38 protein-coding genes and 1 pseudogene (1 of these 39 running past the window's edge) are annotated in these 57,671 nt (G+C 52.5%); 6 read left to right on the forward strand and 33 right to left on the reverse strand.

Annotated elements, in window-relative coordinates:
- Positions 1 to 220: pseudogene (locus BLT02_RS02660) on the reverse strand (hypothetical protein); the annotation flags it as partial.
- A gap of 443 nt (positions 221 to 663) precedes the next feature.
- Here BLT02_RS02660 and BLT02_RS02665 point away from each other — a divergent pair.
- Both BLT02_RS02665 and BLT02_RS02670 read left to right on the forward strand, forming a co-directional pair.
- Positions 664 to 1,770, forward strand: a complete 1,107-nt coding sequence (locus BLT02_RS02665) for a GH25 family lysozyme (protein WP_175453660.1) — start codon at positions 664 to 666, stop codon at positions 1,768 to 1,770.
- 345 nt (positions 1,771 to 2,115) lie between these two features.
- Positions 2,116 to 2,460, forward strand: coding sequence for a tetratricopeptide repeat protein (locus BLT02_RS02670; RefSeq protein WP_175453661.1), 345 nt, complete (start codon positions 2,116 to 2,118; stop codon positions 2,458 to 2,460).
- Positions 2,461 to 2,483: 23 nt separating this feature from the next.
- Here the strand turns inward: BLT02_RS02670 and BLT02_RS02675 are convergent, their stop codons facing one another.
- On the reverse strand, positions 2,484 to 3,551 hold the full coding sequence (locus BLT02_RS02675; protein WP_092991328.1) for a hypothetical protein: 1,068 nt from the start codon (positions 3,549 to 3,551) through the stop codon (positions 2,484 to 2,486).
- Between the two features lie 953 nt (positions 3,552 to 4,504).
- Between BLT02_RS02675 and BLT02_RS02690 the strand changes: the two genes are divergently transcribed.
- Positions 4,505 to 5,677 carry a hypothetical protein gene (locus BLT02_RS02690; RefSeq protein ID WP_092991331.1) on the forward strand — a complete coding sequence of 391 codons (1,173 nt, stop codon included), beginning with the start codon at positions 4,505 to 4,507 and terminating at the stop codon, positions 5,675 to 5,677.
- Positions 5,678 to 5,839: 162 nt separating this feature from the next.
- On the opposite strand, the gene BLT02_RS02695 is transcribed toward BLT02_RS02690, so the two are convergent.
- The gene (locus BLT02_RS02695; protein WP_175453662.1) at positions 5,840 to 6,946 is read right to left on the reverse strand and encodes a serine/threonine protein kinase; all 1,107 of its coding nucleotides are present in this window, start codon (positions 6,944 to 6,946) and stop codon (positions 5,840 to 5,842) included.
- Positions 6,947 to 7,480: 534 nt separating this feature from the next.
- Here BLT02_RS02695 and BLT02_RS02700 point away from each other — a divergent pair.
- A complete protein-coding gene (locus BLT02_RS02700) occupies positions 7,481 to 10,234 on the forward strand; it encodes a YfhO family protein (RefSeq protein WP_092991333.1) in 2,754 nt (917 codons plus the stop codon).
- 136 nt (positions 10,235 to 10,370) lie between these two features.
- Positions 10,371 to 11,969, forward strand: a complete 1,599-nt coding sequence (locus tag BLT02_RS02705) for a dicarboxylate/amino acid:cation symporter (protein ID WP_092991334.1) — start codon at positions 10,371 to 10,373, stop codon at positions 11,967 to 11,969.
- A gap of 186 nt (positions 11,970 to 12,155) precedes the next feature.
- Here BLT02_RS02705 and BLT02_RS02710 read toward each other — a convergent pair whose 3' ends face one another.
- The 22 genes from BLT02_RS02710 to BLT02_RS02820 form a co-directional block, all read right to left on the reverse strand.
- Entirely contained in the window at positions 12,156 to 13,499 is a 1,344-nt protein-coding gene (locus tag BLT02_RS02710) for a DUF1015 domain-containing protein (protein ID WP_092991335.1), read from the reverse strand.
- An 89-nt stretch (positions 13,500 to 13,588) separates the two neighbouring features.
- Positions 13,589 to 14,752, reverse strand: a complete 1,164-nt coding sequence (locus BLT02_RS02715) for a phosphoglycerate dehydrogenase (protein WP_092991336.1) — start codon at positions 14,750 to 14,752, stop codon at positions 13,589 to 13,591.
- Between the two features lie 153 nt (positions 14,753 to 14,905).
- Entirely contained in the window at positions 14,906 to 15,994 is a 1,089-nt protein-coding gene (serC, locus tag BLT02_RS02720) for a 3-phosphoserine/phosphohydroxythreonine transaminase (RefSeq protein ID WP_092991337.1), read from the reverse strand.
- A gap of 112 nt (positions 15,995 to 16,106) precedes the next feature.
- Positions 16,107 to 17,789 carry a biosynthetic-type acetolactate synthase large subunit gene (gene ilvB / locus BLT02_RS02725; protein WP_092991338.1) on the reverse strand — a complete coding sequence of 561 codons (1,683 nt, stop codon included), beginning with the start codon at positions 17,787 to 17,789 and terminating at the stop codon, positions 16,107 to 16,109.
- Positions 17,790 to 17,911: 122 nt separating this feature from the next.
- A complete protein-coding gene (gene ilvD, locus BLT02_RS02730; RefSeq protein WP_092991339.1) occupies positions 17,912 to 19,573 on the reverse strand; it encodes a dihydroxy-acid dehydratase in 1,662 nt (553 codons plus the stop codon).
- 262 nt (positions 19,574 to 19,835) lie between these two features.
- Entirely contained in the window at positions 19,836 to 20,936 is a 1,101-nt protein-coding gene (leuB, locus tag BLT02_RS02740) for a 3-isopropylmalate dehydrogenase (protein WP_092991341.1), read from the reverse strand.
- 160 nt (positions 20,937 to 21,096) lie between these two features.
- The gene (yajC, locus tag BLT02_RS02745; RefSeq protein WP_347474884.1) at positions 21,097 to 21,411 is read right to left on the reverse strand and encodes a preprotein translocase subunit YajC; all 315 of its coding nucleotides are present in this window, start codon (positions 21,409 to 21,411) and stop codon (positions 21,097 to 21,099) included.
- A 135-nt stretch (positions 21,412 to 21,546) separates the two neighbouring features.
- Positions 21,547 to 22,686 carry a tRNA guanosine(34) transglycosylase Tgt gene (tgt, locus tag BLT02_RS02750; RefSeq protein ID WP_092991343.1) on the reverse strand — a complete coding sequence of 380 codons (1,140 nt, stop codon included), beginning with the start codon at positions 22,684 to 22,686 and terminating at the stop codon, positions 21,547 to 21,549.
- A 376-nt stretch (positions 22,687 to 23,062) separates the two neighbouring features.
- Positions 23,063 to 24,181 (reverse strand): lactonase family protein, encoded by a 1,119-nt coding sequence (locus BLT02_RS02755; protein WP_242869684.1) that lies wholly within the window; start codon positions 24,179 to 24,181, stop codon positions 23,063 to 23,065.
- 524 nt (positions 24,182 to 24,705) lie between these two features.
- Entirely contained in the window at positions 24,706 to 25,632 is a 927-nt protein-coding gene (gene proB / locus BLT02_RS02760) for a glutamate 5-kinase (RefSeq protein ID WP_347474874.1), read from the reverse strand.
- Between the two features lie 79 nt (positions 25,633 to 25,711).
- Complete coding sequence (locus BLT02_RS16735; protein WP_139187385.1) at positions 25,712 to 27,790, reverse strand: NAD(P)/FAD-dependent oxidoreductase; 2,079 nt, start codon at positions 27,788 to 27,790, stop codon at positions 25,712 to 25,714.
- 113 nt (positions 27,791 to 27,903) lie between these two features.
- Entirely contained in the window at positions 27,904 to 29,205 is a 1,302-nt protein-coding gene (locus BLT02_RS02770) for a BaiN/RdsA family NAD(P)/FAD-dependent oxidoreductase (RefSeq protein ID WP_092991344.1), read from the reverse strand.
- Between the two features lie 74 nt (positions 29,206 to 29,279).
- Complete coding sequence (ybeY, locus tag BLT02_RS02775; RefSeq protein ID WP_092991345.1) at positions 29,280 to 29,804, reverse strand: rRNA maturation RNase YbeY; 525 nt, start codon at positions 29,802 to 29,804, stop codon at positions 29,280 to 29,282.
- A gap of 107 nt (positions 29,805 to 29,911) precedes the next feature.
- Complete coding sequence (locus BLT02_RS02780; protein WP_092991346.1) at positions 29,912 to 31,021, reverse strand: PhoH family protein; 1,110 nt, start codon at positions 31,019 to 31,021, stop codon at positions 29,912 to 29,914.
- A 267-nt stretch (positions 31,022 to 31,288) separates the two neighbouring features.
- Complete coding sequence (gene gltA / locus BLT02_RS02785; RefSeq protein WP_092991347.1) at positions 31,289 to 32,683, reverse strand: NADPH-dependent glutamate synthase; 1,395 nt, start codon at positions 32,681 to 32,683, stop codon at positions 31,289 to 31,291.
- Positions 32,684 to 32,813: 130 nt separating this feature from the next.
- The gene (locus BLT02_RS02790) at positions 32,814 to 33,689 is read right to left on the reverse strand and encodes a sulfide/dihydroorotate dehydrogenase-like FAD/NAD-binding protein (RefSeq protein WP_092991348.1); all 876 of its coding nucleotides are present in this window, start codon (positions 33,687 to 33,689) and stop codon (positions 32,814 to 32,816) included.
- 249 nt (positions 33,690 to 33,938) lie between these two features.
- Positions 33,939 to 37,355: an FtsK/SpoIIIE family DNA translocase gene (locus BLT02_RS02795; RefSeq protein ID WP_242869685.1), complete on the reverse strand. Its 3,417-nt coding sequence runs from the start codon at positions 37,353 to 37,355 to the stop codon at positions 33,939 to 33,941.
- A 41-nt stretch (positions 37,356 to 37,396) separates the two neighbouring features.
- Positions 37,397 to 37,639: a hypothetical protein gene (locus tag BLT02_RS02800; RefSeq protein WP_092991349.1), complete on the reverse strand. Its 243-nt coding sequence runs from the start codon at positions 37,637 to 37,639 to the stop codon at positions 37,397 to 37,399.
- 311 nt (positions 37,640 to 37,950) lie between these two features.
- Positions 37,951 to 38,688, reverse strand: coding sequence for a YebC/PmpR family DNA-binding transcriptional regulator (locus BLT02_RS02805; protein WP_092991350.1), 738 nt, complete (start codon positions 38,686 to 38,688; stop codon positions 37,951 to 37,953).
- Between the two features lie 360 nt (positions 38,689 to 39,048).
- Entirely contained in the window at positions 39,049 to 40,185 is a 1,137-nt protein-coding gene (gene alr / locus BLT02_RS02810; RefSeq protein WP_092991351.1) for an alanine racemase, read from the reverse strand.
- 143 nt (positions 40,186 to 40,328) lie between these two features.
- Positions 40,329 to 42,065 carry an NAD(P)H-hydrate dehydratase gene (locus tag BLT02_RS02815; protein WP_092991352.1) on the reverse strand — a complete coding sequence of 579 codons (1,737 nt, stop codon included), beginning with the start codon at positions 42,063 to 42,065 and terminating at the stop codon, positions 40,329 to 40,331.
- Between the two features lie 34 nt (positions 42,066 to 42,099).
- Positions 42,100 to 42,747, reverse strand: a complete 648-nt coding sequence (locus BLT02_RS02820) for a redox-sensing transcriptional repressor Rex (protein WP_092991353.1) — start codon at positions 42,745 to 42,747, stop codon at positions 42,100 to 42,102.
- 749 nt (positions 42,748 to 43,496) lie between these two features.
- Between BLT02_RS02820 and abc-f the strand changes: the two genes are divergently transcribed.
- Positions 43,497 to 45,701: a ribosomal protection-like ABC-F family protein gene (abc-f, locus tag BLT02_RS02825; protein WP_092991354.1), complete on the forward strand. Its 2,205-nt coding sequence runs from the start codon at positions 43,497 to 43,499 to the stop codon at positions 45,699 to 45,701.
- A gap of 292 nt (positions 45,702 to 45,993) precedes the next feature.
- Here the strand turns inward: abc-f and BLT02_RS02830 are convergent, their stop codons facing one another.
- The 8 genes from BLT02_RS02830 to BLT02_RS02865 all read right to left on the reverse strand — a co-directional run.
- Positions 45,994 to 47,208, reverse strand: a complete 1,215-nt coding sequence (locus tag BLT02_RS02830; RefSeq protein ID WP_092991355.1) for an NADP-dependent isocitrate dehydrogenase — start codon at positions 47,206 to 47,208, stop codon at positions 45,994 to 45,996.
- Positions 47,209 to 47,276: 68 nt separating this feature from the next.
- On the reverse strand, positions 47,277 to 47,978 hold the full coding sequence (locus tag BLT02_RS02835) for a GntR family transcriptional regulator (RefSeq protein WP_347474875.1): 702 nt from the start codon (positions 47,976 to 47,978) through the stop codon (positions 47,277 to 47,279).
- A 329-nt stretch (positions 47,979 to 48,307) separates the two neighbouring features.
- Positions 48,308 to 50,728, reverse strand: a complete 2,421-nt coding sequence (leuS, locus tag BLT02_RS02840; RefSeq protein ID WP_347474876.1) for a leucine--tRNA ligase — start codon at positions 50,726 to 50,728, stop codon at positions 48,308 to 48,310.
- Between the two features lie 223 nt (positions 50,729 to 50,951).
- Positions 50,952 to 51,839, reverse strand: coding sequence for a DegV family protein (locus BLT02_RS02845; RefSeq protein ID WP_175453663.1), 888 nt, complete (start codon positions 51,837 to 51,839; stop codon positions 50,952 to 50,954).
- Positions 51,840 to 52,034: 195 nt separating this feature from the next.
- The gene (locus tag BLT02_RS02850) at positions 52,035 to 54,125 is read right to left on the reverse strand and encodes an elongation factor G (protein WP_092991359.1); all 2,091 of its coding nucleotides are present in this window, start codon (positions 54,123 to 54,125) and stop codon (positions 52,035 to 52,037) included.
- A 315-nt stretch (positions 54,126 to 54,440) separates the two neighbouring features.
- Positions 54,441 to 55,808: a sodium-dependent transporter gene (locus tag BLT02_RS02855; protein ID WP_092991360.1), complete on the reverse strand. Its 1,368-nt coding sequence runs from the start codon at positions 55,806 to 55,808 to the stop codon at positions 54,441 to 54,443.
- A gap of 329 nt (positions 55,809 to 56,137) precedes the next feature.
- The gene (locus BLT02_RS02860; protein ID WP_092991361.1) at positions 56,138 to 57,175 is read right to left on the reverse strand and encodes an alpha-hydroxy-acid oxidizing protein; all 1,038 of its coding nucleotides are present in this window, start codon (positions 57,173 to 57,175) and stop codon (positions 56,138 to 56,140) included.
- Positions 57,176 to 57,217: 42 nt separating this feature from the next.
- On the reverse strand, positions 57,218 to 57,671 hold the final stretch of the coding sequence (locus BLT02_RS02865; protein ID WP_092991362.1) for a helicase HerA-like domain-containing protein. The gene runs 1,127 nt beyond the window's last position; the window shows 454 of its 1,581 coding nt (coding positions 1,128–1,581); the start codon falls outside the window, past its right edge; the stop codon is at positions 57,218 to 57,220.

Here is a 57,671-nt window from a genome sequence, read left to right on the forward strand (position 1 = left end):
CGATATCTGTTAATGACACCTTTCTTTTATCGCTTTCGATCACTCCTTCCGGGGTGATGATCCCGATATAAGTGTCTACCGGCTGGGGATATTTCTTCCCTGGGACTCTTTTGGATGTCCTTTTGTAGAGGTAATAAGAATCCCCCTTTTTCTTGACCGTCTTTCCCCTGGTACGATACTGCTGGACCCACTCAGGGTATGTTTTTTGTGTTACCGGCATAGTATCCTCCTTTCCGTATAGGTAGCATATACCTATACTATAGAGATATTATACCTCTACACAGTAAAAAAATCGAGAGCTATGAGCGCTTTGTATAGAGCCCATAACCCTCGATAAATCCTAAGGATTTCTTTGATTCAGTTTCTGTTCATGAAACAACCCTGTTCAGAACTAAATTTGCGGAATCAAATTTTCATGTTCAGAAACACGCGTTACAAACAGGACAGCTGCTTGCTTTCATATGCTATACTGTTTTCATATATCGTTAAATAATTTTAAATACCGCTAGAATTTTATATACCGTTAGAACCGGAATAATAAAAAAGAGACGTCTGCACCAGACGTGATGAGAGGAATCCAGCATGCAGCTTCCCGAAAAAACCCGTCCTGTCCATTGCCGGCATCAAGATCATTGGTTTGGATTTAAGAGTACATTTTTACTGGTGTTATGTCTGTCCCTGTTCAGCTCCGGATGCAGCAAAGCCCATGACAGTATACCACAGGGAAAAACTGCAGGAGAAACCGCGGGTTATGTCACCACTTCTTCTGATTTTGTTCAAGAATCCGGGAAAAACGAAAGTGTTGAAGACGGACCTGATGGAAATACAGCACCTGAAACCGGCACTCCCGATGTTCCCGATACTGGCAGTACGAGAAGGCTGTCTGCTTCTTCTGACGCGGGAAGCACTTCTTTTTGGGAAACCACTTCTTTGGAAGCAACTTCTGTGGAAACCACTTCTTTGGAAGCAACTCCTGTGGAGAACTCTTCCGCTGGTAATTCCTCTGCTCCATATACGTTAAAATATATAGATGCATGGAAGGAATGGCACACTATGGAAGTGGATCCGTCCGTGAATGCATGCATCTATGATCCTGAGCTCTTCATCGAAGAAGACGGATCGATGAAGTATCAAGATGACCGCTATGAGGTCCTGCATGGCGTTGATGTGTCTGAGCACCAGGGATATATCGACTGGGAAGCAGTTGCCCGGGCCGGATACAGCTTTGCCTTCATCCGTGTGGGATACCGCGGATACGGGGAAGCAGGCAATCTTAATGAGGACGCAGCTGCCGTTGACAATCTCCGGCGTGCCAAAGCTGCCGGTCTCCGGGTCGGTACCTATATCTTTTCCCAGGCACTGAATGAAGAAGAAGCCAGGGCGGAAGCCGACCTGGCTGTCGGTGTGATCATGTCATCCGGTGTCGAAACCGACCTGCCTCTGATGTATGATCCGGAACTCATCAAGGATGACTGGGGGCGGGCAAACGATATAACCCGCGGCCAGGTCTCCCTGAATACCGCTGCTTTCAGGGACCAGGTGGAAAAGACCTCTGCCCTGACTGTCGACATCTATTCCAATCTCCCCTGGGAGCATCACTATTTTGACACAGACACAATGAATCAATATGAAATCTGGTATGCGGACTATGAAAAAGCGCCCCAGACGCCATACCACTTTGCCTGGTGGCAGTATACGAACGAAGGCCATGTCCCCGGTATTGACGGAGAGGTCGACCTGAACGTGTGGCTTCGCCTGAAAGACGCTTAATTTGACGATATACAGTTATGTCATGAATTATTTCCGTTTCCCTTTTTAAATTCTCGAAATAATGACTTTCCCCCAGCAGCGCAGGATGCCCTTTCCCGGTTTTTATGACAACATTATTTCATTTTCAATACAGTATAACAAAAAGCAGAAACGCTGTGCACCATCTTTTGAGGCAGGATATATGCCGACATAAAAAAGTACCTGCAGTCCGGAAACTCTTGTGAAGCCGAGACGATCGTACGACAGCTTAAAGAAGAATCGTCAGAAGAATATACTTCAATAATCAGTCAGTGTGCTTTGTTTTTGAAAAATATGGAAACAAATGTATACCGGAGACAACTGCAGGTGTATATTCACTCAAAAGCACTTCAGATCCGGCAGCAAGTCCTGGGTGAAAACCACCCGGACACTGCTGCATCTTATAATAACTTAGGGTATAGTTATGAAAAACTTGGAAACTATGAAAAGGGACTTGAATACATGACAAAAGCCCTTAAAATCCGGCAGCAGGTGCTCGGGGAGGAACATCTGGATACAGTAGTATCTTATTTTAATGTCGGCAGCTGCTATGAACGCATTAACGAACATGAAAAAGCCAAATCATATCTGGAAAAAGCCCGTGAAATCCTGGGGCGGATTATAGACGATTATAATAAAAACAGGGATACATCCGTATATGGTGAATTTTGACTGCTTAGATGCAGTCTATGGCATCACTCTTTTGTTTCGTATACGGTCCATTCAGGCTCATCCGCGAAGAAGGCCTCTGTGGTTACGCCCATTTTGTTCATGGAAGCAAGTATGGCAGAAATAATTGTCGGATGGCTCACGAACTGAGTGCCTTCCTCCAGATCCTCCATATACAGGGCTGCGGCAGGGTTCTTTTCAGTGAGATCAAGGTATGTGTCAATGACAAACGTGGGATCTCCGCCGAAAAACCTGCGCAGTGTATAATATGTCCCTGTCTTGTCAGGCACTTTGTAAACGGCAAGGTGGACATCTTTTTCCCTTTCTTCCAGGTCGCTCAGGTATACTTTACGGTTATCGTAAAAAGAGGTATAGATAATTTCGACATCACCGTTTCCCGTTAACTGTTGATAGACATAGAAGGTTTCAAAAGCGCTGAGACTCGCCATATCAGTGATGATTCCGTTCTTATTGATCCGTATCCTGCTTTTGGCCCAGAGGTCTTCCGCAAAGGAGAGATGGATTTTATCATCATCGGGATCGTAATACATGACACAGTATATTTGATTTTTTAAAAGCAGGGGCTCTTTTACTTCAAACAGCATGGCTAAAAGCGGAAGGGAGCCGGTGTCGAGAAGGGCGTATTTTGCAGAAATGAGCTCTGTCTCCGAAGAAGAATCTTTTGAACCGTTTGTCACATTTTTTGCCGCCTGCTCGACTCTGTCGATCAGATCCCGGATCATGAATTCCTCACCGTCAGCAAAAAAAATTTTCTGGGAGATAAAATGAAACGTCACATTGTCATTGTGCCAGATCAGGCTCCTGCTTTCATCGAGGAATTCCCGGAACGCCGTTTCTGCATTTTGAGCTGTTTCGTTATCTGCCGCAGAAGAGATGGAAGCAGTTTTCTGAGAGGAGGATATATCTGTTTCTTCAGCAGCAGTCAGATCTGTATCTTCGGCAGCAGTTCTTCCTGTTGATACAATGTCTGCCTCCTGAGAAGACAAGGATCCTGCCTGTGCAACAGTTAAAGGAGCGGCGCAGAGGGAAAACACAAGAGCTGCGGTAAGAATACGCAAATGTTTATTCTTCATTAATAAAAACCTCCATTATAAAATATGTGTCTGTTGTGGCTGAATGAATCCCGATATTATGCAGGGATTTCGGATGTGTCATAACCATTCCGATCCTTATATTTCTCTTTTTTATCATCTCACAGATATCCCGTGTATGTCTATCCGTAATGTGTGTCCAGGATGTCTGCAAACTCTTTCAGGATGTGACGCACAGAAGACTCAGAAAACTCTGAAGTTTCCAAAGAGCTGTTCGTATCAGCACTGATCGCAGCAGCAGCTGTTTCTTATGAAAAGGCTTCTTGAGGAACAGCGATTGCCAGGGCAGACACTGGCAGCATCAGACAAGGGCAGACAAAAGAATCATTCATTGTCTGCCCTCAGTCTGATCACTTTGTATACCGTCTCTGTCTTCCGTTCCTGAGTCTTCCGTCCTCTTGTCTGACTGCCACACTGTATGACAGTCATATGTCTGTCCGTCAACCTGTTTGTTTGTCCGTCCTTTTTTTGTTTGTCCGTCACCTTATGTCTTTCCGTCCTCCTGACTGCCGTCTTTGTTATCCTGCTGTCTTCCCCTGACTGCTTAGTGCAAAGTAAAACTATCTTAAGACTTTTGCTTTCCCCGGGATCAGGGTCATCAGCAGAACCGTACCGGTGAATCCGGGTACGATAGGTAAATCATAACATCTGCTTTTTTTGTTTCCTCCAACTGATTTCCACTTTTCTGATTTCCACTTTTTCCGGCTTCCTGATTTCCACTTTTTTTCTGCTTCGTAATCATTAAAAAAACAAGTATAAGAATGTCTTTGGCTTTCAGTCCGGACCAGGGCGCGAATACAGCAGGGGATCAGCAAAGCTACCCTGTGTTTCAGCAGAACTATCCCGGAGGACCCGAGTCGTTTACTTTCCTATGGCCTTATGTTAGACTGTGAAAGAATTCCGTTGTATAGGGAAATTATATAGGGGAAAGGGAAATGGCGTTAGATCTGACCCATGGTTCAGCCATGGAGTATGAAACAATTATTTATGGGAATATGACACCGGAAATGGCTGCGGAGTACCTTCGTGGTGAGCGGATCTCGATCCGCAGTTTTTCAGACACGCTCCGGAAGATGTATCCCTGCGATGATATTCAGAAGAAGCTGAAGCAGTTTTTCAGGAATATACTGGTTGATGGAAAACGAAGTTCCATGGACAGGAAGATCCAGAACTGGATGTCTGGACAAAACCAGCCGACCAACAGAGAAGACTATTTCCGTATAGCGTTCGCGCTGGAGCTGACAGAAGCACAGCTGAATTTTCTGCTGGGTATGTGCACGGACTATACGATCCAGTACCGGGACGGACGGGAGGCGGTTCTGGCCTGGTTTCTCAGGAACGGTTATGGCTATCAGGAGGCGGTGGATTTTCTGTGTGAACTGGCTGAGGCAGAGGATATAAAAAGTTCAGTGACACCGGGAGGCTCCGCGTTTGATGCAGATGGATACACGGAAGTGTCCAGGATCACGCATGAGATCCGGGAAGAATTCCGGATGGTGCGTACGAAAGAAGAGCTTCGGGAATGTTATTTGAGGAATCTGAACAGGTTCGGGCGTCTCCATCTGAGGAGTTATTACTATTTCCGCCAGTATCTCAAACAGCTGATCCAGCCTGTTTCGGCAGCCGGAGAAAGCGAGATGGATTATTCGATCGAAACGGTGATGGACACCTATCTGACGCTTCAGATGCCTATGGGGAAAAAGCGCAGTCATTATTCCCTGGTCCAGAAGCTGATCAAGCAAAACTGGCCGAACACCACTTCGGTCAGGAATATCCGAAACCAGCTGGAGGACGTTCCGCGCAAACTCCTGCTGCTCTTGTATGTCGTTACGGAAAACAGTGACAACAAAGGCGATTACTCGGAATTTGATGAGGATTATATTTCGCTGGAGGAAAGGGTGGAGGACCACTGGTGGACGCTCAATGCCATGCTGGCAGACAGCGGGATGGCAGCGATGGATCTGCGCAATGCCTTTGACTGGCTCATCCTGTACGCGGTCTCGACGAACGGGGAGGAGTCCATGAGCGGCCGTCTGGAGGGAGTCATCAACGAGCTCTTCCGGGATGCGGACGAAAGGGCAAAGGAACTGGAGACGGCAGGAATATAAAGATCGGACTGTGTATCAAAATGAGACATCTGCTCTCATCTGTGCACAGTCCGATTTGTATTATGTCCTGTTTCGTGTGCCGTCTCAATCGTAATCAGAATTTCTTGCAATTTTAACTTCAAAAATGACTGAGACGTAAAAATGATTGAGACGTCACACCAGTCATTCCTGGTAGAGGGCTTTCATGAGTGCTTTCATGCCGGCAAAGCGCTGATGCGGCCGTATACGAAGTCCCTTCATGATCGCTTTTTCCCGGTAAGGGGGAATTTTGATCCCCAGGCGGGAAGGAGGAAGGAGGGTGTCCTCCGTGATCCGGTTGGTAGAAATGGGAGGCGTTACGCCTGTCAGGCAGTAATAAATGGTTGCGCAGAGCTCATAGACATCGGTCCAGGGTCCCTGCCCTCCTCCCTGCTGATACTGCTCTATGGGCGAGTATCCGTGCCGGAGCGTCAGGGTCAGAGTGTTTTTGATCGAGAAGGTATCTCGGGCACAGCCAAAGTCAAGAAGGCGTATCCTTTTATTCCCGGGAAACAGGACGGATGCGGAAGCAGAGTCCGCAGTTTCCTGAGTATCACTTTTCTCTAACATCAGGTTGTCCGGACAGATGTCGCGGTGAAGAATATTTTTCTGGTGAAGAGCGTCCAGTGCGCTGAACAGCGGTTTCATGATCCGGAAAAGATCTTCCTGCAGGATCCTGCCTGCCTGCTTCTCCACTATGTCGGTAAAGGTATCTCCCTCTATATATTCCATCACAATGTAAGCGGTATTGTTCTCTTCAAAAAAATCCCTGACCCCGACGATCACCTCATGTTTTTCCATTTTTGCCAGGATGCGCGCTTCATTAAGATACTTTTCCATTCCCCGGCTGTAGTATCTGGCCTGCACACCTGTCAGGGGACTGACTTCCAGCCCTGCGGATATATTCCTGGTGCAGTGTTCTATGGGAAAATATTCCTTTACAGCGACTCTGATTTCCAGTACGAGGTCATATCCTATATAAGTGATACCGTGTCCCCCTTCCCCAAGGACTTGCCCGAGCAGGTAGCGCTCCTGCAGGATTGTGCCAGGCGGGAGCTGACGCGGCAGAGGGGAATATTCGGAAGCGGATCTGCCGCAGAAAGGGCAGCGGTCTTCATTTATTACGCAGTCTTTTACTATTATGTTGTCTCTTATTATTGGGTTGTCTTTTTTTAGTATATTCCGGTTATTGATCTTCTGATCTGTTGCCTGAGGCGCCGACGCATCTGAAGCAGATTTTGAATATGCCATTAAACAAAATGGACAAAATTGAACAGGATTTTTCATTGCAATACCGTCCCGATAAGAATGTACATGTTTTTCCGTCAACGTACGGATTGTATCATACAGGGCACGGTCTATCCTCCAACTGTTTTCCTTAGAAGCAGGAAGCGTTTCTGTTTATACGCTGTAAGATGTATGCACCATACAGGTTTGAGGCACTCGCCCATTGTCACAAGAATAAAGAAGCCGGGAACACTCAGATGCTTGTCAATGAACGGCTGATCCCCGTACGTCAGCACTGGCGACCGGGGATCAGCCAGGCAAAAGAAAGCCATAAGACAGGCAAACGAAAGCCATAAGACAGCCCTGTATACAAATCTGGATATTGACAAATGGATAAGGTATAATAGATAGGATTCTCTCCAGTCCGGTGCAGAATATTTTGGATTGGAGTTTCCTTCTTTAGCGGAACCAGATCGGAGTGAAACCGGCAGTCTGGTGCTGCAGGACGAAGTTCGAATTTTTCGCTTTAGACAAAACAGATCGGAGTGAAACAGGTAAATGCAGACAAATTTGGAACATAAAAACAGAGATATAAAGGGTTTCACAGGACATCTGTACCGCTGCCGTTTTATTTACGCGGCATTCCTGGCGGCTGCAGCAGTCTTCATCATCGTGTGTATTGCCAGGGAGATCTATCCCTTCGGTACGCAGTCTGTTCTGAAAATAGACCTCTATCATCAGTATGCCCCCTATCTGGAGGAATTCAGGAGCCGGATCCTGTCCGGGAAGAGCCTCATCTACAGCTGGGAGACGGGGCTGGGGAAGGATTTTATCGCCCAGACAGCCTACTATACGACGTCTCCTTTAAATCTTTTGGTGCTTTTGTTCCCCGGCCGTATGATCTCGGAGGCGGTCGCGTTTCTGATCATGCTCAAGATCAGCCTGAGCTCCGCCTCATTTGCTTATTATCTGAGAGAACACTTCAGTCGAAATGATGTTTCCCTCGTGATCTTCGGGCTCATGTATGCCTATTGTTCTTTTGTCACCTGTTATTACTGGAATTTTATGTGGCTGGATGTGGTGGCGCTCTTTCCCCTGACGGCACTGGGATGTGAAAAACTGATCCTGGAAAAGAAATGTACGCTCTATTACATTGCTCTGACGATGACCATGATCGTCAATTTTTATCTCTCCGTTCTGGTCTGCATCCTGATCACGATGTATGCGGTCGTCATTGCTTTTACAAAGGACAGGGTTTTCTGGCTGAAACTTTCTGCGGAAGGAGTTTCCAGTGTCCGGCCCGTGCTTTTAAAGGCTGCTGTCCGCTTTATTCTGGTCTCTGTGCTCTGCGCCATGACCGCCATGATCATTCTGGCCCCTGTGGCTGCAGCCCTGCGGGAGACACAGGTGAGTGATGCCTCTTTCCCTGAATTCTGGATCTATGAAAATGTATGGCAGCTGCTTTCCGCGCATTTCCTGGGGGCAAGGGATGCTGTGCTGGCAAGAAATGAGGATATGCCCAACGTCTACTGCGGTGTTCTGACCATGGTCCTGTTGCCACTGTACTATTCCAGCAGAAAGATCCCGCGTGCGGAAAAGATCCTTTACAGCTCCTTTCTCGGCCTTATGCTGCTTTGTTCCTGCGTCAGCACGCTGGATTTTATGATCCACGGCCTCCATTTTCCTGCCAATCTTCCGCACAGGTTTACTTTTGTCTATAGTTTTATCCTGCTTTTCATGGCCTACAGAGGATTCTGCGCAGTCCGTAAAGGCCGCAGGGGCCTTCGCCGCACAGTGAGCCTTATGTGGGTATATGCGGCAGCCGCTTTTTATATGGCGGTCTTGTTTGTTTTTGAGTACTTCATAGCGCCGGCAGTGAAATATATAGACCGAGTCCTGTCCGGCACTGACCTGCTGATCAATCTTTTTGTTATCGTTTTTTATCTGCTTCTGTTCACATGGGCATTCCGGCGAAAGAAATCTGTACCGATCCTTCTGACAGTCCTGCTGGTCTGCGTTGTCCTGGAGACATCCTGGTCGATGTACGAAAATCTCAAAGATTCCGGAGACCGGGAGGAGTATATAGCATGGATGGACGACACTGAGAGGGCCATGCAGGTAATTAAGGCTGCTGAAAACAAAAATGAAGGAATGGAACTTGGCGATAGTCCCTTTTTCCGGACGGAATTCCGGCGGGGGCAGACGATCAACGACGGAGCCCTCTATCACTACAATGGCTTCTCCCACTTCTCTTCTCTCTGCCCGGGTGGGATCTGCACTTTGATGGAACATCTGGGAGTGCCTGCGGCAGGAAACAGCTTCATCTATTATGATACTTCTCCGCTTATTGATGCGGTTTTTGATGTCCGCTATGTCCTGAGCAGGGGTGAGGAGTTCCCCGAGGAGGACCTGACCTGGAAGCTTACGCCTTTCCGGCGGACGGGGTCTGTTTATTCAGCTAAAAACGAACGGGTCCTGCCTATTGGATTTATGGCCGGTGAAGATATTCTGGACTGGGAAACGATAGATTCAGAGCCCTTTGAAGTACAGAATGACTTTGTGCACAGGGCTGCCGGGACAGACAAGGATGTTTTCAGGAAGATCCTGCCGGAGGCCATCACAGCCCATAATATGGAAGTCGAGGATGTGAATGAGGTCGGGGATGAATTTAACTATTATCTGGAGGATCCTTTTGATCTCTCCTTTGTCCCCTGGGTCCACGCGGAATTCATCATGGAAAGGGATCAGTTTGTCACTCTGTATGTCGATGCCGCCAATGCCTCCGGTATCACCTGTACTTATGGTAACAGAGAGGAAAGTTGGTCGCTTTCTTCAGGAAGGGGTGTTTTCCAGATCGGCAATATGCAGGAAGGGGAATTGCTGACAGTGGAATTCCGACTGACTGACCGGGGCGAATTTGAGCCCAGCTACCGGGGATATGGAGAGATCAGCATTTTTGCTGCCGGCTGGGATGACGGGGCCTTTCAGGAGGCTTATGACAGACTCTCCCGGCAGACTCTTCAGGTCGAAAGCTTCAAGGATACAGAGATCAGAGGCAGGGTCACAGCCAAAGAGGACGGGATCCTCTTTACCTCCATCCCTTATACAGCCGGTTGGAAAGCCTTTGTGGACGGGGAACACGCAGATGTGATCGGACTCGGGGATAATGGAGTGGTCGGAGTGGCTGTATCTGCCGGGACACATGAGGTGACTTTGAGATATAGCTCACCTTTTCTATTACCGGCAGCTTTCTGTTCGTTGACGGGGCTGGTTCTCTTTATGGTTTTTAAAAAAATCCTCCATAATGGATAGATACCAGACAGTTTCTTCGTTCTAAATTTCGATATACATCTGACTCCTCAGATGCAGGATAATGGATGTCTGGAGTTGAAAAGCCCAAAGGGAACATGTCGTATATAAATAGAGAAATACTGTGCGGGAGCAATGTATGCAGACAATAAAAAAAGATTTGATGCTGGACCAGGCAGGTGTAGATGCGGTGTCACAGGAGATCGCCGCGTGGCTTGCGGATCTGCGGCTGTCCAGACAGGACCGTCTCCGCATCCTGCTGACCATGGAGGAGCTGCTGCTGCGTGTCAGCGAACATTTCGAAGGAAAGATCTCCGGAAGGTTATCTCTCGGGAAAAAACTTTGGTCGCCGGTGATCCGTTTTCACTACAGAGCAGAAGCTTTTGATCCAATCAGGGCTGCAGACGATCATGACAATGAGATGACCGCCTGGACGAACAGAATACTGGCCAGGATGGGGCTGTCCCCCTCCTGGCACTATCGGAATGGATGGAATACGCTTTCACAGAAGATCCCCCGCCATGGACATTCTTCTCAGCTGAGCCTGGCAGCGGCACTGGGGCTGGCCATCGTGGTGGGAATTGCCGGCACGGCCCTTCCTGTCCAGGTGCAGACTGCAGTTTCCGATTTTATCTTTTTTCCCATATCAGACCTTTTTTCCCGTTTCCTGAACACCTTCCTGGGTTCCATGGTCTTTTTCTCCATCGTGGTCGGGATCTGCGGGATCGGAAATGCCTCCGATTTCGAAAGGATCGGCAAGCAGATGGTAATGCGCTTTATGCTGTTTACCCTGCTCAGTTCCGCTGCGGCGGTCCTGCTGGCAAGACCCTTCTTCCGTCTGACCGGCGGCGTCTCCGGCGGGGTCTCGCAGCTTGTCAGCTTGCGGAATCTGATACTGGATATCATACCGTCCAATCCTGTCAGGCCTTTTTATGACGGGAACACCCTCCAGATCATTTTTATGGCGGCAGTGATCGGCGTGCTTCTGGTGTCTGCAGGCGACTACGGTGCAAGAGTCCGGGAACTTGCTGCAGATCTCAATGACCTCGTGACAGAGGCTGTCCGGGTAGTCTGCAGACTCCTGCCCCTGTTCATTTTTGCTTCCTTTTCCATGCAGATCTGGGAGAGCGGCATAAAGACACTGGCGGGTCTGTGGAAACCCATAGTCCTGTGTGCGGCAGTGTGTGCGGTTTTGCTGGCAGTGAAGCTTTTTGTTGTCTGCCTGCGTCTGAAGGTAAATGCCGCGGTCCTGCTGAAGAAAATATTTCCTTCCATGGTGGTCGGTTTTTCCACTGCTTCCGGGTCTGCCGCCTACAGCCTCTGCGAAGAGATCAATGAGAAGAAACTGGGAATCGAGCCGATGCTTACCAGGATCGGCAACCCTATAGGAAGTTCCATTTACTGCGGCTGTACTGCTGTCCTGTTTGTATTGGCTGCCTTTACAGCCGGGGAGCAGTACGGTGTCGGCGGCGGTATCAGCTGGATGCTGACATTATGGCTCGTGAGCACGGTCGTCAGTTTTGCAGTTCCTCCCGTCACGGGCGGGACCATGGCCTGTGTCGGAATTCTGATCAAACAGCTGGGACTTCCTGGAGAAGTAATGGCTGTTTCCGGTCTTCTGTCCCTTGTCCTGGATTTTATCGCCACAGGGTTCAGTCTCGGCCTCCGCCATTTGGAGCTGATCCTGCAGGCTGATCACCTGGGCATGCTGGATCGAGACAAGCTTCGGAAATCGTAATACAAGAACTGCCCGGGGATATTTTCATGGTAATACGGCAGAATATCCCGCCATAACAAGGAACGGAAACTATAACAAGGAACGGAAAACTATAAAAAAAGAAACGATATGGTTCTGTGCCGTTGGATCACAGATTCAAATCGTTTCTTTTTTTTATAGGATTAATACTTTTTTATAGGATCAATATCAGATCAGATGGATAAAGAGGCCGCTGAGGAGCTTGGGCTCGAACCAGGTGGATTTCGGGGGCATGAGGCGGCCGGCATCAGCTACGGCGAAGAGTTCGCCGATAGAGGTGGGGTACATCAGGAAGGAGACGCCGTGATAGGCGTCTGCTCTCTTCTGAAGTTCCTCTGTGCCGCGAATACCGCCCACAAAGTCGATGCGGGTATCCGTCTTGGGGTCGCCGATTCCGAGGATCGGTGCGAGGATCCTGTCCTGAAGGATGGATACGTCCAGTCCCGCGACCGGGTCCTGGGACCGATACTGAGGCCTGATCCGGAGCAGATACCAGTTCTCTGCGAGGTACATGCCGATCTCTCCTTTTTCCGAAGGGAATATGGGAGATGCACTCCTGCACTGTGTATAGGGATCAGAGCCAGCCTCTGTTCCTTTATTCGAACTGTCTGTATTCGGACTGTCTGCATCGGGACTGCCGGAAGCTGCAACCGGGTTCTTGTCCGGACCGGTGATCTCGCAGATCTTACTGATCTGGTCAAGAAGATTTTCCGGAGTGAGGCCGTTCAGGTCGTGGACAACACGGTTGTAGTCCATGATGCTGAGTTCATTTTCCGGAAACAGGACGGAAAGGAAATAGTTGAATTCCTCTTCTCCTGTGTAGTCCGGATTTTTCTGTCTGCGGAGTTTTCCCACACGGACAGCGGAGGCACAGCGGTGATGACCGTCCGCGATGTAAATGCTGTCGATACCGGCAAAGGCAGTCCGGACAGCCGCGCAGTCATCGGGATCTGAGATGATCCAGACCTGATTCCTGACCTCTCCTTCTGAGAGGAAATCACAGACAGGTTTGGAAGCCTTCGTCTTCCTGACGATCTTTTCAATCACGGGATCCGGGCGGTAGCAAAGGAAAATGGGACCTGTCTGGGCGCTGCAGGCGTCGACATGACAGATTCTGTCCTGCTCTTTATCCGCGCGGGTATTTTCATGTTTTTTGATCACGTTGTTGTCGTAGTCATCGATGGACGCGCAGGCAACGATACCGGTCTGGGTCCTGCCGCCCATTGTCTGGGCGTAAAGATAATAACAGGGCATCCCGTCCTGGACGAAGCGTGCGCGGGTGATCCAGTCCTGCAGGAGTTCTCCGGCTCTGCGGTAGACGCGCTCATCGTAGATGTCAATATCCTGTGGAAGGGTGGTCTCCGCCCTGTCGATCGCCAGAAATGATCCCGGATGATCAGCTACATACGCGCGGGCTTCAGCGCGGGAATAAACATCGTAGGGAAGGGCAGCGATCTCTGCTTCCAGTCCCGGGGCCGGTCTGCAGGCCGCGAAAGGGCGAATATCTGCCATAAAACAACAATCCTCCCGATTTAAGGCATAGTAAAAATCAAAGTGCAATAATAATCGAGTCTAACTTTCGACCAGGTTTTTCAGCATGGTCAGACGATCACACGGACACGGTATACTCCGTCGACCTCGCTGAGCTGGCTGATGACAGCTTTTGATACCTTGGTGTCGGTATCGATGATGGTGTAGGCGACGTCACCGCGGGATTTATTGGACATCTCCGCAATGTTCACGGATTCCGCGCCCATAATGCGGGTGAAGTTCGTGATCATGTTTGCCTGGTTCTTGTGGAAGAGGCAGATGCGGCCGACGGACTGGCAGACTCCCATGTTGCAGTTGGGGAAGTTCACGCTGTTCGTGATGTTACCGTTTTCCAGATAGTCGCGGAGCTCTTTGACAGCCATCTTGGCGCAGTTGATCTCGGATTCCTCTGTGGAAGCGCCCAGATGGGGGGTGGTGATGCAGCCGCGTTTGCCGGCTACGGTGGGATTGGGGAAATCAGAGACGTAGCGGCGGATCTTCCCTTCATCGATCGCTGCGACGACCGCTTTTTCATCGACGAGGAGGTCGCGGGCCATGTTGATGAGGACGACGCCGTTCTTCATCTGGCTGATGGCCTCGGCGTTGATCATGCCTTTGGTGGAATCAAGGAGCGGTACATGGATGGTGATGTAGTCACATTCCGCAAAGATGTCTTCGATCCGGATCACGTGGTTGATCTTGCGGCTTAGATGCCATGCGGAATCGACGGACACATAGGGATCATAGCCGTAGACGTCCATTCCGAAGTTGACAGCTGTGTTGGCGACGCGCACGCCGATAGCACCCAGGCCGATGATGCCGAGTTTTTTACCTTCCAGTTCTGTCCCGGCAAACTGCTTTTTCTCTTTTTCCGCAGTCTTTGCGATATCGGGGTTGTTCCAGTTGGAACGGACCCAGTCGACACCTTCCACGATGTCGCGGGAAGCCAGGAGCATACCGGCAAATACGAGTTCCTTAACGCCGTTGGCATTGGCACCGGGCGTGTTGAAAACCACGATTCCCTTCTCCGAGCAGCGCTGGAGGGGGATATTGTTGACGCCGGCGCCCGCGCGGGCGATGGCGAGCAGGTTTTTGGAAAACTCCATCTCGTGCATGGAAGCGCTGCGCACGAGGATACCGTCAGCATCCTCGATCTCACTGACCTGTATATATTTGGAGGTAAAATTCTTGAGGCCGATGGGGGAAATATTGTTTAAGCAATGAAATTTATACATATTCTCTATTCTTTATCGTTCTTCGTTATCTGTTTCGATGTATTCAGGAAAGCCGGAATCTGTCCGGATGTGCTTTGTCCGGACAGATCCGGCACCCTGATCTGAACTAATCTCAAAATTGGGTCATCTTCTACCGTGTCATTTATGACCCTGTCATTTCGCGGGATGAGCGGCTTCAAACTCCTTCATAAAGGCGACGAGCTTTTCGACACCTTCGTAGGGCATGGCGTTGTAGATGCTGGCGCGCATGCCGCCCACAGACCGGTGTCCCTTGAGGGAGACGAGGCCTTCTTTTTCAGCTTCTTTGACAAAGAGGGCTTCGAGGTCCTTGTCGCCGATGATGAAGGGGACGTTCATGAGAGAGCGGTCTTCCTTGCGGACAGTGCCCTTGAAGAGCTTGCTCTGGTCGAGGAAATCGTAGAGGAGCTTCGCTTTTTTCTCGTTGCGTTCCTTCATGGCAGCGAGGCCGCCCTGCTTCTTGAGCCATTTGAAAACCTTGCCGCAGATGTAGATGCCGTATGCGGGAGGAGTGTTGAACAGAGAATCATTGTCCGCCTGGGTCTTCCACTTAAGCATAGTGGGTGTGCCCTCAAGGACGTCGTCAGTGATCAGGTCGTCGCGAATGATGGCGATCACGACGCCGGCAGGGCCGATGTTCTTCTGGACGCCGCCGTACATCACGGCGTATTTTGTGATGTCCACAGGCTCGGAGAGGAAGCAGGACGAGACGTCCGCCACCAGGTCATGACCCTTGGTATTGGGCAGAGCATGGAATTTTGTGCCGTAGATGGTATTGTTTTCGCAGATGTAGACATAATCCGCGTCGGCGGGGATGTCAAGGTCGGTGCAGTCCGGGATATAGGAGAAAGTCTTGTCCTCGGAGGAGGCGACTGCCACGGCATCGCCATATTTTTTCGCTTCCTGCCAGGCTTTCTTTGCCCACTGTCCGGTGATGATGTAGGCGGCCTTTTTGTTTTTCATCATGTTCATGGGGACAGCGGAAAACTGGGTCCAGGCGCCGCCCTGCAGGAACAGGACCTTGTAGTTGTCCGGAATGCTGAGCAGGTCGCGGAGATCTGCCTCGGCTTCCTTGATGATGCCGTCAAAAACCTTGCCGCGGTGGCTCATTTCCATAACGGACATGCCGCTTCCTTTATAATTGAGCATCTCGTCGGCAGCTTCGCGCAGGACTTCTTCGGGAAGCATTGCGGGGCCTGCGGAAAAATTGTAAACTCTGTCCATTTCTTATTTACTCCTCCTGTATCTGTGATTTCGTACTATGCAAGCGGAAGATAATGCAGGAAAAATCCTGTAAAAATCTCACGGAAATAAATCAATGTTCCGTTTTCCCGCGTCACATTTTTTCCATGTCCTTCTCGTCGAAAGCCTCTTCGATGGAAGCGCCGGGAGAGACCATAGGGAAGACTTTGTCGTCCTGTTCAATGACGCAGTTGATGACAAAGGGCTCTTTGGAGGCAATGGCTTCTTTGAGAGCGGGCTCGAGTTCGTCGACGCTCTTTACATTCAGAGCGCGACAGCCGAGGCCTTCGGCGACCTTGCAGTAGTCGACCTTGTCCTCGAGGACGGTAGCGCTGTAGCGGCCGCCGTAGTAGAGGGTCTGCCACTGGCGGACCATGCCCAGAGCACGGTTGTCGATGACGATCTCGATGATCGGGATATTATAGCGGCTGGCAGTGGCCAGTTCGTTCATGTTCATACGGTAGCAGCCGTCCCCTCCGATGTTGACGACGGTGCGCTCCGGGAAAGCGACTTTGGCGCCGATCGCTGCCCCGATGCCGTAACCCATTGTCCCCAGGCCTCCGGAAGAAAGGAAGGTGCGGGGATTGGAGAAGGTGTAGTACTGGGCTGCCCACATCTGGTGCTGGCCTACGTCAGTCGTAATGATGGCGTTTCCTTTGGTCAGTTCATCGAGCTTCTCGATGACGAGGGGGCAGGTCAGCTTTGAGTGGTCGTAGTTGAGAGGATAGGATTCGCTGAGCTGGCGGGTGTAGCGCATCCAGTCGGGATGGGACTGTCTCAGGAGCTTGCGGTTGATCCTCTCAAGGACTTTTTTGAGGTCGCCAATGATGGAAAAATCGACCTTGATGTTTTTGTTGATCTCAGCGGGATCCACATCGATATGCAGGATCTTTGCGCCGGACGCGAAGGTTTTGGCATTGCCGATGACGCGGTCGGAGAAGCGGGCTCCGAGGGCGATCAGAAGGTCGCAGCGGCTGACGCCGAGGTTGGAGGCTTTGGTGCCGTGCATACCCAGCATACCGGTGTAGCGGGGATCATGTCCGTCGAAAGCGCCCTTGCCCATGAGGGTGTCGCAGACGGGGGCATCGATGCGCTCGACAAATTCCTTCAGGGCTTCCGAAGCACCGGAGATAACGGCGCCGCCGCCGACCATCACAAAGGGCTTCTTGGAGGTCTTGATCATGTTGACAGCAGTGTCGATCTCTTCTGTGGTGATCTTGCGCTCTCTTACAGGAAGGTAGAGCTCCGGAACAGCGGGCTCATATTCGCAGATGGCGCCGGTGACATCCTTGGGCACGTCGACGAGGACGGGGCCCGGACGTCCGGTCCTGGCGATAGCAAATGCGTTGCGGATGGTCTCAGCCAGGTTTTTGACATCCTTTACGATCCAGCTGTGCTTGGTCACAGGCAGTGAAATGCCGTTGATATCGACCTCCTGAAAAGAATCCTTGCCCAGAAGGGGAAGGGTCACGTTGCAGGTGATCGCCACCATGGGTACGCTGTCCATATAGGCGGTAGCAATACCGGTGACGAGATTGGTGGCGCCGGGACCGCTGGTGGCCATGCAGACGCCGACCTTTCCGGTCGCGCGCGCGTAGCCGTCAGCCGCGTGGGAGGCGCCCTGCTCGTGGCTTGTCAGGTAATGATGGATTTTGTCTCTGTTTTTGTAAAGAGCATCATATACATTCAGAATCGCGCCGCCGGGATAACCGAATACAGTATCGACACCCTGCTCCAGCAGGCACTCTACGATGATATCTGCTCCTGTCAGTCTCATAGGGATCATCTCCTTCCTTTCTGAGGACATTTTGTATTAATTACGCACTGTAAAGCCCTTTCTTTCAAAGTGCTTATGTTTTAGAGCGCGTATTATCAAAGCTCGACTGTAAATCAAGTTCATCAGATCTCGAGAACGGCGCCGCGGTTGCCGCTGGTGACCAGGGAGGCATAACGGTGCAGGTAACCGTCTTTTACGCGGGGCTCGCGGGGCTGCCATTTGGCTTTGCGGGCCGCCAGTTCTTCGTCGCTGACCTTCACATTAAGCTTGTTGGCGGGGATATCGATGGAAATGATATCTCCCTCTTCGACCAGGGCGATGGGGCCGCCAACTGCTGCCTCGGGAGAGACATGGCCGATGGAAGCGCCGCGGGAAGCGCCGGAGAAGCGTCCGTCTGTGATCAGAGCGACAGTGGAGTCAAGTCCCATACCGGCGATCGCGGAAGTGGGGTTGAGCATCTCACGCATGCCGGGACCGCCCTTGGGTCCTTCGTAGCGGATCACGACAACATCTCCTTTATTGATCTTGCCGCCGGTGATGGCAGCGATGGCATCCTCTTCGCAGTCAAAGACGCGGGCAGGACCTTCATGGACCATCATCTCGGGAAGGACAGCACTGCGCTTGACGATGCCGGTATCGGGAGCCAGGTTGCCCTTGAGGACGGCGATGCCGCCGTTGGGCATGTAGGGATTCTCGATGGGGCGGATGACCTCGGGATCAAGGTTGACGCAGCCCTGGATGTTTTCCCGCATGGTCTTGCCGGAAACGGTGATCAGGTCGAGATTCAGAAGGCCCTTCTTGTCCAGCTCGTTCATGACGGCGTAGATGCCGCCTGCCTCATTGAGGTCTTCCATGTAGGTGGGCCCTGCAGGGGCGAGATGGCAGAGGTTGGGAGTCCTGTCGGAGACTTCATTGGCGATCTCCATGTTGATCTCCACACCGGCTTCATGAGCGATCGCGGGCAGGTGGAGCATCGTATTGGTGGAGCATCCAAGTGCCATATCCATGGTCAGCGCGTTCATAAACGCCTCTTTGGTCATGATGTCGCGGGGACGGATATTTTTTTCAACAAGCTCCATGATCTTCATGCCGGCGTGCTTGGCAAGGCGGATGCGGGCGGAATAGACAGCCGGGATCGTGCCGTTGCCCTGAAGCCCCATACCGATGGCTTCTGTCAGGCAGTTCATGGAGTTTGCGGTATACATTCCGGAGCAGGAACCACAGGTGGGACAGACCTTCTCCTCATATTCACGAAGCTTATCTTCTGTCATGGTCCCAGCGGCGACGGAGCCCACTGCCTCGAAAATTGAGGACAGGCTGCGCTTTCTGCCGTCGATGTGTCCGGCCAGCATGGGGCCGCCGGAGACAAAGATGGTGGGAACGTTGACCCTTGCTGCCGCCATCAGGAGGCCGGGGACGTTCTTGTCGCAGTTGGGGATCATGACGAGACCGTCAAATCCGTGCGCCTTTGCCATACACTCCGTGGAATCCGCGATGAGGTCGCGCGTGACCAGGGAGTATTTCATACCGACATGACCCATGGCGATACCGTCGCAGACGGCGATCGCGGGGAACATGACGGGCATGCCGCCTGCCATGGCAACGCCGAGCTTGACTGCCTGGGCGATCTTGTCCAGGTTCATATGGCCGGGAACGATCTCGTTGTAGGAACAGACGATACCGATCATCGGGCGCTGTCTCTCCTCTTCGGTGTAGCCGAGGGCGTTAAACAGGCTTCTGTGCGGGGCAGTTGAGACACCTTTTTTGACAGAATCACTTTTCATAATAATATCCTTTCGTTTGAAGAAGGCACGCACCGGCAGCTGAGGCAGGGGAAGCGCCTTATAAACGGTTGATGATTCTTTTTTTCTATTCTTTTGAGAGCAGTTTTCTTTTGAAAGCAGTATTCTTTGAAAGCAGTATTCAGGCTGATGTTTTTAAAATATTTAAAATGTTTTCATTTTTTAAGCTGATACTTTTAAAATCAGTTTTAAAATGTTTTAAAATCAGTTTTAAAATGAATTTTTATCAGTTTTAAAAAACTGTTCAATTGATCCGTTCGCAGATCCGGTCGCCGAGCTCATCGCATTTCTGGGAGATCAGGCCGCTGCCTTCTCCGCCGCGGGGCATGAGGTCTATGCTTCTGTACCCGTCCGCGATCGTGCGTTTGACAGCGTTTTCAATGGCTTCTGCTTCTTTGGTCAGACCGAAGGTATAGCGGAGCATCATGGCTGCGGAAAGGATCGTAGCGATGGGATTGGCGATGTTTTTGCCTGCTATATCGGGCGCGCTTCCATGGCTGGGCTCGTAGAGGCCGAAGCTCGATTCATTGAGGGAGGCGCTGGAGAGCATTCCGATGGAGCCTGTGATCATGCTTGCTTCATCGGAAAGGATATCTCCGAACATGTTCTCGGTCACGATGACGTCAAACTGCTCGGGCTCAAGGACGAGCTGCATGGCGCAGTTATCGACATACATGTTGGACAGGGAGACTTCAGGATAATCCTCCGCGACCTGGGCGACGATCCTGCGCCACAGGCGGGAGGTATCAAGGACATTGGCCTTGTCCACGCTGCAGACCTTTTTGCCGCGCTTCATGGCGATGTCGAAAGCGGTCTTCGCGATTCTTCGGATCTCATTTTCATCATATTTGAGAGTATCGACAGCAGTCTCGACTCCGTCGATGACCTTTGTATACCGGTCTCCGAAATACAGGCCGCCGGTCAGTTCGCGGACGATGATGAGGTCAAAGACACGTCCTCCGTCCTTTGCGGCGAGGGGACAGGCATCCGCCAGCTCGCGGTAGAGATAGGCGGGACGCAGGTTTGCATACAGGCCCAGCGATTTGCGAAGCTTTAAAAGGCCGGCCTCCGGGCGCTGAGCAGGGGGAAGCTGATACCAGGGAGAGACAGCGGGATCTCCTCCGATCGAACCCATAAGCACAGCATCACAGTTTTTTGCAGTCTCGATGGCTTCATCAGTGAGAGGAACGCCGCAGGCATCGATCGAGCAGCCGCCCATCAGGATCCTGGTGTAGTCAATGGAATGGCCGTATACAGCACATACCCTGTCGAGAACCTTTATGGCCTGCGCGACGATCTCAGGACCTATGCCGTCGCCATGGATCACTCCGATTTTCATTTTCATAATCAACCTCTTTGCGTTAAAGCACTAAAGTGCAGGCATGTACTTAAATATACATGCCTGCACGAAAAGACAGCGGAATCAATTCTGTGCAGAGAACGCAGCCCCTGCAGATCCGGTCCGGGGAATCCATGAGTCCTTCAGGGACCGGTGAATAAAGGGATTATTCGCTCTTCTCTTCCGCATCCTCGGGCTTTTCAATCTGAATGATCGCAGCGCGCTGCATAGGGATGCGGCAGTTTTTGTTATATCCAAATTCTACGATGACGGTATCTCCATTGATATCGATCACGACACCGTAGAAGCCGGAAGAGGTCAGGACAGTATCTCCGACAGCGAGAGTGGCCAGCATAGCGGCCTTTTCCTTCTCCTGTTTCTTCTGGGGACGGATCATAAAGAAGTAAAGTGCACCGAAAAGGGCGATGTATACTAAAACAATAGGTAAGCCGCCAAATCCGCCTGCACTGCTTAACATCATGCCATTCATGTAAAAAATTCCTCCATTCATTAATTGTTCATCTATGACTTTTTTACGTCATTGTCCTATATCATACAACAAACACCTGCAGTATTACAATATTTTTTTATCAGAACTTGGGTGTAACCGGGTGTTTCAGGCGTTTTCACCTACATGCATCTCTTCGATCGCAGCTTTTTTGAAGGCTTCGAACCGTCCTTCGTCCAGAGCCTGGCGGATCTCCTCCATCAGATGATTGTAATAGTAGAGGTTGTGCATGACACCCATGCGCAGGCCCAGGGCCTCCTGGGCTTTGTAGAGGTGCCTGAGGTAGGCTCTGGAATAGCCGGCTCTGCAGACAGGGCAGCCGCAGCCTTCCTCGATCGGACGGTCATCCTCGGCATACCTGGCGCTCTTGATGTGTACGGTCCCGTGGTGGGTGTAAAGGTTGCCGTGCCTGCCGTTTCTGCTGGGATAGACGCAGTCAAAGAAATCGATGCCTCTGGCAACACCCTCGAGAATGTTCTCAGGCGTGCCGACCCCCATCAGGTAGGTGGGCTTGTCGGCGGGGAGCCAGGGAACAGTCTGGTCCAGCATGTCGTACATCTGCTCATGCGTTTCCCCGACTGCGAGGCCGCCGACGGCATATCCGTCCAGGTCCATCTCCGTGATCCTCTTTGCGTGGTCGATCCGGATGTCGCCGTAGATGGCGCCCTGGTTGATCCCGAAGAGGAGCTGGCCGGGGTTGACGGTGTCCTCTAGCTGATTCAGGCGCTGCATTTCCTTTTTGCAGCGTTCAAGCCATCTGGTCGTTCTGTCGACGGAGTGGGTAACATATTCCCTTTCCGCGAGAGCCGGCGGGCATTCATCGAAGGCCATGGCGATCGTGGACCCCAGGTTGGACTGGATGCGCATACTTTCCTCGGGTCCCATAAAGATCTTATGGCCGTCGATATGGCAGCGGAAGGTGACGCCCTCTTCTTTGATGCTTCTGAGGTCAGCCAGGGAAAAGACCTGAAAGCCCCCGGAATCGGTCAGGATCGGCCGGTCCCAGCGCATAAAACGGTGAATGCCTCCCCTGCGGTGCACGAGTTCATCTCCCGGCCGGACATGGAGATGATAGGTGTTGCACAGCGCGACCTGGGTGCGGATGGATCTCAGGTCATCCGCGGACAGCCCTCCCTTGATCGCGCCTGCTGTCGCGACGTTCATAAAGACCGGTGTCTCTATGACGCCGTGTACAGTGGTCATGTGGGCGCGCTTGGCGCTGCCCTCTTTCTTCAGAATCTTATACATGGTTTTGTTTCTTTCTGTATGAACTACATGAACAAATGAACATGGGGACAGGCAGGGAGAATCTGTTTCAGATCCTTTCCTGCCTGTCATGCTTCAAGTCGTTGTTTTTGCCGGATAGTGTTAGTGTGACGTCTCAATCATAATCAGAATTAAAAACAGCATCTCAACAGCATCCCGTTTCCCCCTGCTGCGTCGTCATCTTTCGCCGATGGGCGGAATATTGATGGATAAAACTGTGCGCAGGATTATGCAAGGATTCCCTCCGGAAAAATGCGGGAACTCTGTTTACGCAGGGATTCCCACCGGAAAATGCGGGAATTCTGTCAGCGGAGGGATTCCCTCCGGAAAATACGGGAAAACTCTGCCTGCGCAGGGATCACAGCTGGTCCGGAAGAAGCTTGTGGAAAATGATGCAGTTGGGTTTATCCACCTGGATCTCTTTGGAACTCATGATCAGGGTCTTTTTCTCAATATCAACAGAGAAGAATGTCATGGTGTCCGATTCGTGATTGAGGCTGACCAGATGTTTGTCATCAGGGAAGAGGGCGGCATCCTTGGGATACACACCGCTGATCGGCAGGCAGAGTATCTTTTCCAGATGGCCGTTATCGGGATCTATGCTGAAGATCACGACGGAATTGTCTCCCGCATTGGAGCTGATGAGGTATTTGAAATCCGAGGAAAAATTCAGTGCGCTCGCTGCAGAACCGGTTGCATGGTAGTCATTGAGGGTGGGAACCGTCTGCATCTTTTCAAAATCGGGGCCGTTTTCCGTGTCAAAGTAGAAATATACATCGATCAGGTTTTTGAGCTCATGGACGACATAAAGGAAATGACCGTCGCTGGAGAATTTGAGATGCCGGGGGGCTGATTCCATTTCGGAGTGCAGGATGGAGCACTGTTTGAGCTTGCCGGTCACATGATCGAATGTGTAAACATTGATATGATCCATACCGAGATCCGCGGCGCACAGGTACTTATTGTCCCGGGTCATCTTGACACACTGGACATGAGGCCGGAAATTGCGCTCCGCGATGCTCCCGAGGCCTTTGAGATAAAGTTCGTCAGTGATCTCACCAACACTGCCGTCTTCCTTGAGCCTCAGGACCGTGATCTTGCCGTCGTGATAACTGCAGACAAAGAGATACTTGTCTTCATAATCTGTGGAAAGATGGGAGCCCCGCATGCCGTTGATGGACGCAAAGTTGACCTTCTCCAGATTTCCTCCTTTGATGATCCTGAAAGATTCCACCCCGAAATCCGTAATGGAATATAAAAACCGCCCATTGTGGGAAATAGTCACATAGGAAGAATTCGTGATCGAGATCTGGCTCTTCTCCGACAGGGTTCCGTTTTCGACATCAACGTCGTAGATACGGATGCCGACCTTTTTTTTACCGGCTCTTGTATAAGAGGAGACATAAGCTACGAACTTGTCTCCTTCCTGATACCCGTATCTGGACATATCCAGGTTCATCTCATTATCATTTGACATTTTTCACGTCCTTTCCGCAGCCATTCGGCTCCACAAAATACAGGAAGCTGCTGTTCCTTGGTTTTAACAGGATCCTCTGTGTCTGTGTAATAGATTGTGTTACAGACCCGGACCTTAAAGACCAGACAGCCGCCGCGTACAGCTACACAACTTTCCGCAGCTAAAGACAAAATATGCCCATCGGTAAAAAGGAGTGCGGTTTTCATCCTCTCTGATCAGCAGCCTGAAGCATAGAAGGTTTCTCTCGAGGGTTTCGCGCGAGAATCTCTCAAAAATCTTGAGGCTGGTCAAAAGTGACCAGAAAACACTGAACCCTTGAGCCTGGTCAACGAGTGACCTGTAAACACTGAACCCTTGAGCCCGGTCAACGAGTGACCAGTAGACATCGAACGAAAGAGAATGATTTTTTCCTTCGTTTACTATAACATAAAACACTTATGAATGGTATTGTCTTTTGAAAAAGACAATTTTGCTCTCAAGTGGTCTCTCAAGTTTGCTCTAAAAAAGCCAAACCCGCATGTGTATTATGAGTAGTAGCTTTCCACATATCCCTGAAGATCGAAATTACCGTCGCCGCAGGCTCTGAACAGGGTGCCATGGCTGCGCCCCTGGATGACCTCATGAATGACATCCATATGGCGGCTGTTGACGATGACCATATCGCAGCCGCTTCGGGTAGCGATCATGGCTGCCTGCAGTTTGGTGTACATACCGCCGGTCCCGCTCTCACTGCCGGTCGTACCTTTTGCCATATTCATCACCTGATCATCGACGACTGGTACATATTCAATAAACCGTGCATCGGGATTGATCCGGGGATCATCCGTGTAGAGTCCGTCAATATCGGACAGGAGGATCAGGAGATCAGCCTGCATCAGAGAGGCTACCATAGCGGAGAGGTTGTCGTTGTCACCGACAGAGTATTCATAGGTCGCGACGGAGTCATTTTCATTGACGATCGGGATGACATCAAATTTGAGCAGTTCATTAAAAGTGTTGTAGAGGTTGTATTTGCTCAGGGTATTTTCAATCGTGTTCTTGTCCATCAGGACCTGTGCGGAGATCTGGTTGTAGTCATTAAAGAAGCGCTGGTAGGTCATCATGAGACGGGCCTGGCCGATGGCAGCGCAGGCCTGTTTGACCGTGATCGGGCTGTCCTCTGCCAGATCGGCTCCGCCCCCGGTCCTGCGTATGACTTCGCGCCCGACTGCGGTGGCGCCGGAGCTGACGAGGATAACGTCCTTCCCCCTGTTTTTCAGGTCGCTGAGTTCGCGGACGAGCACATCAATTTTGTGATAATCGAGCCTCTTTGTTGTAGAATGCAGCAGGGAGGAGGAACCGACCTTGACTACGATTCTCTTCCTGTCCCTGAGACCAGCCCGGCGCGCCATGTTCTCCTCGTGAAGAGCATTGAGCAGAGCTTCTGTATTCTCAATATCTTTATTTATCATATCCTGAAATCCTTTTTTAAACGGTTATTCTTCCTGAAATCCTTTTTTAAAAGGTTATTCTTTTGGAATTGATCAGTTCTTAGTTCTTATCCCAATGGTCTGCTTTGTACCTGCGGGCGATCGCTTCGGCAGTGCGCATTCCGTCCATGGCGGCCGACATGATGCCGCCCGCGTAGCCTGCTCCTTCACCGCAGGGGTAAAGGCCTGCTGCTCCTGTTGATTGCAGGTTATCGCCGCGCGGGATCCTGACCGGGGAAGATGTCCGGCTCTCAATCCCGGCTACAACGGCCTGCGGACCGTTAAAGCCCCGGATCTTTTTGCCGAACTGCTCCATTCCTTCGATAAAATCTCTTGTAAGTCCTTCCGGGAGAAGCTTGTCAAGAGGGGCTGTACGGCAGGCACCTCTGGCTGCAAATACCGGAGGATCCTGACAGGGTCTGGAAGAAGACCTCTTCTCTTCTGCTGTTTCCTGCTTTTTCGCGCTTTCTGTTCCCGTTACCGTACAGACTCCCTCGAGGGGGCGTGTACAGTAACCTGTTCCCGGTTCGGACAAAGAGACTGACAAATGTGTCTTCTCAAAGGCTTCGCGGAATTTTGTATAATATTGCACAGGAATAGAGCCCTGCCCCATTTTATATGCCTTTTTTTCAAGTTCACGCTGGAAGTGCATGCCGGCGAGGACGTGGGGACTGCCGTATTCCTCTTCTCCCACTGTGACGACGATGGCGCTGTTGGCCCAGCCGCTGTCCCGGTTTTCGTCGCTCATACCGTTGACGCAGAGATGTCCCGCTTCGGAAGAAGCATTGACAATGTATCCGCCGGGGCACATGCAGAAGGAGTAGACTCCCCGCCCTGAGGATGCTTTTGCGGTCAGCTTGTAGGGAGCTGCAGACAGGCGCATGGAGGCAAGAATCGCGGGATCGCCAGTCCCGTACTGGCTCTCGTCGATCATTGTCTGCGGGTGGGCGACACGGAGCCCGACGGCAAATTTTTTCTGCTCCATGGGGATCCCCAGGCGGTAAATCTCCTCCAGGGTGTCCCGGGCGCTGTGACCGATCGCCAGAACGACGGCTTCAGCCGGCAGAAATTCGGGTTCGGACGGACGGGAGAGGTCCCTGATATAGATTCCCTTCAGTCTGCGTTCTGGCAGAGTACTGACAGCACTGTCAGAGGAATTTTTCTCCCCGGACATTTCATTTCCGGACATGTCTGCAGAAGTCTGCATGTCCTCGAAGACAAAGCTCTCGCAGACGGTCCTGAACCTGATCTCCCCGCCAGCGGCTTCGATCCTGCGGCGGAGATTGGGGATGACTGTGCGGAGACGGTCAGTGCCGATGTGGGGCTTGCCCTCATACAGGATAGCAGGAGGGGCGCCGGCCTCTACAAAGGTCTGCAGGACGTACCTGGCACGTCCTGTCCTGTCGTTGATCTGAGTATTGAGCTTGCCGTCGGAAAAGGTTCCCGCACCGCCTTCACCGAACTGTACATTGGAATTCGGGTCGGGATCGGTATTCGGAGTAAAGCCGCGGACAGGATATTCTGCCGCAGATTCCGAAGAATCCGGAGTGGAATGATTCGAAACAGGACCTGTTCCTTCCCAGAAAGCCTCTACATCCGCCATCCGTTCTTCCATGCATTTCCCACGCTCGATCAGAAGAGGTCTGTAGCCGTGTTCCGCGAGAAGCAGGGCACAGAAAAGACCCGCCGGACCGGCGCCGATGATGACCGGCCGGTGCAGCAGCGGTTCGCTGCCCTGCTCAGGAAATCTCCACTTGTCGGGGGAAGAGGCAGTGACATTTTTATTCCGTGCGCGGTGTATGAGGGCTGTTTCCTTTTTTGCGGACAGACCGGTCTCCACCTCTACTGTATAAATATCAAAAAGCTGCGGCTTTTTGCGCGCATCTACGGAATGGCCTGTGATCCGGTAAACCATGGCGCCGGCGGAGGACCCGGAGGTGCGTCTGTCCCCGGATGTTCTGTTTTTGCCTTGAATTACAGGAAAGCCGGAAGTTGGAAGTCCTGAAGTTGTAAGTCCTGAAGTTGGAAATCCGGAGCGAAGCTGTACGTCTGACTCCAGACGAAGGGCCTTTCTGATTTTCTGTTCCAGTGCATCCTGCGGATGGCCGCAGGAAAGACGGATCTGCGATATACGTATCAAAGTTCGTGTATCCTCTGTATATGATGCCTCTGTTTATGATGTCTCTGCTAATGAGTATTTCCTCTTGCCTCTTAGAGTCAAAAGAAAGCGGCAGGAAGGTGAGAAAACAGGACTTACACGCGGCAGTAATGTGCCGCTGCAAGGCCGGCAATATAACCTGTGGCAAAAGCCCACTGTAAATTGTAACCGCCGCATCGACCGTCCACGTCGAGGACCTCTCCTGCAAAGAACAGACCGGGCTGCAGACGGGACTGGAAATTGGCGTCAGTTTCCTCCAGCGGGATACCGCCGGACGTTACCTGCGCCTGCTTGAAAGACTTTACCTGTATGACTTCAAGGGTGTATTCCCGCATCGACTGCAGGATCTGCCTGATCCCGGCATCGTCGATCCGCCGGGCTTTCATCTCCGCCTGGAGTCCCTTTTCCGCCAGAAGCAGATCCAGGATCTTTTTGTGTACAAGGCCGAGAAACAGGTCGCCCAGCATTTGAGACCGGTCTTCTCTCATCCGCCGTTCGATCTCGTCACTGAACGCACTGTCGGAAAACTCGGGGAGAAAATCTATCTGTACAAAAACCCGCTGTTTTGATTCCAGAAGCCTTGCCGCCGTGCCGGAGATCTGCATGACCGGGATGCCCGAAATGCCATAATCGGTCATTTGGACCTCCCCCTCTTCACGGCCTTCACGGATCTGTTTTTTATCATTGCCGGTGTACAGGGTGACTGCAGCGCGGCATCGCACACCGGCCGCCCGTTTCAGAAACTGCCCTCTGCACTCGAGGGCGGTCAGGGCCGGCAGCGGAGTGCTGATCTTATGAGAAAAAGAGGCTGCGAGCCGGTAGCCGTCACCTGTGGTCCCATACTGCGGGCCGGCCATTCCTCCTGTGCACAGGATGACGGTGTCAAAAGCCCGGGCTTCCCGGTCATTACAGTCCACATAAAAAACAGCGTCATCAGCCTTCGTTCCTTGTTGTGAACGCCTGATTTTTCTGACCGGGCAGCCGGTGTGCACCCGGATCCCCAGCGCGGCGATCCGTTTTTCCAGGGCCCTCACGACAGTCTGAGCCTGATTTGTCCGGGGATAGACATACCCATCCCTGTCAAAGACCGGAACACCCAGATCAGCAAAAAAGCGGATCTGATCAGCCGGTGAATAGCGTTCTATGGCAGAGTGGATCAATGAACTTCCATTTTTGTCAGCTGTCCGCGTGTGGTAACAGGAATCGTCCATGTGCAGGTTGGTCAGATTACATCTGCCGTTTCCCGTCGCATAGAGCTTTTTGCCCGGCTTTTCATTTTTTTCAAAAATATGGACGTCTGCCCCGGCCTGTGCAGCGGTGATCGCCGCCATACATCCTGAGGCGCCTCCTCCGATGACAGCGACACGTACCGGCCTCATTTTGGGTTTAAGATCCATGTTCTACGGAGTCCTCAAAGTAATAGTTCGCATTTGACTGTGGTTTTGAAAGTTACAGGCATAGATAGGGGATTTTATTCCCTCGGAATCCCCAGTTCTTGGAGGACGGCTTCCTGTCTGGCCTCCATGCGGGCGGCCTCCTCCGGAGTCATATGGTCATATCCGCACAGGTGAAGCATGCTGTGGGCGACGAGAAAGGCAAATTCGCGGCGGACGCTGTGGCCGTATTCGGCTGCCTGTTCCCAGACGCGGGAAGCGTTGATGACGATATCTCCGAGCTGGAGCCGTCCCGTCTCAGGGTCGAGGTAGTCTGCTTCATTCTCCTGTACGGAGGAAAAATCAGCTTCGGCGGGAAAATCGACTGCAGGAAAAGACAATACGTCTGTGGTCCGGTCGATCCCGCGGTATTCCAGGTTCATGCGGTGGACTTCTTCTTCATCTGTGACCAGCAGAAAAACATCCGTGTCATAGGGACATATTTCCTCTGTAAGAACGGCTGCGCAGACTTGTCCGGCGAGGGTTTCGCAGTCAAAGTCGAATTTGCGGCCTTCTCCTCCCTCTGTCAGAATCTCCGCGTCAAGAGTGTAGTTGTTTTCCATTTTTGTTCTCTATTTCTGTGAATGAATGCATACCGGGGTCAATCTGCCGCGCAGAATTATCCCGCCTTTTATGGCCGTCTCTTTCTATGAATGAAAGCATTCCGGAGTCAATTCTGCCGCGCGGAATTGTCCCGCCTTTTGTGGCCGTCTCTGTCCCGGCGGGTCTTCCCATCCTGCCGGTCACGGTAGTTTCCATCCTGCCGGTCACGGTAATTCCCATCCTGCCTGTCGCGGTAGTCTCCTCCATCTTGTCTGTAGGAGGAGCGGGAGCGGGCAAGTTCATAGTCCTCGTAAGCCTTTACGATCTTCTGCACCAGGGGGTGGCGGACGACGTCGCGTGCGGTGAGGTTGATAAATTTGATCCCGTCCACGCGCTTGAGGACGGTCATGGCGACGTCAAGACCGGAGCGCCTGTCAGGAGCCAGGTCTTTCTGAGAAGCATCACCAGTGATGACTGCGTGCGAGCCGAAACCGAACCTGGTGAGAAACATCTTCATCTGTTCCGGTGTCGTGTTCTGTGCTTCATCGAGGATGATGTAGGCATTGTCGAGGGTTCGTCCGCGCATATAAGCGAGCGGCGCGACCTCGATCAGGCCTTTTTCCATATTTGCCTGGAATTTTTCCGCTCCCATGATCTGGTAGAGGGCATCGTAAAGAGGGCGGAGATAGGGATCGACCTTGCTCTGCAGATCACCCGGTAAAAATCCGAGCTTCTCTCCTGCCTCGATCGCGGGGCGGGTGAGGATGATGCGCTCCACTTCACCGTTCATAAATGCCGTGATGGCCATCGCCATGGCAAGGAAAGTCTTGCCGGTTCCGGCCGGTCCGTTGGCGAAGACGATCAGGTTGTCCCGGATGGCGTCTATATATCGCTGCTGGCCGATGGTCTTGGGTTTGACCGGCTTTCCGCTCACCGTGTGGCAGATGATATCTCCGTCCATCTTCTGCAGCATCCCCGGAACAGCCTCTTCCTTCATATCCAGCGCATAGTCGACCTGTTGGGAAGTGACATCGGAGCCGTGCTCCGACAGGCCTGCCATATCTTCAAGCAGAACCACTGCTGCCGCCACCTGGTCTTCCTCGCCGATGACCTTCATGGTCCCGTTGCGGGAGACGATGCTTACCTGCAGCTCTTTTTCTATTTTGCGGACATGGGAATCCTGCATTCCGAATATATCTCTTTGGATCTCTGCACTGAAATCCAGCTCTTTTACCATGTAGTATTAACCTCCGGGATCGTATTATTAATCATTGAAAATCCATTGATGAAGACAGTCTCTTTATCATAGTAAAACAAACGCCTCAGTGCAAGAGGATATTTAAAAAGAGCTCCCGGAACCAGGTCTGGAAGCTCTTTTCAATAGTTATAGTATTTCGGGAAATCCTTAGCGGGCAATCACGCTTTATTTATTGGAGAGGTATTCGTCAATACCTTTTGCTGCCGCTGAAGCGGCCCGAACTGAGCAGTTTTGTAAGAAAACGTCTCAGGCCTTGCCGGAGAGGTATTCGTCGATTCCTTTTGCAGCCGCTTTTCCTGCCCCCATGGCGAGGATGACGGTAGCTGCGCCCGTGACGGCGTCGCCGCCGGCGAATACGCCGTCTTTGGAGGTCTGGCCATTTGCCTCATTAGCCACGATGCATTTGCGGCGGTTGGTGTCCAGGCCTTCAGTCGTGGAGGAGATCAGCGGGTTGGGGGAGGTCCCGAGAGACATGATGACTGCATCGCATTCGATGAAGAATTCGGAGCCGGGGATCTCGACGGGGCTGCGTCTGCCGGATTCGTCAGGCTCGCCCAGTTCCATGCGCAGGCAGGTGATTCCCTTTACCCAGCCGTTCTCGTCGGCATGGATCTCGACGGGATTGGTGAGGAGGTTAAAGATGATGCCTTCCTCTTTGGCGTGGAGGACTTCTTCGCGCCTGGCAGGGAGCTCCTCTTCGCTTCTGCGGTAGACGATATGGGTCTCAGCGCCGAGGCGGAGGGCAGTCCTTGCCGCGTCCATAGCCACGTTGCCGCCGCCGACGATGACAGCCTTTTTGGGCTTCATGATCGGGGTTCTGGAATCGGGGCTGAACGCCTTCATCAGATTGCTCCTGGTGAGATATTCGTTGGCGGAGAAGACGCCCATGGCCTGCTCGCCGGGAATATGCATAAACTTGGGAAGGCCGGCGCCGGAACCGATGAATACGGCATCGTAGCCCTCCTCCTTCATCAGGGAATCAATGGTAGTGGACTTGCCGATGATGCAGTCTGTCTCGATCTTGACACCAAGTGCCTTGACATTCTCGATTTCCTTCTCGACGACCGCTTCCTTGGGAAGACGGAATTCGGGGATGCCGTAGACGAGAACGCCGCCCGCCTTGTGCAGGGCTTCGAAAATAGTGACGTCATAACCCATGCGGGCCAGATCACCTGCGCAGGTGAGGCCGGCGGGGCCAGAACCGATGATGGCGACCTTTTTGCCCTTGGGGGCTGCATCGGTGGAGGGTTTGATGCCCATGGCGCGGGCGGTATCCGCCACATAGCGCTCCAGCTTGCCGATGGAGACGGGCTCTCCTTTGACACCGCGGACGCAGACGCCTTCGCACTGGCTCTCCTGCGGACATACACGGCCGCAGACAGCGGGCAGAGCGGAGGACTGGCTGATCACATCGTAGGCGCCTTTGACGTCGCTCTCTTTGACTTTTGTGATAAAACCGGGAATATCGATGGAAACGGGACATCCCTCTACGCAGCGGGGCTTCTTGCAGTTGAGGCAGCGGGCTGCTTCGGCTTCAGCTTCTTCTTTGTTGTATCCCAGGCATACTTCTTTAAAATTCGTGGCGCGGACTTTGGGATCCTGTTCGCGAACCGGAATTCTGACCATCATATCTTGTGCCATAATATTCTTCCTTCCTGTATTTCCATGCGGAACCGGGACTGTACAGCTTCCGCTGCAGATCACGTTCCGCAGACACTTGTGGCGAATGTGACACGGGAAATCTCTCCAGTGTCACGCGCGTCTGTCACGATCAGCCGCAGTTTCCGCAGCCGCCGTGGTGCGTATCGCCTTCTTTTGCCTTCAGGAAGAGGCGGCCCTCTTCAGTGGCATACAGGCGGCTTCTCTGCATCGCCTGGTCAAAGTCTACGAGGTGGCCGTCGAATTCAGGGCCGTCCACACATGCGAACTTGACCTGATCACCGACCATCAGACGGCAGGCGCCGCACATTCCGGTACCGTCAACCATAATGGGGTTCATGCTGACGATGGTCTCGATGCCGAGCTTCTTAGTCAAAAGACATACGAACTTCATCATGATCATGGGGCCGATGGCGACGACTCTGTCAAAGCGCATGCCGTCGTCGTACAGCTTCTGGAGGGCAACAGTGACATTGCCGTTGATGCCGTAGGACCCGTCATCGGTACAGATGTGCAGGTTGGAGACCGCGCGCATCTCGTCTTCGAGGATGATGATATCCTTTGTCTTTGCGCCCTGGATACAGTCCACTGTCACACCATTATTATGAAGCCATTTGAGCTGGCAGTAGACGGGAGCTGTACCGACGCCTCCGGCGATGAAGCAGATCTTCATCTTTTTGAGTTCTTCGATCGGAAGCTCCGTCAGATCGGAAGGTCTGCCCAGAGGTCCTACTACGTCATGGAAACTGTCGCCTTCCTCTAACTGTGCCATCCGGTGGGTCTCTCCGCCGATGACCTGGAAGACGATCTGTACGGTACCGGCAGCCGGATCATAGTCACAAATGGTAAGCGGCACCCGCTCTCCTTCATCATCTACGCGGACGATCAGGAACTGGCCGGGGAGAGCATTCTTTGCAATCCTGGGAGCTTCCACGTCCATCAGAAAGATGTTCGGAGCAAGATTTTTCTTTTTGAGAATCCTGAACATGTTTTCCTCCTACATTGAAATTGGTACGGCAGTGATGTCCTGTATTGAAAAAGGATCGTCAGCTGTGTAATTAAATGTATATGTTCGCTGTTTATCACTTTAGCTGAGTAAAATAGACCAACAGAATACATTTAAGCAGATTGAGGATTATTTTTCAACAATAAAATAATGAAAATAACCATCAAATGTGAGCTGTAAAAAGCCGTATATCACTTATTGACCTGTCCGGAGACGTCTTTCGAGCGCAGTTTACGACCCGTTTTCCAGATATTCCTCAAATTCCGGCATTGTCATAAGGACCTGCCTGGCCCTGGTGCTGCTCTCTTCACTCACGACTCCCGCGTCGGCCAGCTGATCCATGATCCTGGCGGCGCGGTTGAATCCGATTTTGAAAACCCTTTGCAGAAGTCCGATCGAGGCTTTGTTCTTTTCAATAATGAAACGTCCTGCCTTCTCAAAGTGTTCATCCCTGCCCGGGTCTGACCGGATCTCGGGGGCAGTGAGGGCGGCGGGGCCGTTCTCAGCGATGACCTCGATCTGGCGTTCCGCTTCCTCATCGTGCTTTTCGGCGCGGTTGTTCTTGCGGATAAAGTCGACAACTCTCAAAACCTCATCGTCGGAGACAAAGGCTCCCTGTATGCGGGCCGGTTTCTGATAATTCTGCGGGAAAAACAGCATGTCGCCTTTGCCGAGCAGTTTCTCAGCCCCGCCCATGTCGAGGATCGTCCTGGAATCCACCTGGGACGTGACAGCGAAGGCGATCCTGCTGGGCATGTTGGCCTTGATGATGCCCGTGATGACGTTTACAGAAGGACGCTGGGTCGCAATGATCAGATGGATGCCCGCAGCTCTTGCAAGCTGGGCCAGGCGGACGATGGCAGTCTCCACCTCACTTTTGGCAACCATCATGAGATCTGCGAGCTCATCGACGATGATGACCAGTCTGGGCAGAATTTCAAACCCGGGATCAGTCCCTTCCTTAATAGACTTTGTCACGAGGGCGTTAAAGCCTGCCAGATCGCGGACATTCGCGGCCGCGAACAGGTGATATCTCTTTTCCATTTCCGCTACTGCCCAGTTCAGAGCCGCGGAGGCTTTGCGGGCATCTGTGACGACAGGAACCATCAGATGAGGGATCTTTTTGTAAACACTCAGTTCGACCACCTTGGGGTCGATCAGCAGCAGGCGGACCTGGTCCGGGGATGTCCTGTAGAGAATGCTGAGTATGATCGTGTTGATACAGACGGATTTACCGGATCCTGTCGCGCCTGCGATCAGTACATGGGGCATGCGGGAAATGTCGGAGATGACCGTCCTCCCGCCCAGGTCCTTACCAACGGCAAAGGGCAGTCTCCCATCATATCTGCGGAAGTCCTGGGACTCCAGAAGGTCCCTCAGGTGGACGGTGGTCTCTGTTTTGTTGGGAACCTCGATACCGATCGCGGATTTACCCGGGATCGGGGCCTCGATCCGGATGTCTGTCGCCGCGAGGCGGAGCTTTATGTCATCGGACAGGTTGATGATCTTGCTGACTTTGACTCCCTTGTCAGGCCTGAGCTCATAGCGGGTGACAGTGGGGCCCTGGCTGATATCTGTGACTGTGACCTGTACGCCGAAGGTGCGCAGGGTTTCCTGCAGGCGGTGGGCGGTTTCTTTGAGCTCCCGCTCAGTCTCGTCATTTCTGCGGCGCTCTCCTTTATCCAGCAGGGAGAAGGGCGGAGGGACATAGTTGTTTCCCTTGCGCATGGCAGCCTTCTGCCCGGTTCCGGCACCCTTGTTCCCTGCATTGTTCTCGCGATGGACGGAGATCTCCCCGAGCTCCTGTTCTGTGGGAACACTGAAACCGGACGTCCGGGAGGCTTCTGCAGAGGCAGTTATTCCGGCAGCCGCCGTATTCCGGCTGTCTTCTTTTCCGGAGAACCTTCTGCCGTCCGGGTCGCTGGCTGCAGGACGGATCCTGCCGGAGCTGCTGTCCAGGCTGTTGGCTGCAGGACGGATCCTGCCGGAGCTGCTGTCCAGGCCGTTGGCTGCAGGGTGGATCCTGTCAGAACCGTAACTGTCCGGGCTGTCGGATGCAGGACGGACACGGCCGGACCTGCTGCTGTCCGGATTAATGACTGCCGTCATGACTTCAGGTCCTTCCGCAGCCTGTCCGGCTGATCTTTGCCCGGATGTTTTCAGTTCCGGTGAGATCTGGCCTGTTGTGAGGGAGCTTCCCTGCCTTCTCGAAGGAGTACTGCCCTGGGCTGTCGTGAAAGCGGCTCCCTGTCGGCTCTGTCCTGCAGTCACAGGCCTTCCGCCGGACAGGTTATAGTCGGTGTCCTGCGGCGGACTGATCAGCTCCGGACCTTCCGGAACTCTTTCGGTCCTGCGGCCGGTCATTGTCTCTGCAGAAGGGCTGTCCTCCTGGGAAAGATCATCATATCCATTATGGATAACAGGAAGATCCTGTCCGGGTTTCTGGTACCGTGTGCCGTCCGGATCGGGTGCCCCGCCTGATAAGGGACGGACTGTTCCGGCTGCCGCAGCCCGGCTTCTGCGGGGCTGTGCGGGCACGGTCATAGGGTCATCTCCCTCGGCGGGCAGAACGACGATCTCATGGACATCCCTTTTCACCGCCCCCTGAATCCCTTCTTCATAGAGCATAGGATAACCGGAGGAGTTACGGGACTGGCCCGCTCCGCGCAGGCGGGTATGTTCGAGATCCATATTTCTGCCGGACAGCGGTGTTCTTTTTCTCTTTCTGCGGGTTCGGGCGGGTTCGGGTTCAGCCAGCCTCCGCTCCTCTCTTTCCTCACGGTATAGGATCTTTTCAGCTTCCCGTTCAAGCTCCCGTTCTCTCTCTTGTTCCAGCTCCTCGAGCCTGCGCTGTCTGTAGATCCTTCTGCGTTCGGCAAAGCCTGGAGTATCTTCATTTGCTCTGCGGTTATGCCAGCTGCGCAGCGCGCCCGCGGGTGAGCGCTGGATCAGGAGCAGGAGACCGATCAATGCCGCTCCTGTCAGGAAAACAGCGCTTCCGACCATCCGCAGCGCATAATACAAAAACCAGGAGACAGCGCCGCCGATGACTCCGCCTCCGAGATGGTTCCCGGAACAAAAGCGGAAGGCTTCAAGCGGGCTGAAAGGAGCCTCCAGGGAGATCAGATGCGCTGCCTGAAGCTGGAGGTGAGCTATGGCTTCTCCTGTGAGCATCAGGATCATCAGGGCGGCAAGCCTGACCCGCATCCGCGTCGTCATGGAGTTTGTGAGCAGAAGCAGGGAAAAAAGAAAGAGATAGACGGGCACGCACCAGGCGACGATCCCGAACAGACCGAAAAGGATGTCAGCCAGAACTTTTCCGACACTTCCCCCGAAACCAAGCATTGATAAAAAAAGGAACAGCATGATGATGAGCATGACAATAAGCGCGATATCCAGACGGATCTCGCGTTCTCTCTGTTCCCGGCTGAGCCTTGCCTGTTCGCGTGCTCTGGCCTCTCTGGAGGAGGAGGTCCGGTTTCCTTTTGCCGCTCCTGCCGTTCGGGTCTGTCTTTTTGCAGAGCCGGACCTGGCGGATGTGGAAGAACGGGCACTTGAGGTGCTTTTTTTACGGGAAGAGGCGGAAGCCGGAGCAGATGCTCTGCCGGAGCTTTTTGTCTTCGTTTTTGTGGTTTTATTTTGTGCCATGGACTGCCTCTGCAACTGCATTGGTCAAAGTATTGAAACGATTAGATGTCATAGTCATCATCGTCATCGATCTCGATGTCGAAATAGTCCAGATCCTCAGAGATATCCCAGTCATCCTTCAGATCGAAATCCATCCGTACATGCGGGCGCCGTTTGGGTACAGGGAGAGGATTTTTTAAAAATCTGTTGTCCTCACTGCCGGATCCGGCGGGGGAAGGAAAGTCTGCAGCGCTCTTTTGGTTATCGGAGGGCGCATTGTTTCCAGGGAGACCATCTTTGCTCATGGGATCCTCTTTTAAAAAAATGAAAATCGTGTTTTCGCCGTGTAAATCGCGTTTCCCTTTTTGCGCGTAATACCCACGTCTGAAGACATGGGTATTACGCGATGAAGCGGGTTTCCTTTTTTTGCGCGCGTATCCCACGACTGAAATCAAGGGTATTACGCGATGAAGAATAAAATAACACATAGCAGCCTGGTGCCGGGGCACAAAGCTGCTGTGTGAGAAAATACTGCGTGTAGATTCATTTGAGCGAGTCCTGATAAGCACCCTTTGCAGTGCTTTTGCAAGAACCCCCGGGTAATATGGCGATATCTTTATTCGTCACCCTCATCCCAGTTATGGTACACTGCCTGAACATCATCGTCGTCTTCGAGGATATCGAGGATCCTGCGGATCTGCTTGATCGCGTTTTCATCTGTCAGTGTGACATAGTTCTGGGGGATCATAGTCACTTCGGCAGAAACCGTTTCGATCCCGGCGTCCGTGAGGGCTGCCTTGACAGCGTCAAAATCCTCCTCAGAGGTGAGGACTTCAAAGCTGTCCTCCTCTTCCCTGACGTCCTCGGCACCTGCGTCCAGAGCCAGCATCATCAGGTCGTCAGCGCTCATGTCACATTCTTCGCGGTCAATGATGATCTGTCCGCGCTTGTCAAACATAAACGACACACAGCCGGGGGTTCCAATATTGCCGGCGCCCTTGGAAAAAGCGGCGCGCACATTGGCTGCAGTGCGGTTCTGGTTGTCAGTCAGTGTGTCCACGATCACGGCGATACCATTGGGGCCGTACCCCTCGTAGGTATTGTACTGATAGTTGACATTGCCGACATCACCCGCGGCCTTCTTGATCCCGCGCTCGATCGTGTCATTGGGAACATTGTTGGATTTTGCCTTCTCAATGACCTTGGCAAGTTTGTAGTTGTTGGAAGGATCAGGTCCGCCTTCCTTGACAGCAACGGCGATCTCTCTGCCGATGATCGTAAAGATCTTGCCCTTCGCGGCATCATTTTTCTCTTTTTTATGTTTGATATTTGCAAATTTTGAATGTCCTGACATGTCGATTCCTCACTAAAAAACAGATATACGTATGTTTAAAGGCGGTTCTTCTCCAGGGACCGGAGCCGCATTGCCATACCCGCAAGTATAGCAGTACAGCCGCCAAACGTCAATCTAAAGCAGATTCCGCCGCGGCTGGTCGCGTCCGGTATAACCGGCCCCGGTAAAACTGCCCCGGTATAACTGACCGTTGTCCCGGGCTTTAAGGGTTTCCAATCCCGGTTCTTTCCTATTCCGGTTCTTTCCAATCCCGGTTATCGGGATCCGCTGTTCAACTATAATATTTTAAAGGCTTATTATATAACTATTTATAAGAATATGACTATTTATAAGAATCATGAATATTTATAAGCTGAATATTTATAAGAATATCCTGGGGACCCGGGGGCTGATGCAGCAGGCCAGTTCGTAATTGAAGCGGCCGGAAAGGTCTCCGAGCTCTTCCATGGTGATGACGGCATCTCCGTCCCTGCCGATCAGTGTGACCGGATCTCCTTCCGCTGCATCCGGGATATCGGAGACATCCACCATCATTTGATCCATGCAGACCCGGCCGCGGATCGGAGCCTTTTTTCCCCGGATCAGGACATAGCCTTTTCCGGAAAGTCCGCGCGGATATCCGTCGCCGTATCCCACCGGTATGGTCGCAAGCCTTTCAGATCCCTTCGTCACATAGGTGCCGCCGTAGCTCACAGCAGTTCCGGCGGGGACTGTCTTGATGAAGACGATGCTGGAATGAAGGGACATGACCGGTCTGAGGGGAACGGGCTCCCTGGGGACTTCATCCGAAGGCCACAGTCCATACAGGGTGATCCCGGCCCGAACCAGATCGAAACTGGTGTGCGGCAGACGGATGATCCCTGCACTGTTGGAGATGTGACGGAGAGGGATCCGATATCCCAGCTCCTCTTCTATCCTTTCTGTAAAAGTAAAGAAGCGCTCCAGCTGAGTATCAGTATCAGAAAGGTCAGTTTCATCAGCCTTGGCAAAGTGGGTGAAAATACCTTCCAGGGAGAGCAGGCCCTTCTCCTGGAGCTCCAGAGCACGGCGGACAAACGCCAGCCCTCTGTCATCCGGTGTGATCCCGATCCGGCTCATGCCGGTGTCGACAGCGATGTGGATGCAGACCGGACGCTTCATTTTAGCTCCCGCGGCGGCCAGCTGTTCCAGCATGTCCTCCCGGAAACAGGCGGGACGTATACCCAGCTCTGCCAGATCCTCATAACAGTAGGGAAAAGCATACCCCAGGATCAGGACAGGCTTCTGTATACCTGCCTGCCTGAGTTCCACGGCCTCCTCAAAGGTCGCAACCGCAAATCCCCACAGATAGGGAAGGGATTCGATCCTGTGAGCGATGGGCACAGCGCCGTGCCCGTAACCGTTCGTCTTTACAACTGCGATCATGCGGGTGTCCGGAAAAAGATTCCGGTGCATGCTTTCCATATTGTAGCAGGCGGCGGAGAGGTCGATCTTTGCACATATCCGTTCGTGACTCATTTACTTCTGGTCTCCTGTTTCATGATCTTTATTCTTTAAGGCATGTCTGCTATGGCATGTCTGCGGGTCCTGTGCTCCAGAAAGCTGCTTTTTCTTCTATGGCATGTCTGCGGATCCTGTGCTCCAGAAAGCTGCTTTTTCTTCTATGGCATGTCTGCGGATCCTGTGCTCCAGAAAGCTGCTTTGCGAAGCTCCTCGATGAGGTCACAGGCAGTCATCCCCTGTTCGCCGTGTTCAGCGGCGGCGCGCTCTCCCGCAATGCCATGCAGGTATACGGCACAGCAGGCGGCGTCAAACCCCGACCTTCTGCGGTCTGCGGTGAACACAGCTGTCTCTTTTTGAGGAAAGGAAGTAAAAAGGGCTAAGAAAGCCGCAGTCATTCCTGTCAGCACGTCGCCGGATCCGGCTGAAGCCATCCCGCTGCAGCCGCTGTGGTTCAGATACAGCATCCGGCCGGAAGGGCAGGATGGATGGGCGACAAGAGTCCTGGCGTCCTTGCAGGCGATCGTGCAGTGAAGCCGGTCCGCCTGTTCCTGTACAAGGTCTGCGCGTCCGTCGATACATTCCCTGACAGAAAGACCGGCGAGGGCGGCAAATTCACCCATATGCGGGGTCAGGATACAGGGAAGACCGGCAGGTCTTTCTCTCAGGAGGGAGACAGTTTCCGGCTCAGCTGCCAGGATCCTGACCGCGTCCGCATCCAGTACCAGCCCGCGCAGACTGCTGTCCGGCCCGGCGCAGTACCTGAGCAGGTCTTTCAAAAGACGGACTGCGGTTTCGTCGGTCCCCATTCCCGGGCCGGCGGCAGCGATGTCCGCCCATGCCAGGGAAGATAACAGTTTTTCCCTGATCTGAGAAGGGTCCCCGGCTTCTGTATAAGTTTCCAGAAGGGCTTCCGGAAGAGACTGCTGGATGATCACCCGGTTGGCTTCATGGGTAAAGACCTTTACCATGCCTGCTCCGGCGGCCATACAGGCGCGCGCAGCCATAAAGGCTGCTCCGCACATTTTCTCTCGTCCTGCGATGATCAGGACTTTGCCGAAAGTCCCTTTGTTGCCGAAGGGGTCCCTGGGAGGCAGGAGATTCCGCGCAGTCTCTGACGACATCGTAAACATGCCGGGAAGAGACTTAAAAGCAAGCGGAGTGATCCCGATCTGCGCCAGATGGCAGACGCCGGCAAAGGCTGTGCCGGGAGCAAGCAGATGTCCTCGTTTCCGGAAGGCAAAGGTCCTGGTCTCATCACAGCGGACTGCACAGCCCATCACTTTCCCGGTATCCGAGGAGATACCGGAGGGAATGTCCACCGCGATGACATAGGATCCCAGGTGCCCGCGGAAACGATTGAGAGCATGGACAGTATCCGCTGCTTCCCCGGACAGGTCCCGTGAGAGTCCTGTCCCGAACAGTCCGTCCAGGATAACGTCCGGCACCTCTGCGGCCCCTGTTGAAAAAACAGTGAGACTGGTATCAGAGAGATCGGGACAGAGATGAAGACGATCTGCCGGAGGAGGCAGCCGCAGACCCTGCAGTATGGAGTCTGTAACGGTCGGAACCTCAGCTCCGTAGGATGCCAGGATCCGTTCCTGTACAGCAAAAGAGCTGTCCGGAGAAATCTCTCCGGACAGTCTGCAAAATCGTACATCATATCCCCTGTCGAGAAGGATCCTTCCGGCAGCCAGTGCATCTGCGCCGTTATTTCCCCGGCCTGCAGCTGCAAGGATGATCCCCTTCCCTCCCCTGTATTTTTTGAGATAATCGTCGGCACCGTCCGCAACGGACAGAGCGGCGCGCTCCATAAGAACAAGAGAAGGAATGCCGATCACTTCGCTGGTGCGCGTGTCGCACTCAGCCATCTCAGTGCCCGTCAATATATATTCCATAGGTTCTCCATCTGGAACAAAAGCAGGCAGGATATTATGCTTCTTCTTTTGTGCCCTCGTTCCTGTGAATATTGTAGGACAGCATCATCAGACTGTCCTGCAGGTGGACATTCTCCACTTTGATCTGAGGCGGGAGCTCGAGATCAACGTGCGCAAAATTCCAGATCGCCTTGATCCTGGTTTCCGATAAGGTCTCGGCGACCTCCTTTGCACCGGTTTTGGGAATCGTCAGGACGACGATGTCCACATCGTTACTGTCAACATAGGATTGCAGCTCTGACATGGGACGAATAGGTATCCCTCCTATCGTCTGGTCAAACAGCCTGGAATCGATATCGAACGCACAGATAAAATTGAAACCGCTCTTTTTAAATTTCAGATACCTGACAAGAGCCTGTCCGAGATTACCGGCTCCCACCAGCACCATGTTGTGCTGATGGTTCAATCCCAGTATTTTACCGATCTCCTGGTAAAGATATTCCGTATTATATCCGTATCCCTGTTGTCCGAATCCCCCGAAATTGTTAAAATCCTGCCGGATCTGCGAAGCAGTCACCTTCATGATCCTGCTGAGTTCGTGAGAAGAAATTCTCTCCTTCCCCTCGTCCTTCAGCTCTTTCAGGTAACGATAATAACGCGGCAGCCGGCGAATAACTGCCTGTGATATATCCCTGTCTTCCACTAAACACCTCTTAAATAATTCTTTTGCGGGAAAAAAGAAGACTCCTTTTAATGTCATTATCTGCTTCCGTCATTAATGATAATATAAAGTGAAAGATTAACATAAATAACGAAAGAAGAGATAAATTTTCATGACAGCGCCCTTATCACTATCGTGAAATATTTACCAGACTCACAACATGGTGTGAAAAGGAGGTACTTTTCTCTCAATATCTGTAACAACCCCAGTACATTATAAAGTGCCTGTACACTCATGTCAATTCAAGACTCGTATGTGAGTCGGAGGCGGTGAGTCAGCGTTTTTTTCGGTGTTTTTTCAGACCGGAAGGAAATTCGAGGCCTTTTTCGCCTGTTTTTCGCGAAAAGCCCGGGTTTACGGGTCAGTGGCTGATCTGTTACAGTACAGACTGGCTCGAAACTCGAGGCGTTTTTCGCGGCTTTTTCGCGAAAAACCCGAGTTCAACGGCGCGCGGTGCACGCGAAGCGTATCGGAATCACCGCGCGCAAGTGTTACATGTCCACGCCCTTCGAGGGGGCGTGGACAGTAACGCTGACCTGTGCCCGGGACCCGGGGCTGGAGGCCATTTGATTGACAGGGGAAAGGTTTCCGATTAAACTGAAAAGGCACTCCGGGGACCTGCCCGTCAGTCCTGCGCGATGAAGCGGGGATCCCGTTTGCGCGCGTATCCCGCGACTGAATATACGGGTATTACGCGATGAAGAATAAGAAAAACTGGAAGGGGCATAACAATGATCATTGCCTGTCATCATATTACAAAGGAATTTATCGACAAAACTATACTCTCTGACATCACTTTCCATCTGGAAAAAGGAGACAGGGCAGCGATCGTCGGCGTCAATGGAGCCGGTAAGACAACGCTTCTGCGGATCATGGCAGGTGAGCTGGAGGCAGACTCGGGAAGCGTCACCCTGTCATCAGGAGCTAAGCTGGGCTATCTCGCCCAGGATCAGGGACTGGATGCTTCGAACACCATTTATGAGGAGGCGCTTGAAGCCAAAAGAGAGATCATTGAAATGGAGGAACAGCTCTCCCGGTATGAGAGCGAGATGGAAAGTGTCAAAGGAAACGCCCTGGGTGAACTGATCGAGTCCTATTCCAGCCTGCTCCACCGGTTTGAGATGATGGACGGCTATGCCTACAAGGGAGAAATCGTCGGAGTCCTCAGAGGCCTGGGATTCGGAGACGATGAGTTTGACAAACAGATCTCCACTCTCTCCGGCGGCCAGAAGACCCGGGTGGCTCTTGCCAGGCTCCTTCTCAGAAAGCCGGACGTGATCATGCTCGATGAGCCGACCAACCATCTGGATCTGGGCAGCATCCGCTGGCTGGAGACCTACCTCTCCAATTACCGCGGCACTGTCCTTATCGTCTCCCATGACCGATATTTCCTGGACAGGACGGTGACAAAGGTCATCGAGATCGAGAATGCCTCCGCCACCTTTTTTACCGGTAATTATACGGCTTACGCGGAGAAAAAAAAGGCGCTTCGTGACCAGCAGCGCCGCGCCTGGCTGAACAATCAGGCCCAGATCCGCCATCAGGAAGAGGTCATCGCGAAGCTCCGTCAGTTTAACCGCGAAAAATCCATCAAACGCGCCGAAAGCCGGGAAAAGATGCTCAACAAAATGGAAGTCGTCGAAAAGCCTTTCATTCTGCGCGATGACATGCATCTGAAGCTCACTCCCTGCATCCGCAGCGGCCGGGAGGTCCTGACTGTGGAGGGGCTCGGTAAATCCTTCGGCAGCCATCAGCTGTTTTCCGGGCTGGGTTTCCATATCCGCCGCGGAGAGCATGTAGCCCTGATCGGAGATAACGGCACCGGCAAGACAACCATTCTCAAGATCTTGAACGGGATCCTGGGACAGGACGCCGGCCACATCCGCCTGGGTACCAATGTCCATATCGGTTATTATGATCAGGAGCAGCAGGTCCTCGACGACAGCAATACGGTCTTTGAAGAGATCGCCTATGCCTTCCCCACCATGACCAACACCGAGGTCCGCAATCTCCTTGCCTCCTTCCTCTTTACAGGAGACGATGTGTTCAAACTGATCGGAGAACTCTCGGGCGGCGAAAGGGGCAGGGTATCCCTGGCCAAGCTCATGCTTTCGGAGGCTAATTTCCTTATCCTCGATGAGCCGACCAACCATCTGGACATCGTCTCCCGCGAGGTCCTGGAAAACGCCCTCAATTCCTACGACGGCACAGTGCTCTTTGTCTCCCACGACCGTTATTTTATCAACCGCACGGCCAGCCGGATCATGGAGCTGACCAGTCATGTGCTGCTCAACTATCCCGGAAACAACAGCGAATCAGTGCCCGAAAAATACATGGGCAACTATGATTTCTATGTCGAAAAATCTGCCCAGATCGGCGAAAAGCTGCTCGAAGACCGCATTCGTGAAGGAGCAGAGACAGGCGCTTCTGCAGGAAACAGGGGTGATGGTCCAGAGTCCGGAAAAGGAGGATCCGGAGCCCCGGGCGAGACAGGTTACGGGAAAAAAGGTTCCGGGAAAAACGCTTCCGTTTCTGATCCCGGTAAAGACTCAGGGGCAGTAAATCCCGCCCTGAAAGGCTCCTCCCGGAAAGGTCCCGTTCAGAATGATCCCGCTCAGACTGCTGCTGGTTCCAGAGGCCAAATGAAGACCTCCTCTTCCGCCCAGGGCGGTGTAGACGACTGGAAAAAACGCAAAGAGGAGCAGGCGCGCCGCCGCAAGATCTCGAATGACCTGAAAAAATGCGAGGAGGAGATCGCCCGCCTGGAGGGAGAAGGCGAACAGCTGGACAATGAGATCTCCCTGCCCGAAAACAGTACAGATCCCGAAAAGCTCAGCAGCCTGAACGATAAGAGAGAAGCCATAAACGAACGTCTTATGGTCCTTTACGAACAGTGGGAAGAGCTCAGCGAGCAGGCCGCAGAATACGAAGAATAGATATTAAGAACTGCGGACACCGATAAATAACATCAGGAAAAGACATCGAATAAAAGACATCAAAAAAGACATCGAATAAAAGACGTCAAAAAGGACATCGAAAAAAAGACATCGAATAAAAGACATCAAAAAGGGCATCAGATAAGGACTCAAATAAGAGACTTTCAGGAAAAAACGGATTGTTGCAGGAATACTACAACAATCCGTTTTATTTATGCTCTCATTTTCATTTGTGCTTTTATTTTAATCTATGATTTTTTTAAAATCTGAAGACCGGACATCCTTTATTGTTTTATGCGCCGAGCTTTTTTTCCAGGCAGCTGCGGATGGCAAGGATGAATTCCTCTGTTTCCATTTTTTCGACATGGTCAAGGGTGGTGATGATGGCCAGGTCGCCTGTCATCTTTCCGCTCTCGATGGTCTCCAGTGTCGCCTCTTCCAGAAGATCCGCAAATCTGACAAGGGCGGGGATCTCATCGAGTTCACCTCTCTTGCGGAGAGCGCCGGTCCAGGCAAAGATCGTCGCGACGGAGTTGGTGGAGGTCTTTTCACCTTCCAGGTGTTTGTAATAGTGGCGCTGGACAGTGCCGTGGGCTGCCTCGTACTCATAGATCCCGTCGGGGCTGACCAGAACGGAGGTCATCATGGCCAGGGAGCCGAAGCTCGTCGCCATCATATCGCTCATGACATCGCCGTCATAGTTCTTGAGGGCCCACAGGAAACCGCCTTCAGACCGCATGACGCGGGCGACGGCGTCGTCGATCAGGGTATAGAAATACTCCAGACCGGCTTTCTCGAAAGCTTCTTTATATTCGGTATCATACAGATTCTGGAAGATTTCCTTGAAGTTTCCATCATAGATCTTGGAGATCGTATCCTTGGTGGAGAACCACAGATCCATTTTCTGATCAAGCGCATAATTGAAACAGGACCGGGCGAATCCCTCGATGGAGGCGTCCGTGTTGTGCATGCCCTGGATGATACCGGCACCGGTAAACTGATGGATCAATTCCCTGGATTCTCTGCCGGACGCATCGGTAAAGACCAGCTCCGCCTTTCCGGGACCTTCCACGCGATACTCAGTATTCTTATAGACATCGCCGTAAGCGTGACGCGCCATGATGATCGGCTTTTTCCAGGTGCGGACATAGGGCTCTATTCCCTTGACAAGGATAGGGGCGCGGAAAACAGTGCCGTCCAGAGCAGCCCTGATCGTACCGTTGGGACTCTTGTACATGGCTTTCAGGTTGTATTCCTCCACACGGGCGGCATTGGGAGTGATCGTGGCGCACTTGACCGCTACACCGTATTTTTTTGTCGCTTCCGCTGCATCGAGAGTGATCTGGTCGTTTGTCTCATCTCTTTTTTTGAGGCCAAGATCATAATACTCTGTCTTCAGGTCAATGAAAGGAAGCAGCAGGTCATCCTTGATCATCTGCCAGATGATCCTTGTCATCTCGTCTCCATCCATCTCAACCAGCGGTGTCTTCATTGTTATTTTGTCCATGACAGGCATCTCCTTTTTTTTTCGCGTCCGTCAGTTTAGTTCGGGTTTGTCAAATTGCTTCGCGTCCGTTACTCCTGCTTTTCATCCCTGTAAATATCGTAAAGTCCGTTTTTGACCATATTTTCATAGGCATTGTTCATATGTTCTCCGGCGAGCCTCTCCGCCAGATCTGCCTTTCCGGCCCGGATCGCCTCCATGATCGCCCTGTGCTCTTTGTTGGAAGCAGTTCCCCTTGTCACGTTGGAAAGAGTTTTCTTGCGTACACGCAGGACATACTGATGATAATCAATCAGCAGGTGCTCGAGCATCTTGGAATGACAGGCACTGTACAGAATATGATGGAACTGGCTGTCTAGCTCGGCCATCTGTTCCAGATGTCCCTTACCCGCGTGGTATTCCGCGAGATAGACGTTCTCTTCCATCGCCTCAAGCTGCTCACGAGTGATCTTTTCAGTCGCCCAGCGGGCGCACAGCGCTTCGAGACGGGCGCGGATCATATAGATATCTTTTACATCCTTGGCCTGGATCCCCGTGACAAAGGCTCCCCGGTTGGGGATGATCTGTACAAGCCCCTCCAGCTCCAGCTGCCGCAGCGCTTCCCGCACGGGAGTCCTGGACACGCCGAGCTCTTTTCCGATCCTGATCTCTTTGAGCTCCTCGTGGTCCTTATACCTGCCGTTCAGAATGTCCTCCCGGATCTTGGTAAAAACACGGCCCCGCAGGGAATACTTGTCTGTTACTTCACGTTTTAAGTCAAACTCCTCCATCATGCCCCCCTGATGCATTTTATGATGCACAGACTGTTCATCTTGTTGATTATGCTGTTATTGTTGTTCATTCTGTTCTGATTTTATGGTCAAAAAGTCTATGTATAATTGTATACACCAAATACAATAAAGTCAAGCTGAAAAGTTCTTCTGGAGGAATAGGAAGCGGAATGAGAAGAGTCGAGAGGGCGTGGACTTGTAACGGAATGTGAAGAGTCGAGGGGGATGGAAAGAAAGAAAGAACGGTTCCCGGACCATTTAAATGGACCTGGGAACCGTCTCTTGCTTTTCTCTATATGTCTCTTTCTGTCTCTATATGTTTCGTTAATTACTTATTTCACAACGAAGTTAATGATCTTGCCCGGGACAAAGATCTCTTTGATGAGAGTCTTGCCCTCTATGAAGGAGGCGACACGCTCGTTGGCTCTTGCTGCAGCCAGGGCGGTGTCTTTGTCGGCATCGCGGGCGATCTGGACTGCGGCGCGGACTTTTCCATTGACCTGTACGCCGACTTCGATCAGATCATCTACAGTCTTGGCAGGGTCAAAGGTGGGCCATGCGGAGACAGTCAGGTACTCTTCCGCCCCGTCTTCGCGGACGCTCTCATAGAGCTCTTCTGTGAGGTGAGGGGCGAAGGGGGACAGGAGCTTCAGGAAGGTGATGAGGTCAGCCTTCGAGATGCTTCCGGCCTTATAGATATCGTTGAGAAGGGTCATCAGGGCAGCGATCGCGGTGTTGAACTTCTGGGCTTCGATATCTTCGGAGACCTTTTTGATGGTCTTGTGCATGGCAGTCTCGAGTTCCCTGGGGGACGCGCCGTCCGTGAGGATCTCTGTGAGGCCGGCAACGCGCTCAAGGAATCTCCTGCAGCCCTTGACGGAGCTGTCGCTCCAGGGAGCGGCGCTGGCGTAATCGCCCATGAACAGGACATAGACACGGAGCGTGTCGGCACCGTACTGCTCGACGATGTCCAGCGGGTCGACGACGTTGCCCTTGGACTTGGACATCTTGTCTCCGTCCGGACCGAGGATCAGGCCCTGGGCAGAACGCTTCATGTAGGGTTCAGAGGTATTGACCTCACCGATGTCGTACAGGAAATGATGCCAGAACCTGGAATAGATCAGGTGTCTGGTGACATGCTCCATGCCGCCGTTGTACCAGTCGACAGGCATCCAGTAATCGATCTTTTTCCTGTCTGCGAAGACCTTGTCATTGTTGGCATCCACATAGCGGAGGAAATACCAGGAGGAACCGGCCCACTGGGGCATGGTGTCGGTCTCGCGTTTGGCGGGGCCGCCGCATTTCGGGCAGGTGCAGTTGACGAAGGAATCGATCTTTGCGAGCGGGGACTGGCCGTCTTCACCGGGCTCGAAATCTTCTACATCGGGAAGGCGGAGAGGCAGTTCCTCGTAGGGAACACCGACGACACCGCACTTGGGGCAGTGAATGAGCGGGATGGGCTCGCCCCAGTAGCGCTGACGGTTGAAGGCCCAGTCCTTCATCTTGAACTGGATGCCTGCGTGGCCGATTCCCTGCTCCTCGAGGACGCCGATGATCTTCGCGATGGAATCTTTTTTATTTGTCAGTCCGTTGAGATAGCCGGAATTGACCATCTCGCCGTCGCCGGTGTAGGCTTCTTTGGAGATATCGCCGCCCTTGATGACTTCGATGATCGGGACTCCGAACTTGGTGGCAAACTCCCAGTCACGCTGGTCGTGGGCAGGTACGGCCATGATCGCGCCGGTGCCGTAGCCCATCATGACATAGTCCGCGATGAAGATCGGGATGGTCTCGCCGTTCACGGGATTGACGGCCTCCAGGCCTTCGATCTTCAGACCGGTCTTGTCTTTCACAAGCTGGGTCCGCTCAAACTCGGTCTTCTTTGCGCATTCGTCGCGGTAGCCCTGGATCGCGTCCATGTTGGAGATACGGTCAGCGTACTTGTCGATCAGCGGATGCTCGGGAGCCATGACCATAAAGGTCACGCCGAAAAGGGTGTCGGGACGGGTCGTGTAGATCTCCAGCTTCTCATCGATACCCTTGAGCGTAAAGTCGACAAAGGCGCCGGTGGACTTGCCGATCCAGTTGACCTCCTGCATGCGGATGTTCTCGGGATAATCCACTGTGTCGAGTCCGGTCAGGAGCTTGTCGGCATACTCGGTGATCTTCAGATACCAGACATCCTTGGGAAGCTGGATGACATCGCTGTGGCAGATGTCGCACTTGCCGCCCTGGCTGTCCTCGTTGGAGAGTACGACCTTGCAGGAAGGGCAGTAGTTGACCAGAGTCTTATCGCGGAACACGAGTCCGTGGTCAAAAAGCTTGCGGAAGATCCACTGGGTCCACTTGTAATAATCCTCTCTGGAGGTGTCGATCACGCGGTCCCAGTCAAAGGAAAAGCCGACTCTCCTGAGCTGATTGGAAAATTTTTCGATATTTTTATCTGTGATAATGCGGGGATGGGTATTCGTCTTGATCGCATAGTTTTCGGTCGGCAGGCCGAATGCGTCGAAACCGATCGGGAACAGGACATTGTATCCCTGCATCCTGCGCTTTCTGGAAACAACTTCAATGCTCGAATAGGCTTTAATATGGCCGACATGCATGCCTGCGCCGCTGGGATAAGGAAACTCCACCAGTCCGTAAAACTTGGGCTTTTCGCTGAAATCCACAGCCTTAAAAAGGCCGGCATCTTCCCATTTCTTCTGCCATTTCGGCTCAATTTTCTTAAAATCGTATCTCATAGTGTTCATCCTCTTGTCCTGGTTTTCTGTAACGCAGTTCGTTCTATAATAATCCCCGCAGGCACTTTCGTCAAGTAAACGAATAAAGGCACAAACCGGTGCACGGACAGGTACGGACTCTGCAGGGCCGCGTCCATCCAGGGTCATGGGTCATGCTGGTTATGGCCGGCAGGGTCATGAGTCATGCAGGGAAATTGGCCGGCAGGGTCACTCCCTGCAGGGCTGCACAGAGTCAGCGGTAATTCCGGTTTCCGAAGTGAATGACCGCCACGAAGCCGGGGCCGGTATGGGCACCGATCACCGGTCCCATGGGGCAGACCTGGATCCTGGCGGCTGGATTGATCCTGCGGACTTCTTCCGCAAGTTTCTCCGCCCGTTCCCTGCAGTCTGCATGGGCGACGATCACATCATTTTCAAGTGCAGTGTCTACGGCTCCCTGATAACATTCGAGCAGGTATTTGACGGCCCTGGGCACACCGCGCTGTTTGGAGATATTGACCAGCTTTCCCTCATCATTGATCTTGAGGACCGGCTTCAGATTCAGGACACTGCCGGCAAAGGCTGCTGTGGAGGAAATACGTCCGCCGCGTTTCAGGTAGATCAGGTCCTCCACCATGAACCAGTAGCACACTTTCAGGGCACTGTCACGGAGCATTGCGGCATTGTCTGAAAGGGACATCCCTTCTTTGCGCGCTTTGATCGCCAGCATCAGCAAAAGGCCCATGCCTCCTGTACCGCCCAGTGTGTCCACACATTCGATCCGCACATCCGGATGGTCCTCCATGACAGCCCGGGCTCCGGTCAGGGATGAGTCGTAGGTGCTGCTCAGACCGCTGGAAAGCGCGAGGTAAAGAATGTCTTTTTTCTCGGCGGCAGCTTCCGAGAAAAGCTGTTCATAGGTATAAGGTGTGATCTGGCTCGTCCCGGTGATGGAACCGGCTCTCATTTTATCATAAAAGATCTTGAGCTCCTCTTCCGTCTGGGGACGGTCCATCAGATATTCCTTATCATCAATGACATACTTCATGGGGATGATATGGATCCCGTTCTCCTCGATCCAGGAATAGTCAAGATCCAGAGAAGCATCTATATAAATCTCATAATCTGCTGCGTTAGACAAATTAATCCTCCTTGTCATGAAAAATACAGGCCGGCTTGCGATCCGGGTCAAAAGACCTGTTAATCCCTGATGCTGGATATCAGGTTATTTTCCACGTTAATGCGGCTTAAACAGCAAACACGCATCTGCAGAAAGGATCCGCAGATGCGTGCTTTTTTACAGCTCAGATTCAGTCCGGTAAATGAGGACTGTTCATCAGTCGTCAGCACCTTCAGCGACTGCTGCTGCGCGGGCTGCGACTTCCTTGGCCTGGACATCGGCGGGAGCCTGCTCATAGCGGGCAAACTCATAGGAGTAATCGCCGCGTCCGCCGGTCATGGAACGAAGGACTGTGCAGTAGTCAAACAGCTCGGACATGGGGACTTCTGCCTCAACGACCTGTTTGCCGCCGGGGATCGGGTTCATACCGAGGACTCTGCCGCGGCGCTTGTTGAGGTCGCCCATGACATCGCCGGTGTAGGAATCCGGGATAGTGACCTTGAGGGAGACAATGGGCTCGAGAAGGACAGGATTTGCATCCATGATGCCCTTCTTGACAGCCTGGCTCGCAGCCGTCTTGAATGCCATTTCGGAGGAGTCAACGGGATGGTAGGATCCATCATACAGAGTCGCCTTCAGGCCGACAACAGGATATGCGGCAAGCGGTCCCTTCTGGACAGTCTCGGCAATACCCTTTTCAACTGCGGGGAAGTAGTTCTTGGGAACGCTTCCGCCGACGACCTCTTCGTCAAACTCATAGGCTTCTTCAAGGTTTCCGGAAGGAGCGAATTTGATCTTGACATGGCCGTACTGACCGTGGCCGCCGGACTGCTTTTTGTACTTGGAGTCGATATCGGCATTCTTGCGGATGGTCTCGCGGTAAGCAACCTTGGGCTGCATGGTCTCGATCTCGACCTTGTACTCGTTCTTGAGGATGCTCTTGACGACCTCAAGCTGCATATCGCCGACACCATAGATGAGGGTCTGGCGGTTCTCAGCGTCATTGACCATCTTGAAGGTGAGATCCTCAGAGGAGATCTTGGCCATCGCCTGGGCGATCTTGTCGATATCGTTCTTGTTCTTTGCGTTGTAACGGATATAGGTATAAGGAACGGAGATATCCATCTGAGCGTACTCGATGGGCTCTGCCTTGGTGGACAGGGTGTCGCCGGTCTTCGCGTCACCGAGCTTGGCGACTGCGCCGATATCACCTGCGTGGAGCTCGGCGATCTCACTGGTCTTGTTGCCCATCATGATATAGAGCTTGCCGAGACGCAGTTCGGACTCAAGGCCGGAATCATAGACGGTATCATCTGTCTTGAACACACCGGAGCAGACCTTGATCAGGCTGTAGCGGCCGATGAAGGGATCCACGATAGTCTTGAAGATAAAGGCGGACTTGGGCTGAGCATCATCAAAGGCTGCCTCAAAGTCTTCGCCGGTTTTTGTGTTTTTGCCGGTGACAGTGCGGCCGGCAGGATTGGGCATGTAGCGCACGATATCATCGAGGACATTCTCAATACCGCTGCACTGGGTGGAAATGCCGCACTCCACAGGGATGACGGAGCCGTCAAGGATATTGGCTCTGACAGCCTCACCGATCTCATCAGCCGTGAAGGTGTCGCCGCCGAAATAGCGCTCCATGAACTCTTCGTTGGTCTCTGCCACGGTCTCCATCAGAGTCTCGTGATAGTGCTCAAGGCTGTCCTGGCAGTCCGCAGGGACATCACAGGCAGTGGATTTCTTTCCATCCCACTTGTATCCCTTCTCCTCGATGACGCTGACGCAGCCGATGGTCTTCTCGCCTTCGTGCATGGCGAAATGGAAGGGAACGATCTTGGGACCGTAGAGCTCGGTGAGGGTATCGATCGTCCTGCCATAGTTTGTATCATTCAGATCCATATCGGAGACATAGATCATCCTGGGCAGGTTATATTTTTCGCAGAGTTCCCATGCGCGCTCCGCACCGACTTCGACACCGGCCTTACCGGAGACAACGATGATGGCGGCATCCGCCACGCTGATCGCTTCTTCCACTTCTCCGATGAAATCGAAATATCCGGGGGTATCAAGGATATTGATCTTGCAGTTCTTCCATTCAACAGGGATCAGGGACGTCTTGATTGAAAATCCCCTCTTCTGCTCCTCCTTTGTGAAATCGGAGACGGAGTTGCCATCCTCGACCTTGCCCATTCTTGACGTAACGCCTGTCATATGGCACATAGCCTCCGCAAGCGTTGTCTTTCCTGCTCCGCCGTGACCGAGCAGAACGACATTTCTGATTTTATCAGTTGTGTAAACTTTCATTGCAGACCTCCACTACTATTTATTCTATGTTGTTTTTGTCCGGAAAAGCCGTCTGTGAACTGTCTGCTGCCCGGCCGGAATACGGATCTGAGCCGGCAGCTGACTGACAGGATGAGGAATTATCCGGTAATCTTTCGCAAAACGGTACTTTTTGACAAAAATCCTTGTCCATTTTACTAGATAAAAGGTGCCATTACAAGGGCTTTATCAAATTATTGTTAGACCTGTGCTTCGTCCTGTGCTTAGTGAGTTCCGAGTGCTGTGCTGAATCTTTACTAAGACTTTGCTGAGTCCTGTGAGACGGAACACCAGTCCTCACATCTGGATCAGGCCGAGGACGTTGGCGACGGAGCTGACCAGTATGATTACGACAAAAACAGGGCAGACATACTGGATCATAAATTCAAATATCTTTCTCCTGTGGAACCTGTGGCCGTCCTGCTCCACCTCCTGCACGGCCAGGGCGACGGTCATCCTGTTTCTGACAAAAAGACAGATACACAGGGCCGCGATGGGCATCATAATGGAATTGGTCAGGAAATCAAAGAAATCCAGGAACTGCATGCCGATGATCTTCACGTCAGCGAGGGGGCCGTATCCAAGGCAGGACAGGGAGCCGAGAATGAGCATGACCGCACCGATAAAAAGAGTGCTGTAGACCCGTCCCAGGCTTGTCTCATCCGCCAGGGTGGAGACGGCGCTCTCCGTCAGCGCGATGGCGCTCGTGAGGGCTGCGAAAAGGACCAGGGCAAAGAACAGCGTGCCGATGATCCGGCTGAAGCCCATACTGTCAAAGATTTTGGGCATGGTGATAAACATCAGGGACGGGCCTGCTCCGAGCGCTTCGGGATCTCCTCCTGAGAAGGAAAAGACAGCGGGGATGATCATAAGGCCTGCCATGACAGCAATTCCCGTATCAAAGATCTCCACCTGTATAGTGGATTCCTCAATGCTGACGTCCTTTTTCATATAGGAGCCGAAGGTGATCAGGATACCCATGGCGATTGAAAGGGAATAAAACATCTGTCCCATGGCGGAGATGACGGTCATCCAGGAAAAGTGGGCGGGATTGGGAACCAGAAAATACTTGACGCCCTCAATTGCTCCCGGGCGGGTCATGGAATAAATGCAGATCAGAAAGGCCAGTACGATCAGGACAGGCATCATGAAGCTGGAGACGCGTTCAATGCCATTCTCCACACCCATTACGATAATAATGAGGATCATCGCGACGAAGACGATAAACCAGAACTCGGCGGTGAATCCGTTTGAGATGAACTCTCCGAAAAAGGTATCCTGCGCTACGCCGGCCCCGTTGCCGCGAATGTATTCAAACAGGTATTTGCAGACCCAGCCTCCGATGACGGAATAATAAGGGCAGATCAATAGAGGAATGATCGAATTGATCCAGCCTCCGAAAACTGTGCCGGGGGCTTTCCCAAAGGATGTGAAAGCGCCGTAGGGACTCTTCCCGGTGTATCTTCCGATCGCCGTCTCCGCGATGATCATGGTGTATCCAAAGGTCAGCGCCAGCAGGATGTAGACCAGCAGAAAGATTCCTCCGCCGTACTTTGCCGCCAGATAAGGGAACCGCCAGATATTGCCGAGACCGACGGATGCCCCTGCCGCTGACAATACATAGCCCAGTTTTCCGGAAAACCCCTTTCTCTCTTCTGAATTCATGACTAAACTTCCCCCTTTTCAAAAAGCTGCCGTCCGGCAGCTAAATTTGTACAATAATGTAGAAATGAACGACAGTGCAGTATTGAGTAGAATATCATATTCTGACGAAAAAGTCATCTTGTTTTTTTCATGCAGCCATTCATTGAATCCAATATCCCATTGAATCAGTAATGAAAAAGCCTTATGCTTTCAGGTCTGAGCAGACGCTGGAGGACATAAGGCTTTTCCTTTATGTATTTTCTTTAAAAATGATATTTTACCCCTGTTCAGTCAGAACAGCAGCTGACCGGCTGCCGGTCTCCTGTCTTTTCTTCGCTTTTCTGCAGGGTTCAGCTCAGGAAGGGGTTGGAGGGGCGGAAAAGGTATTTTTCCGACAGGTCGGAGAGCTTCGCGGCGCCGCACATTTTCATTGTGTCCGCGAGTTCGGCTCCGAGTTTTTCCGTATAGAGAATGACTCCCTCAGCGCCTCCGCCATAGACGGCGGTTACGTAGGGACGGGCAATGAGGACGCCGTCCGCGCCGAGACAGAGTGCCTTGAAAATATCAACGCCGGTGCGGATTCCGCCGTCGACAAAGATCTTCATTTTTCCGCCGACTGCCTGGGCGATCTCGTAGAGGACCTCCGCACTGGCGGGGCACTGGTCGAGGACGCGGCCGCCGTGGTTGGAGACCACGATGCCGGAGGCGCCGGCTTCGAGAGCTTTGCGGGCAGCGTTGACGGTCATGATGCCTTTGACGATAAAGGGCTTTCCTGCATTTTTGATCACCTGCGCGAGTTCCTCTACGGTTTTGCTGCCTGCCGGAGGCTGGAGGTTCTGCAGGAAAGGAAGGCCGGCAGCATCGATGTCCATGGCGACCGCAAAGCAGCCTGATGCCTGGACCAGTTCAAATTTTTCCCGGAGAGTATTGACGTCCCAGGGCTTTACGGTCGGTATTCCGAACCCGCCCTTGGCAGCGATCGAATGGCAGGCGGCCTGCATGACAGCCGGGTTGGTGCCGTCACCGGTAAAGGCGGCGATCCCCGCGTCCGCACAGGCGGAGACGAGAATATCATTGTAGGCGACATCATCCAGCTTATCGCCGTAATGAAGCTTCACTGCGCCCACGGGACCTGCAAAGAAGGGATATTTCATTGTATGTCCGAAGAAATCAAAGGAAGTATCCGGAGTGGTATTCTCCGCAATAGTGTCCAGATTGATCCTGATCCGTTTCCAGGCGTCATAGTTGCGGATCGCTGTGTCTCCCACGCCCTTGGCGCCGGGACCCGGTACCTGATTGCTGCAGGCCCTGCCATTGCAGACCGGGCAGGCCTTGCAATAAGGGCCGATACAAGTGCGTGCATTGGTCAGGATATCCTGATAAGTCATGTCATTTCTCCTTTACATCTTGTCTGTTATCTTTACAGGAAATCAGTTTTTGAACAGTGTTCCGATGATCCCGCGTCCCAGGCTTGCGCCCAGGTTGCCGCCGATGGTCTTGCCGAATTTGCCGCCAAAGAGACCGCCCACGGTCTTTCCGGCTTCGCGGCCGACTGTGCCCGCCACTGTACTGCCGACAGATTTGGCTGCACGTTTCTTGGCATTTTCTGCCTTTATCGCTTCGCGCTCGGCTGCTTTTTCCGCTTCTCGCTGCTCACGTTCAAGAAGCTTCTGCTTTTCAGCCTCCTCCTTTGCCTTTTCGGCTGCAGCCGCGGCTTCGATCCCCAGGCGCTGAAGGATCTCATAAGCAGATTCAGGGTCATAAGCTCTGGAATACTTTCCATAGAGAATGTGTCCCTTGACAGCCTGGTCTCTCTCCACATCCGTGATCGTGCCCATCCTGCTCTGCGGAGGAAGGATATAGGCTTTCTGTACGATCTGGGGG

The organism is Sarcina sp. DSM 11001, assembly GCF_900101015.1.
Lineage (GTDB): Bacteria > Bacillota > Clostridia > Lachnospirales > Lachnospiraceae > CAG-791.

Excerpts from the sequence above, each read along its gene's own strand:
- BLT02_RS02675 (WP_092991328.1), bottom strand. The coding sequence starts at position 3,551 with ATGAAGAATAAACATTTGCGTATTCTTACCGCAGCTCTTGTGTTTTCC.
- BLT02_RS02690 (WP_092991331.1), top strand. The coding sequence starts at position 4,505 with ATGGCGTTAGATCTGACCCATGGTTCAGCCATGGAGTATGAAACAATT.
- BLT02_RS02695 (WP_175453662.1), bottom strand. The coding sequence starts at position 6,946 with ATGGCATATTCAAAATCTGCTTCAGATGCGTCGGCGCCTCAGGCAACA.
- BLT02_RS02700 (WP_092991333.1), top strand. The coding sequence starts at position 7,481 with ATGCAGACAAATTTGGAACATAAAAACAGAGATATAAAGGGTTTCACA.
- BLT02_RS02705 (WP_092991334.1), top strand. The coding sequence starts at position 10,371 with ATGCAGACAATAAAAAAAGATTTGATGCTGGACCAGGCAGGTGTAGAT.
- BLT02_RS02710 (WP_092991335.1), bottom strand. The coding sequence starts at position 13,499 with ATGGCAGATATTCGCCCTTTCGCGGCCTGCAGACCGGCCCCGGGACTG.
- BLT02_RS02715 (WP_092991336.1), bottom strand. The coding sequence starts at position 14,752 with ATGTATAAATTTCATTGCTTAAACAATATTTCCCCCATCGGCCTCAAG.
- serC (WP_092991337.1), bottom strand. The coding sequence starts at position 15,994 with ATGGACAGAGTTTACAATTTTTCCGCAGGCCCCGCAATGCTTCCCGAA.
- ilvB (WP_092991338.1), bottom strand. The coding sequence starts at position 17,789 with ATGAGACTGACAGGAGCAGATATCATCGTAGAGTGCCTGCTGGAGCAG.
- ilvD (WP_092991339.1), bottom strand. The coding sequence starts at position 19,573 with ATGAAAAGTGATTCTGTCAAAAAAGGTGTCTCAACTGCCCCGCACAGA.
- leuB (WP_092991341.1), bottom strand. The coding sequence starts at position 20,936 with ATGAAAATGAAAATCGGAGTGATCCATGGCGACGGCATAGGTCCTGAG.
- yajC (WP_347474884.1), bottom strand. The coding sequence starts at position 21,411 with ATGATGTTAAGCAGTGCAGGCGGATTTGGCGGCTTACCTATTGTTTTA.
- tgt (WP_092991343.1), bottom strand. The coding sequence starts at position 22,686 with ATGTATAAGATTCTGAAGAAAGAGGGCAGCGCCAAGCGCGCCCACATG.
- BLT02_RS02755 (WP_242869684.1), bottom strand. The coding sequence starts at position 24,181 with ATGTCAAATGATAATGAGATGAACCTGGATATGTCCAGATACGGGTAT.
- proB (WP_347474874.1), bottom strand. The coding sequence starts at position 25,632 with ATGATAAATAAAGATATTGAGAATACAGAAGCTCTGCTCAATGCTCTT.
- BLT02_RS02770 (WP_092991344.1), bottom strand. The coding sequence starts at position 29,205 with ATGGATCTTAAACCCAAAATGAGGCCGGTACGTGTCGCTGTCATCGGA.
- ybeY (WP_092991345.1), bottom strand. The coding sequence starts at position 29,804 with ATGGAAAACAACTACACTCTTGACGCGGAGATTCTGACAGAGGGAGGA.
- BLT02_RS02780 (WP_092991346.1), bottom strand. The coding sequence starts at position 31,021 with ATGGTAAAAGAGCTGGATTTCAGTGCAGAGATCCAAAGAGATATATTC.
- gltA (WP_092991347.1), bottom strand. The coding sequence starts at position 32,683 with ATGGCACAAGATATGATGGTCAGAATTCCGGTTCGCGAACAGGATCCC.
- BLT02_RS02790 (WP_092991348.1), bottom strand. The coding sequence starts at position 33,689 with ATGTTCAGGATTCTCAAAAAGAAAAATCTTGCTCCGAACATCTTTCTG.
- BLT02_RS02795 (WP_242869685.1), bottom strand. The coding sequence starts at position 37,355 with ATGGCACAAAATAAAACCACAAAAACGAAGACAAAAAGCTCCGGCAGA.
- BLT02_RS02800 (WP_092991349.1), bottom strand. The coding sequence starts at position 37,639 with ATGAGCAAAGATGGTCTCCCTGGAAACAATGCGCCCTCCGATAACCAA.
- BLT02_RS02805 (WP_092991350.1), bottom strand. The coding sequence starts at position 38,688 with ATGTCAGGACATTCAAAATTTGCAAATATCAAACATAAAAAAGAGAAA.
- alr (WP_092991351.1), bottom strand. The coding sequence starts at position 40,185 with ATGAGTCACGAACGGATATGTGCAAAGATCGACCTCTCCGCCGCCTGC.
- BLT02_RS02815 (WP_092991352.1), bottom strand. The coding sequence starts at position 42,065 with ATGGAATATATATTGACGGGCACTGAGATGGCTGAGTGCGACACGCGC.
- abc-f (WP_092991354.1), top strand. The coding sequence starts at position 43,497 with ATGATCATTGCCTGTCATCATATTACAAAGGAATTTATCGACAAAACT.
- BLT02_RS02830 (WP_092991355.1), bottom strand. The coding sequence starts at position 47,208 with ATGGACAAAATAACAATGAAGACACCGCTGGTTGAGATGGATGGAGAC.
- BLT02_RS02835 (WP_347474875.1), bottom strand. The coding sequence starts at position 47,978 with ATGATGGAGGAGTTTGACTTAAAACGTGAAGTAACAGACAAGTATTCC.
- leuS (WP_347474876.1), bottom strand. The coding sequence starts at position 50,728 with ATGAACACTATGAGATACGATTTTAAGAAAATTGAGCCGAAATGGCAG.
- BLT02_RS02850 (WP_092991359.1), bottom strand. The coding sequence starts at position 54,125 with ATGAAAGTTTACACAACTGATAAAATCAGAAATGTCGTTCTGCTCGGT.
- BLT02_RS02855 (WP_092991360.1), bottom strand. The coding sequence starts at position 55,808 with ATGAATTCAGAAGAGAGAAAGGGGTTTTCCGGAAAACTGGGCTATGTA.
- BLT02_RS02860 (WP_092991361.1), bottom strand. The coding sequence starts at position 57,175 with ATGACTTATCAGGATATCCTGACCAATGCACGCACTTGTATCGGCCCT.